The sequence below is a fragment of the Rhodobium orientis genome, from assembly GCF_003258835.1.
Classification (GTDB): Bacteria; Pseudomonadota; Alphaproteobacteria; order Rhizobiales; family Rhodobiaceae; genus Rhodobium; species Rhodobium orientis.
The window spans coordinates 55,977-111,037 of sequence record NZ_NPEV01000003.1; the positions used below are offsets into that span (position 1 = coordinate 55,977).

Consider the following 55,061-nt stretch of genomic DNA (forward strand, 5'->3'; position numbering starts at 1 on the left):
TGCTCGACGGCGGCAAGGATCATCGCATCGGCCATGCCGCCATGCAGGCGCCGCGACCGGGCGAGCATCTCCACGCCGACCAGCGCCACCGCGACGACGGCAACCGCGATCCAGCAAAGGACGAACCGCACCGGGCCGTCGGCCAGCACGGCCGGCCAGGCCGACTGGGCGACAGCAGCGACGAGCGCCAGGCCGCCAGTCACGGCAATGACCGCCGGGCCGAAGCCGCGGAACAGCGTGCCGGCGGCAAGCTGACTGCGGATGTTCGCAATATCCGTCAGGGCCTTGTCGAATTCGCCCATGCCGATCTCCCGCAAGCGCAAATAACTTTACTATACAAAGTACACGTCACTCCAAAGATTGGCAAGGGCGATCTGGCGGGCCGGACGAAAAAGCGGCGCCCGAGGGATTTGGGTGTTTTCGCTGACGTCTCGGACGGACGCCTCTCTGCCCTCGCGCGCCGTCATCCCCTCCCCTTGGAAAACGGCACGGACTTATGAATGTCCGTCATGAGTGTCTGCACTCTACGCGGCCTAATGCCGCCGGCTCCGGCGACATACATCAATAGAAACAATCACAAAGCCAAGGCCGCCCCGGGCATCCAAGGGGCGAGCGCGCCGGACCGGCGCCGGGCCTTGCGTTACGACAGGAGTTCAAGATGCGTTGGGAAAAACAGCAACTGGACGAGATCGCCAAGGCCGGGGATTTCCGGATCGCGCCGTTCCGGAAGGACGGCGAGACGCTCGGCACGCCCACCTATATCTGGTTCGTTACCGTCGGCGGCTCGCTCTACGTCAGGCCCTATAACGGCCGAAAATCGCGCTGGTACAAGGCCGCGGTGGAGCAGAAGGCCGGCGCCATCAAGGTCGATGGTACGACCCTCGACGTCGCCTTCGCGCCCGCCGACGCCGCCCTCAACGACAAGATCGATGCGGCCTATCGCAAGAAATACGCCGACAGCCGCTACCTTCCACCGATGATCTCGGAACGCACCCGCACCGCCACCGTCGAGGTGCTGCCGCGCGACCAGGGCTGAGCGAGCCTCTCGACGCCAGAACCACCAACACTTTTCGGGATCCGACGCCCGACGGGCATTTTCCAGGAGAACCCCACCCATGCCCCATGTCATCGTCAAGGCCTGGCCCGGCAAGAGCGAGGACCAGAAGACGCGCCTGGCGGAAGCCATCACCAGAAACGTCATGGAGATTTTCGACTACGGCCGGGACCCGGTCTCGGTCGCCATCGAAGAGGTCCCGGCGGAGCGCTGGAAAGAGGATGTCTACGATCCGGATATCGAAGCCTTTCCGGAACGGCTCTACAAGAAGCCCGGCTATCAGATGTAGCGGGCACGAAAAGAGCCGGGTGACAGGGATGTCGCCCGGCTCTTTCTTTTTGTCCAATGGACCGTGCAGCCCGACCTATTCGCCTTCGGGGTAATCCGTGGAGAGGGTCAGGTCCTTCCAGGTCTCGAAATTCTCGCGCAGCTCCTCCAGGCGGTCCATGGCGCGGCCATAGGCCTGGGCGCTCATCAGCAGCCGCAGCGGCGGGTTTTCCGCCTCATAGGCGGTGAGGACGGCCGCGGCCGCGCGCACCGGATCGCCGTCCTGGTGGCCCGAACCTTCTTTCAGGCCCTTTCTGAGCGCACCGGCGGTCTCGGCATAGTCGTCGATGACGGTCTTGGATTCGATGACGGAGCGTCCGGCCCAGTCGGTACGGAACCCGCCCGGCTCGATGATCGTCACCTTGATGCCGAGCGGCGCGACCTCCTTGGCCAGCGCCTCGGACAGCGCCTCGACCGCGAACTTGGTGGCGTTGTAGTAGCCGAGCGCCGGATAGGCGATCAGCCCGCCGATGGAGGAGAAGTTGAATATGTGGCCGCTGCGGCGGGCGCGCATGCCCGGCAGCACCTTCTGGGTCAGCGTGTTGAGGCCGAAGACGTTGGTCTCGAACTGGCGCCGGATCTCCGCGTCCTCGCCCTCCTCAATGGCCGAGAAATAGCCGTAGCCGGCATTGTTGACGAGAACGTCGATGCGCCCGAAACGGGCCTCGGCGTCGGCGACGGCCTTGTCGATCATCGCCGGGTCGGTGACGTCGAGCGTCAATGCAAGGGCCTTGTCCTCGTTGCCTTCCACGAGGTCGGCGATGCTCTCAAGGCGCCGGGCGGTCATTGCCACCGGAAAACCGCGCGAGAGCAGCAGCTTGGCGATCTCGCGGCCAAAGCCGGTCGAGCAACCGGTCACAAACCAGACGGGTTTGTCTGTCGACATGGTGTGTCCTTTCAAAAGTCAGGGTCTTGGGAAGAAGCGGCTTTGGCAGGTTTCCCCGCCTCAGCCGAAAGGCTTGGTCTTCAGCCAGTCCAGCGTCTCCTTCAGCGTCGTCGGAATATCGCGAAGGGTGACGCCGAGGCTGTCGCGGCGCGTGAAGTCGAACCCGGTCGGCATCTCCGGCTCGCCGTCGAGCGGCGCCGGCAGCGCCGAGGCTGGTACGTGCTTGCCGATCTCGGCATAGATGTCGCGCCAGGGCCAGCTGTCATAGACCGCGAAATAGCGCCCGGAGGCCTCAGGAGTCTCATAGCCGGCAAGGAACAGCGCCGCCACGTCGTCGAGGTGCGAGACGGACATGGAGCCGGCCGGCACCGTGTCGTGCCAGCCCTTCTTACCCTCCAGCATATCGGCGAGCGCCTTGTGGAAGGCGCGGTTCGCGTGTTCGGGCAGGATGGTCGGCCCCAGCATCATGGTCGGCAGGAAGATGACCAGCCGCTGGCCGTGCTCCTTGGCAAAGGCCCTGGCCGAGGCCTCCATCACGGTCTTTTCCGCCGCGGTGTATTTCTTCTGGGAAAGCTGGTGCTGGAGGTCGGAGGGGTGGTCGATCTCGTTCTTCACCGCCACCGGCTCGCGCGGATTGGTGCTGCTGGTCGAGGAACAGACGATGACGTTCTTCACGTCCTGACGGGCGGCGGCCTGCATGATGTTGAGACAGCCGTCCTCGATCGGCCGGATGATCTCGGCCCAGCCGCGATCCTCGTCCATCTCGCGGGCCGGCGTGCCGTCGCGGCCGGCATAGATCGGCACCAGGCAGGCAATGAAGACGGCGTCGCAGCCGGCAAGCGGGGCGTCGAAGTCGGCGCTTGTCGCCATATCGGCGGAATAGAGGGTCAAACGCTCCGCCGCGCCCGGCAGCGCCATCAGGTAGGGCGCCTTTTGCGGGTCGTCGGCATTCCTCAACGTGCCGTTGACGCGGAAACCGGCCGCCAGCGCGGCCTTGACGATATGCGAGCCCACGAGCCCGCTGGCGCCGACGACGCAAAGGGTCTTGTCGTTGTCGCTCATGTCGGTTCTCCCTTGGTGTCTGTCCGGTTCGGGCGGGAGCGGATCGGCGCCGCTGCGGGCAGGCGAAAAAAGTGCCGCCTGGGCGGCGGCCGACTCCCAGCCTCCGGAGAAATCGTCTCAACACAGATAATACCGCCATGCGGCGGCGTGTAGGCGCGCGCGGCGGCAATGAGACATGAGTGCCGTTCATGAATGGGATTTTCCGGAAAACCGGCATCCGGCGAGAATCCGGACGCATTCCGATTTCTTTAAACGCTTCAGGCAGCTCTTCGTTCCATGAGTGAGATCGATAAGTGCAATGAGCTAGGGAGAACTACAGATACCGGGAGGGCACCCTACCCTTTCACACATGCATCCGTCTGAATGACGCGGACCGACAGGAAGGACTTTTCATGAGCCCACCCATCCAATTCGAACTTCGGCGCCGAACGCTGCTTGCCGGAACGGCAGCGGGCGCCGTGACCGCGGCCCTCGGCCGCTTCGGCATCGACAAGGCGAGTGCCGCGACAGGCGGTTCCGGCGATGCCGCCCCGGTCGGCCCGGAAACCAGCACCGTCACGCTGACGGTCAATGGCGAAAAGCACGAGCTGACCCTCGACAACCGCACCACGCTGCTCGATGCCCTGCGCGAGCACCTGCACCTCACCGGCACCAAGAAGGGCTGCGACCACGGCCAGTGCGGCGCCTGCACCTGCACGGTGAACGGCACCCGCGTCAATTCCTGCCTCAGCCTTGCCGCCATGCATGACGGCGACGAGATCGAGACCATCGAGGGCATCGGCACGCCGGACAACATGGACCCGATGCAGGCCGCGTTCCTAGAGCATGACGGCTTCCAGTGCGGCTACTGCACGCCCGGCCAGATCACCTCGGCCCGCGCGGTGCTTGAGGAGATCCGCAGCGGCGTTCCCTCGCACGTGACCGGCGATCTTACCGCCGCTATCACGCTCACCGATGCGGAGGTCCGCGAGCGCATGTCCGGCAACATCTGCCGCTGCGGCGCCTATTCGAACATTCTCGCCGCCATCACCCAGGTCGCGGAGGAACAGTCGTGAAAGCCTTTTCCTACGAAAAAATGACCGATCCGGCCAAGGCCGCGGCCCGCGCCGCCGAGGTCGAGGGAGCAAAATTCCTCGCCGGCGGCACCAACCTCCTCGACCTCATGAAGCTTGAGATCGAGGCGCCGGTGCACATCATCGACGTCAACGGGCTCGGCCTCGACGAGATTACGGAAACCGAGGACGGCGGCCTTCGTATCGGCACGCTCGTCAGCAATACGGCGCTGTCCGCCGATGCCCGCATCCGGCGCGAATATCCGCTGCTGACGCGGGCGATCGCCGCGGGCGCCTCCGGCCAGCTTCGCAACAAGGCGACGACGGGCGGCAACCTCCTGCAGCGCACGCGCTGCCCGTATTTCTATGACCCGGACCAGCCCTGTAACAAGCGCAAGCCCGGCTCCGGCTGTGCGGCGCTTTCCAAGGGCGCCTTCTCGCGCCAGCTCGGCATCATTGGCACCTCGGATGCCTGCATCGCGACGCATCCTTCCGACATGGCCGTTGCCATGCGGGCGCTCGATGCCACCGTGGAGACCGTGACGCCGACCGGCATGACCCGCCGCATCGCGCTGGAGGACCTGCACGTCCTGCCGGGCGACACGCCCGACAAGGAAACGTCGCTTCTCCCCGGCGAGCTGATCACCGCGGTGACGCTGCCCGCCCCCGTCGGCGGCGCGCAGAAATATCACAAGGTGCGCGACCGGGCGTCCTACGCCTTCGCGCTCGTCTCGGTCGCCCTGATCCGCCAGCCGGACGGCAGCGGACGCGTGGCGCTCGGCGGCGTCGCCCCGAAGCCCTGGCGTTCCCTTGAGGCCGATGCGGAGCTGCCGAACGGCGCCCGCGCGGTGATGACCAAGCTGCTTAACGGCGCCCGCCCGACGGAAGAGAACGCCTTCAAGATCACCCTGGCCGAGCGCACGCTCGCCGCCATGCTGGCAGAGGAGTAAATCCCATGGAATTCAATCAACCGGCAGGAAACAACCTCTTCGACAATGCCCGCGTGGTCGGCAAGCCGCTCAACCGGATCGACGGACCGCTGAAGGTCACCGGCACCGCGCCTTACGCCTATGAACGGCACGACGTGGTGGCGAACCAGCTCTACGGCTATCCGGTCGGCAGCGCGATCTCGCACGGGCGCATCGTCAGCATGGAGACGGAAGCCGCCAAGGCGTCGCCCGGCGTGCGCGCGGTGGTGACGACCCTGGACATCGAGCCGCTCGGCATCTGGAACTACAACGTCGCCCGCCTCTTCGGCGGCGATAAGGTGGAGCACTACCACCAGGCGATCGCGGTCGTCGTTGCCGACACGTTCGAACAGGCACGTGCCGCCGCCGCCCTCATCGAGACCGAGTATGAGGAAGGCGAGCCCGCCGACTTCGACCTCGACGCGGCCTTTGAGCGCGTCGAAGGGTCGGGCGAGCCCGGCACCCTCGTCGGCGACGTGGAAGGGGCCTTCCGAAGTGCCGCGGCCGTGGTCGACCAGAAGTATCGCACGCCGTCCCAGACCCACGCGATGATGGAGCCGCACGCGGCGATCGTCGACTGGTCGGACGGCGGCGAGATGACCGTGTGGACCTCGAACCAGATGATCGAGTGGAACCGGCAGTCGCTGGCCACGAATTTCGACATAGACCCGGACACCATCCGCGTGGAGAGCCCCTATATCGGCGGCGGCTTCGGCGGCAAGCTGTGGCTGCGCGCCGACGAGGTTTTGGCGGCCATCGGCTCACGCGCCGCAAAGGCGCCAGTCAAGCTGGCGCTGCCGCGGCCGTTCATGATGAACAACACCACCCACCGGTCCGCCACCGTCCAGCGCATCCGGCTCGCCGCCGGAGCGGACGGCAAGCTGACCGGCATCTGGCACGAGGCGGCCTCCCACTCCCTGCCGGGCGGGCGCGGCGAGAACGCAACGGCGCAGACGCCGTTCTTCTATGCCGCGCCCAACCGCCGGGTGCAGCACCACATCATCGAGATGTCGCTGCCGGAAGCCTCAGACATGCGCGCGCCCGGCGAGGCCTCCGGCCTGATGGCGCTGGAAGTCGCCATGGACGAGATGGCCGAGGCGCTGGAGATGGACCCGGTCGAGTTCCGCATCCTCAACGACACGCAGGTCAATCCGTCCGACCCGGACCAGCCATTCTCCGAGCGGCATTTCGTGGAATGCCTGAAGCGCGGCGCGGAGGCCTTCGGCTGGAACGACCGCAACCGGACACCGGCCGGCAAGCGCGAGGGCCAGTGGCTGATCGGCCACGGCATGGCCGGGGCCTATCGCGGCGCGCCGACGCTGAATTCCGGCGCACGGGTGCGGCTGTCGGGCGGTAAACTCATCGTCGAGACGGACATGACCGATATCGGCACCGGCTCCTACACCATCCTTGCCCAGACGGCGGCGGAAGTGATGGGGCTGACGGTCGAGGATGTGGACATGCGCCTCGGCAACAGCGCCTATCCGGTCTCGTCCGGCTCCGGCGGCCAGTTCGGCGCGGCCAGTTCCACCGCCGGCGTCTATGCGGCGTGCCTGGCGCTGCGCGAGAAGATCGCGGAGCGGCTGAAGGTCGAGGATCCGGAGTTCCGTGACGGCCGGGTCATCGCCGGCGACAGCGACACGGCGCTCGCCGACCTCGACGGCGAGATCGTTGCCGAGGACACGATGAAATTCGGTGATTTCAAGAAGGGGTACAAGCTCGCCACCTTCGGCGCCCATTTCGTCGAGGTCGCTGTCCATCGCGGCAGCGGCGAGATCCGCGTACGCCGCATGGTGGCGGTCGCCGATTCGGGACGCATCCTCAATCCGATCACGGCGCGCAGCCAGGTGATCGGCGGCATGACCATGGGCGTCGGCGCGGCGCTGTCTGAGGAAATGGCGCTGGATACGGGTCGCGGCATGTTCGCCAACCACGACCTTGCCGGCTACGAGGTCGCCGTCCATGCGGACATCCCCGAGCAGGAAGTGATCTTCCTGGACACGGTCGACGAGATATCGTCGCCGCTGAAGGCGAAGGGCGTCGGCGAACTGGGGCTGTGCGGCGTTGCCGCTGCGGTCGCCAATGCGGTCTATAACGCCACCGGCGTGCGCGTGCGCGACTATCCGGTCACGCTCGACAAGATCATCGACCGGATGCCGGCCGTCTGATCGCTCGCCGCAGCAAGTGCTACCACGACAAGGGGGCGTTCGCCGGCAAGGCGGGCGCCCTCGTCGCGTGTTGTTTAGGCCCGTATTCTTGTCCGAAAACCGGTTTCCACGTTTCGCTGACGCGGACCTTCGGTTCGGGAATACGCTAGTGCGTGCGCAGCCATTCGCGGGCGGAGCGCTGGGCGTCGGCGATCTCGGCGGCCGACAGTTCGCCGGCGACTTCCTGGCGATACTGCACCGCCTCGCGCTTGCCCTTCATGGCCGCCAGGTTGAACCACTTGTGGGCGGAGACGAGATCCGGCTCGGCCTCGCGGCCGATGGAGCACATCATGCCGAGGCGGAAGAAGATGTCGCCGCTGGCATCGTCGTGACCCATCGCGGCAAGGTCGGCACTGTTGATTTCAAATCGAGCCATCGAACACTACTCCCGTTTCATCTGTTCTCGATGTCGCTTCTATTGGGCTTCTGCCCGCGTTTGATGGGATGAGTGTGCCCAAGGCCCTTGAATCACGGGTTAAGCTTTGAGCTTAATTTTTGAAAAACAAACCTAAAATTCTTTGTAAAATTTACGGAGGATTCAGATTGAATCGCCGGAAAGCCGAAAGGACTCAAGGTCCCGCAGATTCAATTCGACCGATACCTGAAACCGACTGTTAAACATCGACCAATGAAACCCGCGGGCGAGTGCGTCTTTTCTCGCCGGGATCGGCCGGAGAACCTTGCCGTTTCCGCCACAGTTTCGTCTGCAAGAAAGCTGATCATGCGGTTCATGCCCGGTTCATTGCCCGGCCCCTAGGGTCCGGATCAACAGAACGGCGGGCCATTGCCCGCAGAGCGCTTTCTTTCCTTTCGGGAGATCAACGACATGATCGCACGCACCGCCTCCACCGCCCTTGTTGCCGCCGGCACTCTTTTCGGCGCGCTCTCGCTCTCCCCGGCGCTCGCGCAACAGGGCGGAGACGCTATCCTCGGCTTCTGGAAGACGCCGCACGGCGCCACCGTGGAGGTCGTCCCCTGCGCCACCGGCATCTGCGGCGACATCGTGGAAATGGATGCCCAGGACGGCGTTCCGGGGCCTCAGGTGCGCGACGTCAACCACCCGAACCCGGATCGCCGCGACCGCAAGCTCCTCGGCACGCGGATCATGCGCAAGGTCGTCAAGACCGGTCCGAACGAGTGGAAGGGCCGCGCCTACCATCCCAAGCACGGCCTCAGGATGGCGCCGACCATCACGCTTGTCGGCGACGGCCGGATGAAGCTGACCGCCTGCCTGAAGAAGGCGCCGTCGATCTGCCAGGACGAATACTGGCAGCGGGTCAACGGCTCCTGATCAAGGAAAACGACTGCAGAAGGACAAGGAGCGGCGCCACACGCCGCTCCTTTTTTGTTGGCGTTGGGCCCGGCTCAGTCCCGCGCGCGCTGGCCGAACAGCACGGACTGGGCGCCCTTATCGGCGGAGAGGTTGAACTTCTCGCGCTCCGCCTTGCCGACCTCGAAGCCGCGCTGCACCGCAGGGCGGGCGTTCATCGCCTCGAACCAGCGCTTCAGGTGCGGGAAGTCGGCAATGTCCTGGCCCTGGTTCTCATAGGGCCGGATCCAGCCGATTGACGCCATGTCGGCGATGGAATAGTCGCCGGCGAGGTACTCCCGGTCGGCAAGGCGCTTGTTGATGACGCCGTAGAGCCGGTTGACCTCGTTGGTGTAGCGGTCGATGGCGTAGGGGACCTTTTCCGGCGCGTACTGGCGGAAATGGTGGGCCTGGCCGGCCATCGGTCCGAGCCCGCCCATCTGCCACATCAGCCACTGTTCGACCTCAACCCGGCCGCGCTCGTCGGCGGGGTAGAACTTGCCGAACTTGCGGCCGAGATAAAGGAGGATGGCGCCGGACTCAAAGACCGAGATCGGCGACCCGTCCGGGCCTTCCGGATCGATGATCGCCGGCATGCGGTTGTTCGGCGAGATCGCCAGGAACTCCGGCTTGAACTGGTCGCCCTGGCCGATATTGATCATGTTCAGGTTGTAGGGAGTACCGAGCTCTTCCAGCATGATGGAAATCTTCCATCCGTTCGGCGTCGGCCAGTAGAAAAGCTCGATCGGTGTTGTCTGCTGCATGGTCCCTCTTTTCCTTCACTCCGGCCTGTCGCCGGGCACGCTGTTGCAGCGCGTTCAGCGGCAGAGGATAGCGGGGGACGATGACATTTCCAGCCTCAGGCGGCCGTTTCCTCCATCACCCTTGCGGGAGCGCCTTTCGCGGCGTCGTCGGAGAGCGGGCCGGCGCCGGCCAGCACCTGGTGCAGGGCCCGGGCGCGACCGAGAACGGTTTCAGGCTCGGTCTCGGCCGGGGTCAGCAGCACGCGGCCCCCGGCGGCGGCGCGTCCGACGGCCGGTGCGGCGGTGAGCGAAATGACGGCGGGGGCGAGAATCAGCGGCACCGTCACCGGCCACAGCCAGACCAGCAGTTTCGGGGCGAAGAACCAGGCGACGGTCATCGCGGCGATGCCGGTCAGCATCATCCACCAGGTGGCTTTCAGCCCGGTCCACAGGCCGACCGAGCCGTCCGAGCGGTTTGCCGCCGGCCAGCCGCTGTCGCGGCCGCTGAGCACCTGCAGCACCGAGCGGGTCTGGAACATCATGTTGATGGGCGCGACGATGCTGGACAGCACCAGTTCGATGACGGCGCTGGAGACCATCGCCGCCTTGCCGCCGAACGGCCTCAGATTCTCCTGGACGAGGCCGCGCCAGACGATCAGCGCCTTCGGCAGCACCAGGAGGGCGACGATGCCGAGCACCAGGATGATCGCCTTGTTGCGCTCCGGCTGTGGGAACACGGGCTGGCCGCTGCCCTCGATCGGGAAATAGACCGGTGCGGGGGCGACAATGACGGCCATCAGGCTGGCGATCAGGAACAGCGCCCACATCGGCGAGGCGAGATAGGACAAGATCCCCTGCACGAGCGAGGTGCGGCTCCAATAGGGCATGCCCGGCGTGCCGATGATCTTGGAATGCTGCAGATTTCCCTGGCACCAGCGGCGGTCGCGCTTGGCGTATTCCAGGAGGTTGGCCGGCGCTTCCTCGTAGGAGCCGCCGAGATCCGGATCGACCCGCACCTTCCAGCTGTTGCGGGCGAGCAGCGCGGCCTCGACGAAGTCGTGGCTCAGGACGTCGCCGCCGAAGGGCGGTTTTCCCGGCAGGGTCGGCAGGCCGCAGGAGCCGGCGAAGGCCTCGATGCGGATCAGCGCATTGTGGCCCCAGAACGGGCCCTGGCGGCCCTGCAGGGCAGCAATGCCCCGAGTGAAGATCGGCGCGTAAAGGGCGGCGGAGAACTGCAGCGCACGGCCGAATAGCGACGACTGGCCGGTGACCACCGGCAGGGTCTGCAACAGGCCGAGCTTGGGGTCGGCGTCCATGCGCCGGACCATTTCCAGGATGGTCTGCGCGCTCATCACGCTGTCGGCGTCGAGCACCAGCATGGATCCGTAGGCGCCGCCGGAGGTGGTGACGAACGACTTGATGTTGCCGGCCTTGCGGCCGGTATTTTCCGTGCGGCGGCGATAGAAGATGCGGTTGCCGGCACCGAAGCGGGTCAGAACGTCGCGATAGAGCCGCTTTTCCTCTTCCGCGCGCTGCTCGTTGGTGCTGTCGGACAGGATGTGGAAATCGAACGCATCGCCATGCCCGCTCGCCTGGATTTCCTCATACATGGCAAGGACGTTGGCAAAGACCGCCGAGGCGTCCTCATTGTAGACGGGCATCAATACGGCCACGCGCTGGGCGGGGCCGCCCCAGTCGTCCGCCGTGCCGCGCGGCTCCATCGGGAAGATGAGGCCGAGGACGGCGGTACAGGCGCCCCAGGCGAGCCAGCCGGTGGTCGCCGCCAGGAGCACGACGCGCACGGCATCGAGCGCGTCAAACCCGTCGGAGGCGACGACGTCGAGGAACAACCCCATGGCGATCGCCGTCAGGACGACGGTCAGCACGACCGCGCCGAGGCGACGGATGTGGATCGATAAGGGTTCGGGCGTCGGCTGGAACGGGGCGCGCACGGTCCTGAGGTCCTGATATCTGGATGGGAGATGCGCGCCTTAGCGGGCGCGCACCCGGATACGGCGCCAGGAAAGCACCGGGACGGAAATCTCCCGCGGCTGCCAGCCGAGTTCCTGGGCGGGCATCACCATCGGCGCACGGGGCGGCGGCATGTCGAGAGCCGCCTCGATGGCCGTGATGGTGCCCCGCTCGGCGGTGTCCGTCGCCACCGCATAGGCGTCGACGTCCTGCAGGCCGAGACGGCCGGCCGCGTCGTGGATCATCTCCGGGGCAGCGGACGGCTCCAGGTCGCCGCGGCCGAGCCGCGTCAGCCAGACGCCATAGGCAACGGTTTCGGTCCGCTCTGCCGCGTCGGGAAAACGGGCGGCATCGGTAGCGGGCGGGGTGTCAATCTCCAGAAGGGTCATTCTACACTCCATTGGTACAGCCAGGTTTCGCTCAAACGAGCGTCCTCGAAGGTTAGATAGGCACGTAATTCGACCGGATCGTCGCTGGAGCGGCGCACATCGGCGATGAGGCGCCAGCAATCTTCATGCGGCATCCGCTGCACGACCGTGGAGACGATCTCCGCGTTCGAGGCCTCCAGATGCGGCTTGACGGCCGCATCCTTCGGCAGGTTGGAAAGCACACCGCCGCGGAAATCGACGACGAACTTGCGCATCTCCGGATCGATCTCGAGGCCCGCGACGCCGCCGTGACCGGTGTGGGTCGCGATGACCTCGGCAAGGTCGGTGCTGCCGGAGCGGTCGCCCCAGCGCATGCGGTAGCGGTATTCCCTCTCGTCGCCCGCTTCCGGCTCCTTAGCCGGCTGCCAGAAGGCGACGATGTTGTCGTTGGTCTCGCTGTCGCTGGGGATTTCGGCCAGGACCACGCGGCCCTGCCCCCAGTCGTTGAGCGGCTCGATCCAGGCCGTCGGGCGCCGTTCGTAATGCGCCTCAAGGTCCTGGTAGTTGCCGAATTCGCGGTCGCGCTGGGCGAGGCCAAAACCCTTGGGATTGGCGACGCGGAAGAAGCTGACCCGCAGCGAGCCCGGATTGCGCAGCGGCCGGACCGCCTGCTCGTCATTGCCGTTGAGGATGACCAGCGTGTCGCTGTCATGCACTTCGGGGCGGTAGTCGTCGAAGCCACGGTCGTCGTTTTCCCCGAACAGATACATACTCGTCAGGGGGGCAACACCCAAACGGTCGATCCGGTTCCGGAAAAAGAGTCGTGCCGTGACGTCGACAACGGTTTCGTCGCCCGGCGTGATCTCGAAAGCATAGGCGCCGGTGACGCGCGGGCTCTCAAGGCTCGCCCACAGGCGGATGGTGCGCTCGTCGACGCCCGGCGGGGCGATGTAGAACGCGGTGAAGGCCGGAAACTCCTCCGGCTCGGACGATGCCGTATCGATGGCAAGGCCGCGGGACGACAGGCCATAGACCGACTGCCGGCCGAGGGCGCGGAAATAGCTGGCGCCGAGGAACGCGACCACCTCGTCCATATAGTCCGGACGCTTCAGCGGATAGTGCAGGCGGAAACCGGCCACGCCCGGCATCTCGAAATCGTCGAATTCGGTCTCGTCGAGCGGCGCGTCGTAGCGGAAATCGTGGCCGGTGAAGGCGACCGGATCGGCGCGGTCGTCGCGCACCTCGTAGATCGTCACCGGCTGCTTGAACAACCAGCCAGGATGGAACGCCTGGAGCTGGTAGCGCGCGCCGGTGTCGCGCCACAGGGAATGGTCGGGACGGAAACGGATCGCGCGGTGCTGGTCATAGGTGAGCGATTGCACCTTTTCCGGCAGCGGCGATTCCGGCTTTTGCCATGCCTCCTTGGCCTTGGCACGCATGCGCTCGGTCAGGATATCGAACGAGAAGGCCTCGCCCGCCTCCGGCCTGGTGGTGGCCGCAAAAGCGCGCGAAAGCGGAAGGGACACGCCTCCGGCCAAACTCAAAAAACTAACGCTGGACTGCAGGAACCGGCGACGGTCCATCAGTAACACCCCCGACTAAATTTCGCCCAAGCAGGGGTTGAAGGCCCCTTGCAGCCACTAGCCTAGTGTCAAAAATGCGGCGAAAACACGAAACGACGTGCCCGTATAACGTCGAAACGGGGATTTGGTTCCGATTTTTCGCGAGCTAAATTGTTGCAGCGCCATATAGTGAAATCCGGTTTCATTACAACAGGGTGACGGAATCCGAAATTCCGCGGAAACGCGCTGCAACAGGGCAAAAGGGGCGTGCGGCGGGCCGCCGCGCCCCCCAAAAAATTAGGTCCTGGGAAAAATACCTAGTGAGCCGCCACCAACATAGAGGATTACCGCAAGGTTTCGGTGGCAATGCAGAACACAACCGCTGCGCCGCCGCGGCGGGTCGTGCCGTCACGCGCGCAAAATGCCGACCGCGGGGCCGACCAACGGCCGGCTCCGGGCCGATCAGTCGATGCCGATCTTCTTCTTCAGCAGGTCGTTGACGGCCTGCGGGTTGGCCTTGCCGCCGGACGCCTTCATCACCTGGCCGACAAACCAGCCGACGAGGCCCGGCTTTTCGCGGGCCTGCTCGACCTTTTCGGGATTGGCGGCGATCACCTCGTCGACGACCTTCTCGATGGCGCCGAGGTCGGTGACCTGCTTCATGCCGCGTTTCTCGACGATCTCGGCCGGATCGCCGCCCTCGGCCCAGACGATCTCAAAGACGTCCTTGGCGATCTTGCCGGAGATGGTGCCGTCCTGGACGAGGTCGATGACGCCGCCGACCTGCTCGGCCGAGACCGGGCTCGCGGAAATATCCCGGCCTTCCTTATTGAGGCGGCCGAAGAGCTCGTTGATCACCCAGTTGGCGGCCTGCTTGGCGTCGCGGCCCTTGGCGACCTTCTCGAAGAAGTCCGCCGATTCCCGGTCGACGACGAGGATGTCGGCGTCATAGGGCGACAGCCCGTAGTCGGCGATGAAGCGGGCGCGCTTGTCGTCCGGCAGCTCCGGCAGGCCGACCTTCAGGGCCTCCACATAGGCGTCGTCGAACTCCAGCGGCAACAGGTCCGGGTCCGGGAAGTAGCGGTAGTCGTGCGCCTCCTCCTTGGAGCGCATGGAGCGGGTCTCGCCCTTTGCCGGATCGAACAGGCGGGTTTCCTGGTCGATTGTGCCGCCGTCCTCCAGGATGCCGATCTGGCGGCGCGCCTCGTATTCGATCGCCTGGCCGGCAAAGCGCATGGAGTTGACGTTTTTGATCTCGCAGCGGGTGCCGAAGCCCTCGCCCGGCCGGCGCACCGAGACGTTGACGTCGGCGCGCAGGTTTCCCTTTTCCATGTCGGCGTCGGACGAGCCGATATAGCGCAGAATGGTGCGCAGCTTGGAGATGTAGGCCTTGGCCTCGTCGGAGGAGCGCATGTCGGGCTTGGAGACGATCTCCATCAGCGCCACGCCGGACCGGTTGAGGTCGACATAAGACTTGGTCGGATGCAGATCGTGGATCGACTTGCCGGCGTCCTGTTCCAGGTGCAGGCGCTCGATGCCGATGCGGATCTCCTCGCCGTCCCCCAACTCCAGGATGACCTCGCCCTCGCCGACGATCGGCTGCTTGAACTGGGAGATCTGGTAGCCCTGGGGCAGGTCCGGATAGAAGTAGTTCTTGCGGTCGAAGACGCTCTTGTTGTTGATCTCGGCCTTCAGGCCGAGGCCGGTGCGGATCGCCTGCTTGACGCATTCCTCGTTGATCACCGGCAGCATGCCGGGCATCGCCGCATCGACCAGCGAGACGTGGTCGTTGGGGCTGGCGCCGAACTCGGTCGACGAGCCGGAAAACAGCTTCGCCTCGGACTGCACCTGGGCATGGACTTCCAGGCCGATGATGATTTCCCAGTCGCCGGTGGCGCCCTTGACCAGGTTCTTCGGATTGGTGTTGCGGGTATCGACGAGGGTCATTGCCGGGCCTTGCTCAGAGTCGTTCGGTGGGTATCTCGCTTTCCTTTAGCGCAATGCGGCCCGGTGGGAAAGAACGACGCTTGACCGGCGCAACCGGCAGGCGTATTTCAGCGGCCATTCCCATCGGAGCTTTTATGCGCCTCGACACAACAGCCCGGTAAGACCCCGCCCGAAAGCGCGGCGGGGGATTTTCCAAAACGGCACGGCATCCGGCCGGACCGACGGGTTTTTCGTGGGCTTTTTTCCGATCTCCCGATCCTGATCCGTCCATCCAACCGGTAAGCGCCCCGGGGCTTTCGCATGTCTTTTTCGAGCGATCCCGGCGCCGGCCGTGCTCTTAGAGGGCGCGTGTCCTTTCCCGAACTCCATAGCCCATTCGCAAGCGAGCCTTCGGTTCGGGGAACACGCGTGAGGCATATGCCTTACGGGATCTTTTCCGATGAACATTTCAAGGACCGAACAGCGGATCCTGCACGCCCTCGCCCAGGGCGGCCTGATCCGCGTCATACGCGACGACGACGCCAAGAAGATCGTCGACGTCGACTGCCTCAACCGCGACGGCTGGCGCCTTGCCGACTGCAAGCTCGACACCTTCCGCCGGCTGAAGAAGCGGCGCCTGATCCTCTCCAGGGGCGGCAAGCCCTACGAGATCTCGCCGCTCGGCATTCGTACCGTCAGGGCGCAGCTCGACAATCGGTGACAAAAGGCACGAGGAGACCCCGGGCGTCCGCGTCCGGGGTCTTTCGGTTTGTTCCCAGAGGACTGGATTGCCGCGTCGGCCTTACGGCCTCCTCGCAATGACGTTGAAAGGATTGAGAAAACCGTCATTGCGAGCGGAGCGAAGCAATCCAGACTTCCTACAGCTCCAGCGTCAGAAACACCGTCAGCGGACCCGCCTTGTAGTCCCCGAAGGCGTCGCGGTCGGTGAAGCCGGCGCTGCGGTAGAGCGCGACGGCCGGGGCGAAGGCTTCGAAGGAGCCGGTCTCAAGGCTGAGGTGGCGGTAGCCGCGGGTTCTGGCTTCGGCGATGATGTGGCCGAGCATCTTTTTCGCCAGCCCCCGGCCCCGGTGTCTCTTCACCGTGTGCATGGACTTGACCTCGCCGTGTTCGGCATCGAGTTCGCGGAGCGCCCCGCAGCCGAGGAGATCATCCCCCTCCCACATGCTCCAGAAGGTGATCGAGGGGTCTCTCAACTTTTCCACGTCGAGGGCGTGCCTGGCCTCGACGGGCGTCGTTGCCACGGCAAAGGCCATGTGGTCGGCCAGGAGTTTCAGGATCTCCGGGCCTTCCAGCGGGTCCCGTCGTATCTCCACCATCGCCCCTCCCCGCTCAGGCCGGCTCGACCGGCTTGCCGCGCTCGATGTCGGCCTGCATGCGCAGCTTCTTCTGGTAGCGCGACTGGACGATGTCGATGACGACCATGACGCCGATGACGAAGTAGAAGGTCGACTTGGCCATCGGCTCGACGACATAGCCGAAGAGGTGCAGGTGGCCGAGATGGCCGCCCTCCGACAAGAGCATGACGCCGACGATGAACAGGATGAAGAGGCCGAGCACCTCGTACATGCGGTTCTTCTTGAGGAACTCGGAGACGTAATCGGCCAAGAAGATCATCATCAGGCCGGAGATGACGATGGCCGCGGCCATGATCCAGAACACCTTGGTGAGCGCTAGCGCCGAGAGGATCGAATCGAAGGAAAAGACCAGGTTCATGGCGACGATCCAGGTGATCGCACTGGCGACGGACCGCGGCGTGCGGGCCTTGTGGTCGCCGATCTCCTCGATGATCAGCATGTGCGAGATCTCCTTCATCGCCGTATAGATGATGAAGGCGCCGCCGACGAGAACGATCATGGTGTGGACGTTGAACGTCCCCTCCACGATGCCCGGCCAGTCGATGGTGGCAAACGGCTCCTGGAAATACTCGATCGCGCGCATGACGACGAAGAGCAGGATCAGCCGCAGGACGATCGCCAGGCCGATGCCGGCCCGGCGCACGAAGGCCTGCCGGTCGAGCGCCACGCGCTTCGATTCGATGGAGATGTAGAGCAGGTTGTCGAAGCCGAGCACGGCCTGCAGCAGCACCAGCATGGCCAGCGTGAACCAGGCGTCGATCGAAAAAAGGCCTTCCATCCGCTCTATCTCCCCATCGGCAAAATGACGGAGAAAAACCCACCACAGTTCCGGTAACGGGGCAAGTCGGCTATAGGCGGTTTTCTGGAAACCTGGGAGGACGCGGATGAAGGCATGGTTCGCGACGAGATCGGCCGGCTTTTACTGGATCGCCGGGGCGGGCCTGGTCGCGCTGACGGCCGCGATCCTTCTTGCCATGGGCCGCAACCCGATCTGCACCTGCGGGACGGTGAAGCTCTGGCACGGCGTGGTCATGTCCTCGGAGAACTCCCAGCACCTTTCGGACTGGTACACGCCCTCGCACATCATCCACGGCATGATCTTCTACTGGTTGACGGGCCTCGTCCTGCCCGGCTGGCGGATTGGTGCCCGCGCCCTCGTCGCCATCGTCATCGAGGCCGCCTGGGAGATCTTCGAGAACTCCGACCTAATCATCAACCGCTACCGCGAGGCGACGATCTCGCTCGACTATTTCGGTGACAGCGTCATCAACTCCGTCAGCGACGTGGCGTTCATGTTTGTCGGCTTCTACCTGGCGCTGAGGCTGCCGGTGGCGGTCACCATCGCGCTCGCCATCGTCTTTGAGATCGTCGTCGGCCTCGTCATCCGCGACAACCTCACACTCAACGTGCTGATGCTGGTCTATCCGATCGATGCTGTGAAGACCTGGCAGGCGGGCGGGTGATGCGGACCCCTCACCCGTTGGCTTTGCCCGCGTCCCTGTCCCGGTCGCGGGTCATGCGCCGTCGGAAGTCGTTCCAGGCGATGGGCAGCGTCACCAGATAGGCAAGCACCCCGAGCGACAGCATGACGAAGGGATAGGAGACGACCAGCGCCACCGTCATCACCACGGCGACCAGCAGCGGCAGCACCACGTTGCGGTGGACCCGGGCACCGATCCGCTTGCCGGAATAGGTCGGCAGGTTGGAGACCATCATGAAGGCGGTGAAGAGGATGTGGAGGATCACCGGCACGACGATGTAGACGTCGGCGGTCACGAGGTCCAGCAGTGCCAGATAGACCGGCAACAGCACGGTCAGAGCACCGGCCGGAGCCGGCATGCCGACGAAGAAGTCGACCTGCCAGTGCCGTCGCTCGGCCGCATCGTCGAGGGCGACGTTGAAGCGGGCGAGCCGCAAGGCCGCGGCAATCGCGAAGATGAGGACGACGATCCAGCCGAGCCCCCGCGCCTCGTTCAACAACCAGATATAGAGGATGATCGCCGGGGCGACGCCGAAATTGACGAAGTCGGCGAGTGAGTCGAGTTCCGCGCCGAAGCGCGAGGTGCCCTTGAGCAGCCTGGCGACGCGGCCGTCGACGGCATCGAGAAGGGCGGCGAGCAGGATCGCGGCAATCGCCCAGTCGAAGCGGCTTTCCAGCGCCATGCGGATGGCGGTGAGGCCGGAACAGAGCGCCAGCAGCGTCACCACATTGGGAAGAATGACCCGCAGCGGCAGGCGGCGGAAGCGGTAGCGCCTGGAGCGGCGCCGGCGGCCGGGATCGAAGGGCGGAAAGAGCCAGTCCATCCTAGTCGACCCGGCTTGAGACGGGCGCCTGGGTGCGGCCGGTGAGGTCGGCAAGCGGCGTCTCGCCGGCGATGGCGCGCTGGCCTTCCGAGACCAGCGGGCGCACGCCCTCCGGCAGGTAGACGTCGAGGCGCGAGCCGAAACGGATGAGGCCGAAGCGCTCGCCGATTTCCACCGTCTCGCCCTCCGTCTTGAACGAAACAATGCGCCTTGCCACCAGACCGGCGATCTGGACGACGCCGATCCGCGCGCCTGCCGCCGTCTCGATGATGAGGCCGTTGCGCTCGTTGTCCTCGCTCGCCTTGTCGAGGTCGGCGTTGAGGAAGATGCCGCCCTTATAGGCGATGCGGGCGAGCCGCCCGCCGACGGGGGCGCGGTTCACATGGACGTCGAAGACGCTCATGAAGACGGAAATGCGGGTCAGCGGTGTGTCGGAAAGGCCCAGTTCCGGCGGCGGCATCGCCGGGCCGATGAAGGAGACCCGGCCGTCGGCCGGCGAGACCACCATGCCCTCGGCGACGGGTGTGACGCGCTGGGGATCACGGAAGAAGTAGGCGACCCAGCCGGTCAGGAACAGACCGATCCAGAAGATCGGCGTGACGAACCAGCCGATCAGCAGCGTCGCGGCGGCGGCAATGGCGATGAACGGCCGGCCTTCCGGGTGGATCGGCGTCAGCGTCTTGGAAATCGTGTCGATCAGCGAGGACATGGGCGGTCTCGAGGCTCCCTTGGTCCGGGCGGCTTTCTTTGGCCGCGCCGACGCTCCGGTGTGCCATGGCAAGGGATCGATGTGAAGGCCCGTTCCTCAGCGCGAGATACGCTCGGCGTCCGGCTCGTGGGCCGCATCGCGGTCGCGGTCCCTGTCTGGATCGGCGTCCTCGCCGGCCTTGGCGAGGGCGTACTCCTCCTCCTGGGCGATCCGCAGCCGCTCCTCGGCCTCGTCGGCTTCGCGCTGGCGCTCCCACATGGAGGCGTAGAGCCCGTTCTTGTCCAGGAGCGCGCCGTGGGTGCCCCGTTCGGCGATCTCGCCCGCTTCAAGGACGACGATTTCGTCGGCGCCGACCACGGTCGACAGCCGGTGCGCGATGACGAGGCTGGTGCGGCCGCGCGAGACGGTGTCGAGCGCTGCCTGGATTTCCCGCTCGGTGTGGGTGTCGAGCGCCGAGGTCGCCTCGTCGAGCACCAGGATCGGCGGCGCCTTGAGGATGGTGCGGGCGATCGCCACGCGCTGCTTCTCGCCGCCGGAGAGCTTCAGGCCGCGCTCGCCGACCTCGCTGTCGAAGCCGCGCGGCAGGGTCTCGATGAAGCCGGCGATCTGGGCCATCCTGGCGGCCTCATACACCTCCTCGTCGGTGGCGTCGGCGCGGCCGTAGCGGATGTTGTAGCTGATGGTGTCGTTGAACAGCACGGTGTCCTGGGGGACCATGCCGATGGCGGCCCGAAGGCTCGTCTGGCGGACATCGCGCAGGTCCTGGTCGTCAATCCGGATGGCGCCGCCAGTGACGTCATAGAAGCGGAACAGCAGCCGGGAAATGGTCGACTTGCCGGCGCCGGACGGGCCGACGATGGCGACCGTCTTGCCGGGCGGCACCTCGAACGAGATGTTCTTCAGGATCGGCCGATCCGGATCGTAGTGGAACGAGACGTTCTCGAAGCGGATGGCGCCGGCGGCCACGTCCAGGTCCGGGGCATCGGGCTTGTCGACAATCTCCGGGGCGACGCCGAGGAGGTTGAACATCTCCTCGATGTCGGTGAGCCCCTGCTTGATCTCGCGATAGACCGTGCCGATGAAGTTGAGCGGCATGAAGAGCTGGATCAACAGGGCGTTGATCATGACGAAGTCGCCGACCGTCTGGCTGCCGTCAAGGACGGCGAGCGCCGACAGCACCATGCAGATGACCATGCCGGTGGTGTAGATCACCGACTGGCCGGCATTCAGCCAGGCGAGCGAGGTCAGCGTCTTCACCGCGGCCGTCTCGTAGCCCGACATGGACCGGTCGAAGCGGTCCGATTCCAGCTTCTCGTTGTTGAAATACTTGACCGTTTCGAAATTGAGCAGGGAGTCGATCGCCTTGGAGTTGGCGTCGGTGTCGGACTCGTTCATCTCGCGCCGGATGGCGATCCGCCAGTCCGAGGCGCGGATGGTGAAATAGATGTAGATCGCCACCATCACCGCGAGGACGCCGACATAGGAGACCGAGAACTGATAGGCGATGACGGCGGCCATCAGCGTCAGTTCCAGGATCGTCGGCAGGGTGTTTAGGATGGTGAAGCGGACGATGACCTCGATGCCCTTGATGCCGCGCTCGATGACGCGCGACAGGCCGCCGGTGCGGCGCTGCAGGTGGAAGCGCAGGCTGAGCTGGTGCATGTGCACGAAGGTCTCGTTGGCGAGCCGGCGCACAGCATGCTGGCCGACCTTGGCAAAGACCGCGTCGCGGAGCTGGTTGAAGCCGATCATCATGACGCGGCCGACGCCATAGGCGATGACCAGCATCACCGGCACGGCCAGCAGGCTCGCGGTCTCACCGCCCGCCTCGCCGAGCGCGTCGGTCGCCCATTTGTAGCTGTAGGGCACCAGCACCGTGATGATTTTGGCCATCACCAGGAAGACGATGGCAACGAGCACCCGCAGCTTCAGGTCGCGGCGGCGGTGCGGCCAGATATAGGGCCAAAGGTTTCGCACCGTGCGCACGGCCGATTCCGGGGCGGCGTTGGCGCTGTTGGAGCGCCGTGTGGCGGAGGCGGCCATGGTCATGCCGACGCCTCCCCGGCAACTGACGCCGAACGGGCAGGGAAAAAGCGGTCGGACGCCGGGCGCGCCAGCGGCGACCGGCTGCGGTTTTCGCGGAAGGAAAAGTTCAAACTGGGGGCCTCGCGGAGGAGACAAAGCGGCGCACGCTTCCAGCGCCGCCGCTTTGTCGAAGTGTTTCGGCGCCCGGCCCGCTTGGCGTTCAGCGGTCGGGCCCGCGCCGGGAGAAGTTCATATTCAACAGCCCTGAACTATGCCGGCGCGCGGAAAAATCAAGCACGCACAGGCGCGCATGCTGCGCCGTCAGGCCGTCGGAGCGGGTCGGATCAGTTGGTGCTCCAGCCGACATCGCCTTCCGGAACCATGAAGACCTGGCCCGGATAGATCAGGTCTGGATTGCGGATCTGGGTCTTGTTGGCGGCGTAGATCGTGGTGTAGCGCACACCCTCGCCGTAGCGCCTTCGGGAGATGCGCCAGAGATTGTCGCCCTTGCGGATGATGACGGAGGGGACCCTGGCGATGGTGAGGCTGCCGGCGTCCCCTTCCGTGCCGCCGGAGGCGACTTCCAGCGGCGTCAGCACGACGGCGTTCTCGTCCTTCTGGAACGGCACCTCGGCGCGGGCGACGACGGTGCCGGCGTCATCGGCGACCTGGTCGGCGCGTACCCGGTGCTGGCCGGTGGCAAGGTCCTTCGGCGCTTCCAGCAGCCAGCGGCCGTCGGCATTGGCCTTTGCCGTGCCAACGAACTCGTCCTCCACATAGACGCGCACGTCGGCGTCGGGCTCGGCGGCGCCGGCAACGAACAGCTTGCCGCGCTCGGTCTCCACCGCCTCGACGGTGACGGTCTTGGCTGAAGGCGCCAGGGTTGCCGTCGTCGCCTCAGACCCCGCGTCCGGCTCGGCAAGGGCGATCTGCGGCGCAGGCATTTGTTCTGCCGACGGGGCCGACGCGCCCTGCTCCGGCTGCGGTTCGGTGCCGGCAGCCTGTTGCCCGGCCAACTCCTGGGGCGCAGTCGGCTCGGCCGCCGCCACCTCGGTTCCGGGCTTTGCCTTCGGCTTCTGCAGCACGCGGGCGGGCTCGCCGGGCTTGCTCATGACGACCAGCAGTTCCTCGGCATCGTCCTCGGGGATCGACACGGCAATGCGGTCGTCCGATTGCGTCTCCTCCGGATCGTCCTCGGATTTCCTGGAGGAGGCGGACAGGTCGTGGTCGCCGGGCTCAAGCGGCTTTTCCAGCACCATCGACCAGGCGCCGGTCGGATCGGCCACGGTCTTGCCGACGACGTTGCCGTTGGACAGGACCGCGACGATGGCGCCCGGCTCCGACTGGCCGGCGACGACGGCATCGCCGGTCGGCTCGACGCGCACGATGTCGAAGCTCGGCTTCTTCTTCGGCGGCGATGCTGCGGGCGTCCCGGCGGTCTTTTGGTCCGGCTCCGGCGCCCGCGCCTCGGTGATGGTCCCTTTCGCGCCGCCCGCATCGGCCGGCGCGGTCTTGTCAGGCGCCTCGGCCGTCTTGCCGTTGCCCGGCGCGGCCGTTCCAGCATCGGAGGTAAGCGGCGCCGGCGTCGTCTGCGGCGCTCCGGTCAGGCGGTCGATATCGATGACGCCGGTGGCGACCAGTACGCCGACGGTGACCGCCGTGCCGCCAGCGGCGATCGCGGACCAGATCAGGGCAATTTTCGACATCGGAGTTCCGTTGGTTGGCGCGCCGCCGGCACCCGTCCCGGCCGATTCCTTGCCGGATCGCCAGGGTTGCCGACAGCGGCGCGAATCGTTGTCGCTTCGGCGAAGTCGGTCTCCCCTTGATCGATAAACCGGAAATCCGCCGATCGCAAGGCACGGCGCGGGATGCGGGGACCGTTGCGGCGTGCGGAACGATCCCCTTGACGGCGCACCGAGCGGGTGCGAAGGGACGTTTCATGGCCGAGATTCGAAGCATATGCGTCTATTGCGGGTCCGCCGACGGCGTCAATCGCAGCTTTCACCATGCCGCGACCGAGCTCGGCCGGCTGTTCGCCGAGGCCGGCATCCGCCTCGTCTATGGCGGCGGCTCCATCGGCCTGATGGGCGCGGTCGCCAAGTCCGTCATCGCCAATGGCGGGTCCGTCACCGGCATCATCCCGGAGTTCCTTAACAAGCGCGAGATCATGCTGGACGCGGTCGACGAGTTGATCGTCACCGCCGACATGCACGAGCGCAAGCGGCTGATGTTCGAGCGCTCCGAGGCCTTCGTGGCCCTGCCCGGCGGCATTGGCACGCTGGAAGAGGTCGTGGAGATGATGACCTGGGCCCAGCTCGGCCAGCACGAAAAGCCGGTGCTTCTGGCCAATATCGGCGGCTTCTGGGACCCGCTGATCGACCTCCTCGCCCACATGAAGGCCGCCGCCTTCATCCGCCCGCCCTACAATGTGGGCTACCTGGTCGCCGACCACGTCGCCGACATCGTTCCGCGGCTCGCCGAGGCCGTACGCGAGACGCCCCAGGCCGCGCTCAGCAAGGGCGGCGACCCGGACGCGATGAAGAGACTCTGATCCATACGTTCAAACGCCACGCAGGCTTACGGCGCATAAGCGCCGGCGCGCGCTTGCGCTTGCCATTTCCCGGCGAGTTCCTCACCGGGAAATGGACGGTGCCATACGGTCAGGTCATTGCAGATCGTCATCGCGAGGAGGCCGCAAGGCCGACGCGGCGATCCAGGCCAACTTGCTCGGAGCGCGCAGCTCTGGATTGCCGCGCTCGCTTCGCTCGCTCGCAATGACGGCGAGAGGACCGACCCCAAGACCTGCGCCAGCGCACCTACACCGTCTTCACAGGCTCCGGCGGCCGTTTCTTGCGCAGGGAGGCGATCGAGAAGACGGCGAGCGCGACCCAGATCAGGGCGAAGCTGGCGAAGCGCTCGGCCGACAGCGGTTCGCCATAGACGAGGACGGCGAGCGCGAACTGGATCGAGGGCGCCAGATACTGCAGCAGCCCGACCACCGTCAGGGTCAGCCGGCGGGCGGCAAAGGCGAAGAGGATCAGCGGCAGCGAGGTGACGATGCCGGTGCCCAGCAGCAGGGCGACGTCCACCGGACTGTCGGTGAAGTGGCCCGTGCCGGTCGCTTCCAGCCAGACGACATAGGCGATGCCGAGCGGCAGGATGAGGCTGGTCTCGATGAACAGGCCCGGCGAGGCGCCGACCGGGGTCAGCTTGCGGACATAGCCGTAGGCGGCGAAGGAGCAGGCGAGGAACAGCGAAATCCACGGAAAGCCGTGCAGGGTCGTCGCCTGGATGACGATGGCAACGACGGCAAGGCCGATGGCGACGCGCTGACCGGTCGAGAGCCGCTCGCCGAGCAGCAGAAAGCCGATCATCACCGAGACCAGCGGGTTGATGAAATAGCCGAAGCTGACGGCCAGCACCTGGTTCTGGGCGATCGCCCAGACGAAGACCAGCCAGTTGATTCCGATGATCGATGCGGAGAGCAAGAGGCGCAGCAGCACCCGCCGGTCGCGCAGCGCCAGCAAAACCTCGTTGAGGCGCCCGAAGGCGACGAGGAACAGGCCGACGAAGAAAACCGTCCAGACGATGCGGTGGGCGATTACCTCGCTGGCCGGCACATGGGCCAGCCATTTGTAGAAGATGACCGAAAAGCCCCACAGCACATAGGCGGTCACGCCGGAAATGAATCCGGCGCGGATGCTGTCTGCCTCGCTGCTTGGCGCCCCCGCCGTGCCGACCGCCACCGGATCAGGCCGTGGCGGCGATCGGACGGACCTCGCCCCTGGTCTTCTGGATGAGCAGGTAGACGACGGAATCGACCAGCGCCTGGAACGAGGCATCGACGATGTTGGACGAGACGCCGACGGTGAACCAGCGCTCGCCCGTGCCGTTGTCGCGGCTTTCGATGAGGACGCGGGTGACGGCGCCGGTGCCGCCATTCAGGATACGGACCTTGTAGTCGACCAGTTCCAGGTCCTCGATCAGCGGCTGGTAGGGGCCGAGATCCTTGCGCAGGGCGATGTCGAGGGCGTTGACCGGGCCGTTGCCTTCGGCGACCGACATCAGCATGCGATCCTCGATCTCGACCTTGACCACGGCCTCGGAGACGGTGATCAGTTCGCCGATGGCGTTGAAGCGGCGCTCGACCATCACCCGGAAACTCTTGATGTCGAAGAATTTCGGCACCTCGCCGAGGACCCGCCGGGCGAGCAGCTCGAACGACGCATCGGCCGCCTCGTAGGCATAGCCGGTGGACTCGCGCTCCTTGACGACGCGCAGCAGCTCGTCGAGACGGCGGTCGCCCTTGTCGACGGCGATGCCAAGGCGCTCCAGCTCGGCAAGCAGGTTCGACTTGCCGGCCTGGTCGGACACGAGAACGCGCCGCTTGTTGCCGACGGTCGCCGGCTCGACGTGCTCGTAGGTCTTGGGGTCCTTCAAGAGCGCGGAGGCATGGATGCCGGCCTTGGTGGCAAAGGCCGAGGCGCCGACGTAAGGGGCGTGGCGGTCCGGCGCCCGGTTCAGCATCTCGTCGAAGACGTGCGAGACGTTGGTGAGGTCGGCAAGGGCCGCATCGGTGATGCCGATCTCGAAGCGGTCGGCATATTCCGGCTTCAGCTTCAGGGTCGGGATCAGCGATGTAAGGTTTGCATTGCCGCAGCGTTCGCCGAGGCCGTTGAGCGTGCCCTGGACCTGGCGCACGCCGGCGCGCACCGCGGCCAGCGAATTGGCGACGGCCTGTTCGGTGTCGTTGTGGGCGTGGATGCCGAGACGGTCGCCGGGGATGTGCTCGATGACCGTCGTGACGATCTCCTCGACCTCATGGGGCAGCGTGCCGCCATTGGTGTCGCAGAGAACCACCCAGCGGGCGCCGGCCTCATAGGCCACCTTGGCGCAGGCAAGCGCATAGTCCGGGTTGGCCTTGTAGCCGTCGAAGAAGTGCTCGCAGTCGACCAGCGCCTCCTTGCCGGCCTCGACCGCGGCCTCGACCGACTGGCGGATGCCCTCAAGGTTCTCCTCGTTGGTGGTGCCGAGGGCGACCTTGACGTGGTAGTCCCAGGATTTCGCCACATAGCAGATGGCGTCGGACTTGGCGTCGAGCAGGAGCCTGAGGCCCGGATCGTTGGAGACCGAGCGGCCGGCCCGCTTGGTCATGCCGAAGGCGGTGAAGGCGGCCTTCTTCGTGCGCTTTTTCTCAAAGAACGCGCTGTCGGTCGGATTGGCGCCCGGATAGCCGCCCTCCACATAGTCGACGCCGACGCGCTCCAGGAGCTCGCAGATGGCGATCTTGTCTTCCAGCGAGAAGTCGATGCCGTTGGTCTGCGCGCCGTCTCTAAGCGTCGTGTCGAAGAGGTAGAGGCGTTCCTTGGTGGCTTGGCTGGTCATGTTCTAGTCCTTTTGACCTGTCGTCCCGTCCGCCGGATGCGTCCAGGTCTCGGTATCCCGGTCGGGATGCTGGTAACTCGTCACTGTGTCGAGGAACGGAGCTGCTTCCATGTCGTCCTCGGTGCGCTTTTCGGGCAGCGCACAAATCCCGTCGACAAAGGGCAGCTTTGCCTCGATGCCGAACTGAACGGTGGGCATAATTTCAACCGGACGGTCGAAGGCGCCGATTGCAAGCGCCAGGCCGTCCGGGGCCTCATAGGTGAGCGGCGTGCCGCAGGCGGGGCAGAAGCCGCGCGTGGCGTGGTTGGAACTCCGGAAGCGCTTCGGCGCCCCCCTCGTCCAGGTGACGCGCTCGGCGTCGACGCTGACGAGCGGGGCGTAGAAATGGCCGAACGCCTTCTGGCACATGCGGCAATGGCAGATCGAGGCCTCGCCGAGCGGCCCGTCGACGCGGAACCGCACGGCGCCGCACTGGCAGCCGCCGGTCCGGATATTTTCCACGGTCTCGCTCATCGTTTCGGTCTTTCCTCGGTGCCTATTGCGGCGCGTGGCACACGGCTTCGATGTTGTGGCCTTCGGGGTCGAGGACGAAGGCGCCGTAGTAGTTCGGGTGGTAGTGGGGTCTCAGCCCCGGCGCGCCGTTGTCGGTGCCGCCCGCGGCCAGGGCCGCCTCATAGTAGGCGTCGACCAGGGCGCGGCTTTCCGCGCCGAAGGCGATGTGCTGGATCGGCGTCTGCCGGCCGGTCCCCGTCAGCCAGAAAAACGGCTTGCCGTCGACGCCGAAGCCGGCGCCCGCGAAGGAGCCGGTCATTTCCACGGTGACTTCCATGACCAGCGAAAAGCCGAGCGGGGCGAGCGCTGCCGCATAGAACGCCTTGGCGCGCTCGTAGTCAGCAACGTTCAGCGAAATGTGGTCAATCACATGGTGGCTTATTGGGCGGCTCATCGCCGTACCTCCCAGGTGGTTCCCTGCGGGCCGTCCTTGAGGACGATCCCGCTTGCCGCAAGGTCGTCGCGGATGCGGTCGGCCTCAGCGAAGTTCTTGTCCTTGCGCGCCGTCTTGCGGGCCTCGATCAGGCGTTCGATCTCGCCGGCGTCGACTTCCGGCTCGGCGGCGGTGCGGGCGGTCCAGTCGCTCGCGGTCTCTTCCAGGAGGCCGATGAGGTTGGCGCTCGCCTTCAGGGACGCCGCCCCCTCCCCGCCCTTCGCCGCGGCGCGAAGGCCGTGCAGCGCGGCGATCGCCTTCGGCGTGTTGAGATCGTCCGTGAGCGCGGCGACGACGTCCGCATCGGGCTCGGCCGCCGGTCCGGCATCGCCGATAGCATCGTACCATCCATCGAGGATCTTTGCCGTCTCAGAAAGGCCCTTTGCCGTCCAGTCGATGGGCTGGCGGTAATGGGTGCGCAGCATGTTGAGGCGCAGCACCTCGCCCGGCCAGTCCTTCAGAAGGTCGTGGATGGTGATGAAGTTGCCGAGGGATTTCGACATCTTCTCGCCCTCGACCTGCAAAAAACCGTTGTGGAGCCAGTAATTGGCCATCACGTCGGTGCCGTGGCAGCAGCGCGACTGGGCGATCTCGTTCTCATGGTGCGGGAACTGCAGGTCGATGCCGCCGCCATGGATGTCGAAGACCTTGCCGAGGTGCTTCCAGCTCATCGCCGAGCATTCCAGGTGCCAGCCCGGACGGCCGCGGCCCCAGGGGCTGTCCCAGCCGGGCTCGCCCTCGGCAGACGGCTTCCACAGCACGAAGTCCATGGCGTTCTTCTTATAGGGCGCGACCTCGACGCGGGCGCCGGCCTGCATTTCATCGAGCGAGCGCCGCGACAGCCGCCCGTAATCGTCCATGGACGGCACGTCGAACAGGACATGGCCGTCGGCGGCGTAGGCGTGGCCGTTTTCCACCAGCTTTTCGACCATCGCGATCATCTCCGCGATGTGCTCCGTCGCCCGCGGCTCGACGGTCGGCCGCAACACGTTGAGGGCGTCGATGTCATCGTGGTAGACACGCGCGGTCTCTTCGGTCAGCTCGCGGATGGAGATGCCGCGCTCGGCAGCGCGGGCGTTGATCTTGTCGTCGACGTCGGTGATGTTGCGCACATAGGTGACGTGGTCGGCGCCATAGAGGTACCGCAATAGCCGGAACAGGACGTCGAAGACGATGGCCGGGCGCGCATTGCCGATATGGGCGAAGTCGTAGACCGTCGGCCCGCAGACATACATGCGGACGTTTGCCGGATCGATCGGCGAAAACGCTTCCTTTTCCCGGCTCAACGTATTGTAGAGCTTCAGGCCCTTGAAGCCGGTATTCTGCCCGTCTGGCATGACTCACCCCTTGCCGGCTGACCGGGGCGTTCGCTTTTCGTCATGGAGTCGAAGGAACGGCCGCAGCCAGCGTGATCGCTAGCCGTCGATAATCTTGCAAATAATGCAGGTCGCCGAAGTCGGCGTGGCCGTGTTCATAGCCATCGTTTTGCCGATTTCGCGGTGAAGGTCAAGGCGCAATTGCCGCAGTGCCACCTTTGGTCGCTCCGTGGCACTAATGCTTAACGTGGTGTTAACCGCCATGAACGATTCCTGAATGGCGATCTCAGCGCGAATTCAGGCGCAGTGCGCTACCCCTTTGGGCGTTCACTGCGTATCAGGAGGTCCAGCAGATGTCCGTTCGAGCCGCCCACGCGATGCCGGCATTCTCGTCCGAAAGTCCCGTCCACGTGCTTGCGCGCGGCGAGCGCCGGCGCGGCGCGCGGGCCAGCGACCTTGCACGGCTCGCGCTCATCGCCCTTGTGTTTGCCGCGTTCTTCGCCGGGCCGGCGGCCTATGTCTCCATGGCCGAGAAGGGCAAGGCGCCGAAGACCTTTGCCGAGGCGCAGACCGCCGTCTGCCAGACCGCCCAGAGCCAGTGCGGCGACGTCGTCGGCTCCATCAAGAAGCCCTGACGCAACAACGGCGCCCGGTTCCCGGACGCCGTTTCTTTTCCTTCCCATCGAAAATTCGGTATTCCGGGGCCGCGCTCAGTCGTCTACCCAGTCGGAACAGCGCGGCGCCGGCTGGTCGCCCCAGGGCATGATCGGCACGGTCGAGGTGGAGTTCTTCGGCGAGCCCTCGATGAGCTTGTCGGAATAGACCAGATAGACGATGACGTTGCGCTTCAGGTCGCAGCCGCGCACGATGCGCATCTTCTTGAAGAACAGCGAGCGGCGCTCGCGGAACATCTCGTCGCCCTGCTCGAACTTCTCCTTGAAGGTGATCGGCCCGACCTGGCGGCAGGCGAGCGAGATGTCCGAGACCTCTTCGGCAACGCCCAGCATGCCCGAGACACCGCCCTTTTCGGGCACCGAATAATGGCAGGCGACGCCGTCGATCAGCGGGTCGTCGAGGCCGTAGACCGCCAGCTTGTGGTCCGGCGTCAGCATCTTCCAGACGGTCGACTTCTTGAAGATCAGGTCGGGCTCTGCGGCAAGCGCGGGGGCGGCGACCGCGGCGGCGACAATGGCGGCCAGCAGTCCCTTCATCATGTTTCGAAACATGGACAATCCTCTCTTAATGGAAATCACTGCAAGGAGAACCGATTGGCGGCCAACCGGTTCCCTCAGGTCAGCATCCCATATGGGACCGCCCAATGACGTTTGCGAGACGGGCGACGCGTTGACGCCCCATCCGTGCCGATCGCTCAGCCCTGCAGTTCGGCCCACATCTCCTGGTCGCGTTCCGCCGTCCAGATGCGCGGATGGGCGATGCCCGAGGCCTCATCATAGGCGCGGGCGACGTTGAAGGGCAGGCAGTGCTCGTAGATGGCGTAGGAGCCGAAGCGCGGATCCATCTCCGCCCGGCAGGCCTCGAACGCCTCCTTCATCGTCATCTTCTTGGCGACGGCCGACGACACCGAGCCATAAAGCGCGGCGAGAAAGTCACGGGTCAGCGCGACCGCCTCGTGGACCTGGTCCGACGAGGTCAGGGCATCGCCCCTGCCCGGCACCAGCGCCTTGGGGTTCATCTGGGCGAGGCGCTCCAGCGTCTTCGGCCAGTCCTGAAGGTGCGCATCGCCGCAATAGCAGGCCGAGTGATATTCGACGAGGTCGCCGGAATACATGACGTCGGAATCCGGCACCCAGGCGACGATGTCGCCCATGGTGTGGCCGCGGCCGAGATGGATCAGACGCACCTCGCGGCTGCCGAGGAAGACCGACATGGAGGTGGCGAAGGTCGCCGTCGGCCAGGTCAGGCCCGGAATGCTCTCGGCATTCTGGAAGAGGCGCGGGAAGCGGCCGTATTCGGAATCCCAGTCCTCCTGGCCGCGTTCGACGATCAGCGAGCGCGTGAGATCCGAGGCAATGGTCTCGGACGCATGGTAGGCCGAGGCGCCGAGCACGCGCACGGCGTGGTAGTGCGACAGCACCACGTATTTGACCGGCTTGTCGGTGACGGAGCGGATCTTCTCGATCACCTTGTCCGCCATCGCCGGCGTTGCCTGGGTGTCGATGACCATGACGGAGTCGTCGCCGATGATGACGCCGGTATTGGGGTCGCCCTCGGCGGTGAAGGCATAGAGGTCGCGGCCGATCTCGGTGAAGCTGACGTTCTTTTCTTCCATGTCGCCGACGGAGGCGAAGGCTTTGGCCATGGGGCTGTTCCTTTTTTGTGACGTTCGGCAGGCTGGAGGCGTCTCTGCCTATTCTGATCTGTTCCGGACCCACTGAACCACGGTCTGATCGATGGCGCCGAAGATGCTGTTGTCGTTGTCGTCGCGCATGTCGATACTGACCCGGTCGCCGACGCGCATGAAGGGGGTCGACGGCTTGCCGTCGGCAATGGTCTCGATCATGCGGATTTCCGCAATGCAGGAATAGCCGACGCCGCCGTCCCTGACAGGGCGCCCGGCGCCGCCGTCGACGTCGCGGTTGGAGACCGTGCCGGAGCCGATGATGGTGCCGGCGGCGAGCGGCCGCGTGCGGGCGGCGTGGGCGATCAGCTTCGGGAATTCGAAGGTCATGTCGACGTCGCAGCGCGGGCGCCCGAAGATCTCGCCGTTGTAGTCGACCCGCATCGGCAGCTTGATCTTGCCGCCGTCCCAGGCCTCGCCGAGCGCATCGGGCGTCACGGCGACCGGGGAGAAGGCCGAGGAGGGTTTTGATTGGAAAAACCCAAAGCCCTTGCCGAGTTCGCCGGGGATGAGGCCGCGCAGGCTGATGTCGTTGACCAGCATGACGAGCTTGATGTGGCCGGCTGCTGCGTCCTCCGCCACGCCCATCGGCACGTCGTCGGTGACGACCGCGACCTCGGCCTCGAAATCGAGGCCCCAGGCCTCGTTGAGAAGCGGGATCGCCTCGCGCGGGCCGATGAAACTGTCGGAGCCGCCCTGATACATCAGCGGATCGGACCAGAAGCTATCGGGGAGCACCGCGCCGCGGGCCTGGCGGACGAGCTGGACGTGGTTCACATAGGCCGAGCCGTCGGCCCATTGGTAGGCGCGCGGCAGCGGCGAGAGGCACGCCGCTTCGTCGAAGTCCATGCCCTCGATCTGGCCGAGGAGCAGCCGGTCGGCGAGGTCCGCAAGGCCGGGCTCGGCCGCCGCCCAGTCGTCGAGGGCGGCCTGCAGGGTGCCGGCAACGGCGCCGGCAGGGGTGTAGCGGGAAAGATCGTCGGTGACGACGACGAGCTGGCCGTCGCGGGTTCCGTCTCTAAGGCTTGCGAGTTTCATCGGGCACCAATGTTGTTCTTGGGTCGGGCGGAGGACACCCGCGGAATGCGCCGGGATGGCGTTTCGTTCCCGATCACTCGGCGGCCTTCGGGCGCGCCGGCGGGCGGACCGGGCCGTCTGCCACGTTCCAGGAGCGGGCGTAGTCCTTGAACTCGGTCGCCTGGGCGCCAGCACCGGGCGTCAGCGGATCGCGGGTGTCGATCATCACCGCATATTCGTCGGTCATCGGCTTGGACTGCTCGTACATGCGCGACAGGGCCTTGGGGTGCGGGCCGTGTGTGAAGCCGCAGGGGTGGAAGGTCATCATGCCCGGATGGATGTTGTCGCGGCTGAAGAAATCGCCGTCATGGTAGAAGATGACCTCGTCATAGTCGTCATTGTTGTGAAAGAACGGCACCTTCAGCGCGCCCGGGTCGGTCTCGAAGGGGCGCGGCACGAAGGTGCAGATGACGAAGCGGCCGGCGACCCAGGTCGAGTGGGCCGAGGGCGGCAGGTGATAGCGGTGGGACATCAGCGGGCGGATGTCGGTCACGTTCAGCCGGACCACCGAGAGATCACCGTGCCAGCCGACGGCATCGAGCGGGTTGAACGGATAGATGACGGTGGAGACCTCGCCCATGCGCTTGATGAGGACGTGCCACTCGCTCTCGTCCTGCTGGGCCTTGAAGGCGTCGTCGATGACCGGCGTGTCGAGGATCGCCTCGTCATAGACGGCATGGCGGCCGACCATGCCGCGGTCCGGCGTGCGATAGGTCGTGCCGGTGGCCTCCACGGCGAGCAGCATCACCGGCTCGTCGGGCACGATGCGCCACATGGTGGAGCGCGGCAGCACGATGTAGTCGCCCTTGCCGAAGCGCAAATGGCCGTAGTCGCAATAGAGCGAGCCGGAACCGGCGTGGATGAACAGCAGTTCGTCGCCGTCGCCGTTGCGCAGCAGGTAGTCCATCGGCTTTGCCACCCGCCACAGCCGGATCAGCGTCGACGCATTGGACAGCACCGCCGGTGCGTCCCAAAGCGTCTCGCCGCACTCCGTCAGCGTGTTGAGGTCGAAGGCGCGCGGGCGCAGAGGGCCTGACCAGTTGGTCCAGCCGGTTGGCGCATGGCAGTGATACATCATCGTCGCCGGGCCGAAAAAACCTTCCTTGCCGAGCTCGCGCTCGAAGGTGCCCTCCGGCAGGTCGACATGGGCCTGGCGCGACGCGGCGCCCTCGATGCGCGGAAACGAGATGTAGTTGGACGACATTGTCCCCTCCCTTTTTGCCCTCGTTGGCGGGGCCCTGCTGTTGCCGGGCCCTTGGTCGCCGCCGGTCTTTGCCGGCTTTGGCGCGCCGCCCGACGGGCCGCGGCGCCTTGACGCACCTCGATAATTAGTTTCGACTGTAACCAATGTCAATGCGCCCGGAGTTGCGCGTTTTCGCTATGTCGCTTAGGAAAAGTCCAACGACCCAAAAACGAGGCGACACTTGACCAGGGGAACACTTGCTGCGCCCGGCACCAGCCGGACCGCCGACGACGGCCTGCGGCTGGAATCCTTCCTGCCCTACCGGCTGAACGTTGCCGCCGAGACCGTCAGCCTGGCGCTGTCGCGGCTCTATGCGGAACGCTACGGCATCGGCATTCCGGAGTGGCGGGTGATCGCCACCCTCGGCCAGTACGACACGATGACGGCCAAGGACGTCGGGCTGCACAGCCAGATGCACAAGACCAAGGTGTCGCGCGCCGTCGCCTCGCTCTTGCGCAAGGGCTTCGTCGAAAAGCGCGCCAACCCGCTCGACAAGCGCGCCGCCTTCCTGTCGCTGACGGCAAAGGGGGAGACGACCTATGCGGCGCTGGTGCCGCTGGCCCGGGCGTTTTCCGAACGGCTTGCGGCCGAACTGGACGGTACCGACATCGCGGCGCTGGAGGCGGCCCTGCAGCGGCTCGGCGAGGCGGCCGCACGGGTCGCCGAGGAGATCGCCGGCGAAGACCGGCCGACGTCCGGCGATGGCAAACGCGAGGCACGGCCATGAAGCTCTACAGCTATTACCGCTCGTCGGCGGCCTATCGGGTGCGCATCGCCCTGGCGCTGAAGGGCCTTTCCTACGACTACCGGCCGGTGCACCTCGTCGCCGGCGGCGGCGAGCACCTGCAGCCGGCCTACGCCGCGATCAATCCGCAAAAGCGGGTGCCGACGCTGGAGCTGGACGACGGCACGCACCTGATCCAGTCGCCGGCGATCCTGGAATTTTTGGACGAGCGCTATCCGGAGCCGCCGCTGCTGCCCGCCGACCCGGAAACGCGGGCGAAGTGCCGGGCGATGGCCGCGATTATCGGCTGCGACATCCATCCGCTCAACAACAGCTCGACCCTCGCCTATCTCAAGGGCCCCTTCGGCCAGGACCCGGACGCCGTCTCGGCCTGGTACGCGCATTGGGTCCACCAAGGGTTTTCCGCCATAGAGCAACTCCTTGGAGAGACGCCCTTTGCCTTCGGCGAGGCTCCCGGCATGGCCGACCTCTATCTGGTGCCGCAGGTCTACAATGCGCGCCGGTTCAAGGTGCCGCTCGACGCCTTCGCGAAGATCGTCGCGATCGACGCGCGCTGCGCCGAGATCGAGGCCTTCCGGATCGCCCATCCGGACGCCCAGCCAGACGCGGTGTAGCCGGCGTATCCACGCGCCGTAAAGAACGGTTTACCGCGTTTTCCGCCTTTAATTGCGCGCTAGCCCCGCTGCCGGCATACTTTGACCATCGACATTGGCCGAATTGTCCAATGGCGTGGCGTTGCCGGACGGCATGCGACGGAGCCTGGGGTAGGATCCGGCGCGTTTTGGCGTCTTTCCCCTTCGAAGGGTCAGATGCGACCGGACGGCCGCCCGTGGGGTATGAAGTAACGCGTTCGGGACGGGACCCGGAATATGTCGATTGACCGGCCCTTGGCATTTCTGCTGGCAGGCGTTGTCGCCGCCGCGACGCTCGGCGTGCCGTCGTCCGAGGCGGCGGCCCAACGCGCCAATTGCGCCCGGCTGGAGGCCCAGCTCGCCCGGGCGGAGGCGTCCGGCGCACGCGGCCATTCGCGCAAGTTCGACAAGTGGAACCGGGCCGTCGGCAAGCAGCGCCAGGCGCTGAAGCGCGCCCGCTCCCAGGCGCGGCGCGGCCGCTGCACGGGCAGCCTGTTCGGCCAGCCGCAGGCGGGCTGCAACGCGCTGATGGTCAAGATCGACCGCATGGAAGCCAATCTCGCCAAGCTGGAACGCGGCCGCGACCGCCACGCAGGCGGCGGCGGTAACGGCAGCAAAACGGCCCGCATTCGCGCCAAGATGCGCCGCGTCGGCTGCGGCCGCACCACGACGCGCCAGGCCAATGCCCGCGAGGACGGACGCTTGCGGGTGTCCTCGTCCGAAAAGCCAAAAAGGCGCGGTCTCCTCGGCCTTCTCTTCGGCGGCGAGCGGCACGAGCGCTCCTCGGCCAGGGTCCGCGAAGTGCGGCTCGAGGACGAGCGGGGCGGCGGCTGGCGGGCCGGCACGGAACGGGTCAACGACCGCTGGACGTTCGAGGATGAAAACAGCGACGGCGAAGCCTTCGGCAGGCGGCGCTATCTGCCCGGCTTCTACGGCAACTACCGGACGCTCTGCGTACGCACCTGCGACGGCTACTATTTCCCGATCAGCTTCCGCACCACCCAGGAAAAGTTCGCCCGCGACCAGGCGGTCTGCGCGGCGATGTGCCCGTCGGCCGACGTCCGGCTCTACGTGCACCGCAATCCGGGCGAGGAATCGGAAGACATGGTCTCGGTCGACGGCGAGCCCTACACCGAGCTTGAAACCGCCTTTGCCTATCGCGACAGCTTCAAGCCGGAATGCACCTGCGGCCAGATCACCAGCACGCTGAAGAAGATCCCGGTGCATGGCGACGGCACGGGCCTTCGCGAGATCACCCTGTCCGGCGAGTCCTTCCAGGGCCCGGACGAGAGCATCTTCCGCGACAGCCTGCCGGCTGTGAAGACCGCCCGCGTGCCGGACCCGAAACTGCCCTTCGACGCCGACCCGGATACCATCCTCAACCTCGAAGGCGGATTTACGGACGTGCTGGCCAAACGAGCCGAAGAGTTGAAGACGGGCAAGACGGAAGAGACAGCAGACGCAGCGCCGGTCAAGCGGGTCCGCCAAGTCGGGACATCGTTCTACGCCGACCAATGAACGGCAGCAGGCGGGCAAGCTCCGGCCCGTGATCGAGGCCGGTCAGCGCCAGCCGCAGCGGCATGAAGAGCTGTTTGCCTTTTCGCCCGGTCTTCTCCTTCAGCGCCGACGTCCAGGCCTTCCAGGTGGTCTCGTCCCAGGGCTCGTCCGGCAACAGGTCGAGGGCGTCTGCCATGAACGGGCGGTCCTCTTCGGCAACGACCGGATCGATGTCGCCGTCCACCACCTGCCACCAGTCGGCAACGTCGGCGAAGACCTCCAGATTGCCGCGTACCGCCTCCCAGAAATCCTCCCCGCCGGCAACGCCGAGGATGGCCAGCCGGTCGGTGACGTCCTCGTAGTCGAGGCCATGCAGCATCCGCGCGTTAAGGCTTTTCAGTTCCTCCGGATCAAACCGGGCCGGCGCCCGAGAGATGCCTTTGAGGTCGAACATGCCGGCGAGTTCGTTGAGGGATGCCACCGGGGCGACCGCATGGGAGGTGCCGATGAGGACGGCGTGGGCGGCGATCGCCAGCGGCTCGTAGCCGGCGTCGCGCAGCGCGCCGACGGAGAGCGAGCCGAGGCGTTTCGACAGCCCCTCCCCGCTCGCCGTCGTCAGGAGATTGTGGTGACCGAAGCGCGGCGGGTCGGCGCCCAGCGCCTCGAACAGGCAGAGCTGCACGGCCGTGTTGGTGATGTGGTCGTCACCGCGCAGGACTTCCGTCACACCGCAGTCGATGTCGTCGACGATGGAGGGCAGCGTGTAGAGGTAGCTGCCGTCCTCGCGGATCAGCACCGGGTCGGAGAGCGAGCCGATGTCGACGCTCTGGGGGCCGCGGCAAAGATCGTCCCAGGCAATGTCCCGGCGCGCGATCTCCGCCGGATCGCCGTCGTAATTCGGCAGCAGGAAGCGCCAGTGCGGCTTGCGGCCGTCCGCTTCCAGGGCTGTCCGTTCCGCGTCCGTCAGCTTCAGGGCGGCGCGGTCATAGACCGGCGGCTTGCCTTGCGCCCGGCGCAGGCGCCGGCGGCGCTCCAGCTCCTCCGGCGTCTCGTAACAGGGATAGACGAGCCCCGCCGCCTTCAGCTTTTCGGCCGCGGCGTCGTAGGTTGCGAGCCGTTCCGACTGGCGGATGGTGCGGTGCGGGGCGATGCCGAGCCAGCGCAGGTCCGTCTCGATGGCCTCGGCGAATTCGGGCCGGGAGCGCTCCTTGTCGGTGTCGTCGAAGCGCAGGAGGAAAGTGCCGTCGGTCCTGACCGCCTCCAGCCAGTTGATGAGGGCGGTGCGGGCATTGCCGATATGGATATGGCCGGTCGGCGACGGCGCGAAGCGGACGGTGGCGCTCATGAGGTGGCTTTCGGGCCTTTGGCCGTGGCGCCGTTGCGGTCGCGGAACCGGTTGGTGATCGGATAGCGGCGGTCGCGGCCGAAATGCTTGCGCGTGACCTTCACGCCCGGCGCGGCCTGGCGGCGCTTGTACTCGGCGATGTAGAGCAGGTGCTCGACCCGGTGGACGAGGTCGCGGTCATGGCCCCTGGCGACGATGTCGTTCACCGGCATCTCGTTTTCGACCAGGCATTGCAGGATGTCGTCGAGCACCTCATAGGGCGGCAGGGAATCCTGGTCGGTCTGGTTCTCGCGCAGCTCCGCCGTCGGCACCTTGGTGATGATGTTCTTGGGGATCACCTCTCCCGCCGGCCCGAGCACACCCTTCGGAAGGAACTCATTGCGCCAGGCGGCGAGCTTGAACACCTCGGTCTTGTAGAGGTCCTTGACCGGATTGAAGCCGCCGTTCATGTCGCCGTAGAGCGTGGCGTAGCCGACGGAGACCTCCGACTTGTTGCCGGTGGTGACGACCATGGAGCCGAACTTGTTGGAGACGGCCATCAGGAGCGTGCCTCTGGTGCGCGACTGGATGTTCTCCTCCGTCACGTCCGGATCACGGCCGGAAAAGAGAGGGCCAAGCGCCTCTGAGAACCCTTCCACCGGCTCGGCAATCGGCACGATGTCGTAGCGCACGCCGAGCGCTTCGGCGCAGGCCGCCGCATCGCCGAGGCTTTCCGACGAGGTGTAGCGGTATGGCATCATGATGCAGTGGACCCGGTCCGGCCCGAGGGCATCGACGGCCATTGCCGCGCAGACGGCGGAATCGATGCCGCCGGACAGACCAAGCACAACGCCGGGAAAGCCGTTCTTTTCCACATAGTCGCGAAGGCCGAGGACGCAGGCGTTCCAGTCCGAGGCGGCGCGGTCGAGGAGCGGCTCCATCGGCCCCTCGACGCAGCGCCAAGGCGCGTCGCTATCCTTCTTCCAGACCGTCAGCACGACGGACTCTTCGAAGTCGGGCATCTGGAAGGCGAGCGAGCGGTCGGCGTGGAGGCCGAAGGACGCGCCCTCGAAGATCAGTTCGTCCTGGCCGCAGATCTGGTTGAGATAGACCAGCGGCAGGCCGGTCTCGACGACCCGGGCGACCATCACCTGCAGGCGCAGATCCGTCTTTTCGTGCCAGTAGGGCGAGCCGTTAATGGACAGCAGCATCTCCGCGCCGGTCTCCATCAGGCATTCGCAGACCTCGTCCGACCAGCCGTCCTCGCAGATCGGCACGCCGAGCGACAGGCCGCGGAACTGGATCGGCCCCGGCAGACCGCCGGCCGCGAAGACGCGCTTTTCGTCGAAGACGCCATAGTTCGGCAGGTCGACCTTGTAGCGGGTGGTGACCACCCTGCCCTCGTCGAGGAGGCAGACGGCATTGTAGACGCCGCCCTCGTCGCGCCACGGGGTGCCGATCAGCATCGCCGGTCCGCCGTCGGCGGTGTCCTTTGCAAGGTCGTGCACCGCCGCCTCGCAGGCCTCGATGAAGGCCGGCTTCAGCACCAGGTCCTCGGGCGGATAGCCGGCGATGAAGAGCTCGCTGTAGAGCACCATGTCGGCGTCCATGGCCGCCGCCTCGGCGCGCGCGGAACGCGCCTTCGCCGCATTGCCGGCGATGTCGCCGACGGTCGGGTTGAGCTGGGCCAGCGCCAGGCGGAAGGTGTCGGTGATCGGATGGGTCATGGTCCCCGTTTAGCGCGGGGCGCGGAGCGGGACAATGGGATTCGGGGATGGGCGCGTGCCTTGCCCCCTCAGCCTCGCCCCGGCAAGGTGATTGGCGGGCGAGAGTACGCACGGGCCATCGCACCTCTTCCGACGTCTTGCCGAGTGGTTCAGATACGTTCGTATCTCGCGGTGACGTTCGTCATGCCACCGAAACCCCCTCTGGATTGCCGCGCTCGCTCCGCTCGCTCGCAATTGCGAGCGCAGCGAAGCAATCCAGGCCGCCTTGGCGACATCGCACGGCATACCGAGGGGACAGGCCAATGGCCCCGGGTCTCGCTACCCTCGCCCGGGGTGACGACGGCGTTTGCGGCCGGCGAAAAAGGCTATCAAGTCAGCCGCATCGGGGACCGTTGGTGAGGAAGTGAGTCAACGGGCTCACAATCCGATTCAGGCAAGCACGGCACCATGAGACGGTGATTCAATCGCTTCACAAACCGATTCAACGAGCTGCGCGTCACTTGAAGTCCTGATTCAAGTAGGCGCCGCAAACCGGCCGTTCTTGCCGTCCCGCATCCTTCAGAAACTGATTCAAGTGCGGGCGAAAAGGCGAGTCGTTTGAATCCCTTGCCGCCCGCTCCTGAGGCGCCGATTCACATGGTTAACAAATCGATTCAACTTCGCTGGAAACGCCGTCCAGTTCCGCCACCGTGCCGAAGGCGAAGCAGTCCATGGCGAGCGCGCCGTATTGCGCGGAGGAATGGATGCGGCGGCCGGACGCGGCCGGCCCCGCAGCACCGAGGGCGACGAAGATCGGCAACAGGTGCTCGTCGGTCGGGTGGTTCTGCAGCGCGAAGGGCGCCCTTGCCCGGTAGTCGAGGAGATCGTCGACGGCGCCCTCAGACAGCCTGTCGGCGAACCAGTCGGCAAAGCCCTTGACCCAGTCATGGGCCGGCCCGCCCTTGTCATCGCGGCCGTGCCGGAACGCTTCGCGCAGATTGTGGGTGAGCGCGCCGGTGCCGACGATGAGGACGTCCTCGTCGGCGAGCGGGGCGAGCGCCCGACCGAGCGCGAGGTGGTGGGCCGGGCTCATCTGTGGCTGCACGGAGAGCTGGACGACCGGCACGTCGGCGTCGGGAAACAGGAGCATCAGGGGCACCCAGGTGCCGTGGTCGTAACCGCGGTTGCGGAGCTCATCGGCGGTCAGGCCAGAAGCGGCAAGGCGCCCGGCGATGTCCGATGCAAGCGCGCGGTCGCCCGGGGCCGGATAGACCATCTCATAGAGGCGCGGGTCGAAGCCGCCGAAGTCGTAGATCATGCCCGGTGCATCGTCGACGACGACCGCCGGCCGGCGGGTCTCGAAATGGGCCGAGACGGAGACGATGGCGCGCGGCCGCGGCAGGCTCGCGCCGAGGGCCTTCAGGTGGTCGCGGGCGGGGGTGTCGCGCAGCACCAGGTCGGGGGCGCCGTGGGAGATGAAAAGCGGCAACTGGCGGGCCATGGCAGAATCCTCACGGGATCAAGAGAAGCGTTCCGCCTTCAGATAGGATGCGCTCCGGCCTCCGGCCAAACCCCGGGATGTGAAAACATCGTTCACTCTTGCGAGCCGCTCTCCCCGCCCGGTTCGGTCGGAGCGGTCATTGCCGCACGCTCGTCCTTGGCGATGGTGACGTCATATTGCGGCGGGCCGTCGCCGATCTCGTAGTAGTCGCCCTTGTCGGCAACGAAGATGTGGGCGACCGTCGTGAGCCCGGTGGGCGCGTCGAGGGTGCCGGCGAAGATCGACATGGTCGCCCGGCCCGCCGGCTCCCAGAAGAGCTGCGAGCCGCAGGTCTTGCAGAAGCCGCGCCGGGCCGAGTCCGATGCCGCATACCAGGTGAGGTTTTCGGCGCCGGCGATCGTCAGGGCGTCCATCGGCACCTGTGTCGCCGAGACATAGTGGCCGGACTGCTTGCGGCACTGGCTGCAATGGCAGGCGACGACCTGGCGCGCCGGGCCGGCGATCTCGTAGGTGACGGCGCCGCAAAGGCACGCGCCGGTGCGCTTTGGTGTGGTGTCCATGTCCGTATCCCCCTTCGTGACAAGACAAAGGGCGCGACCGGCAGGACCGCGCCCTTTTTTTAGTCGAACGGCATTGACCGCGACTGATAGCGCCAGCGGAAAAGCCGTCTTTCCCATATCCTCAGAGCGCTCCGAACTGACGGTCGTCAATGCCGTTCGGATCGATCACGTTCCGCCTATTGGGCGGCGACGTGGCGCTCCGGATGGGTGTCGCGCTCGCGCTTCAGGTTCTCCGCGATCAGGAAGGCCAGCTCCAGCGCCTGGTCGGCGTTCAGCCGCGGGTCGCAATGGGTGTGGTAGCGGGCCGACAGGTCGTCGTCGGAGATCGCCTTGGCACCGCCGGTGCACTCCGTCACGTTGGAACCCGTCATCTCGATGTGGATGCCGCCGGCATGGGTGCCCTCGGCGCGGTGGACGGCGAAGAAGTTCTCCACCTCGGCCAGGACCCGGTCGAACGGCCGCGTCTTGAAGCCGGAATTGGCCTTCACCGTGTTGCCGTGCATCGGGTCGCAGGACCACAGCACCTTGCGGCCCTCGCGCTCCACGGCGCGGATGAGCTGCGGCAGGTGGTCGAACACCTTGTCGGCGCCGAAGCGCGAGATCAGCGTCAGCCGGCCCGGCTCGTTGGCCGGGTTGAGGATATCGATCAGCCGGATCAGGTCTTCCGGATCGAGCGAGGGGCCGCATTTCAGGCCGATCGGGTTCTTCACGCCGCGGGCGAACTCGATATGGGCGTGGTCGAGCTGGCGGGTGCGGTCGCCGATCCAAAGCATGTGGCCGGACGTGGCGTAGTATTCACCGCTGGTGGAATCGATCCGGGTCAGCGCCTGCTCGTAGCCCAGAAGCAGGGCCTCGTGGCTGGTGAACAGGTCCGTGGAGCGAAGCTGCGAGGTGCTGTCCGGGTCGATGCCGCAGGCGCGCATGAAGGCCAGCGTCTCGGTGATGCGGTCGGCGATCACCTGGTAGCGGCTCGACTGCGGGCTGCCCTTGACGAAGCCCAGCGTCCACTGGTGCACATGGTCGAGATTGGCATAGCCGCCCTGGGCGAAGGCGCGCAGAAGGTTCAGCGTCGCCGCCGCCTGGCGGTAGGCCATGACCATGCGTCGCGGATCGGGCTCGCGGGAGGCCGCATCGAAGGCGATGTCGTTGACGATGTCGCCGCGGTAGCTCGGCAGCGCCAGTTCGCCCTGGGTCTCGAAGGCGGCGGAGCGCGGCTTGGCGAACTGGCCGGCGATGCGGCCGACCTTCACCACCGGCGAGGCGGCGGCATAGGTGAGGACGACGGCCATCTGCAGGAAGACGCGGAAGAAGTCGCGAATCCCGTCGGCATGGTGCTCGGCGAAGCTCTCGGCGCAATCGCCGCCCTGGAGCAGGAAACCGTGGCCACTGGCGACCTGTGCGAGTGCCGCCTTCAGTTTGCGGGCCTCACCTGCAAAAACCAGCGGCGGAAAGGTCGACAGAAGCTGCTCGACCTCGGCAAGGCTTTCCTTGTCCGCATAGTCCGGCATCTGCTGGACCGGTTTTTCGCGCCAACTTGCAGGGCTCCACTGGGTGTTCATCTCAACGTCCGTCCGAGTGAATTGATCGGATGCGCGGGGGCCGCTTTTTTCTTCGGAACGGCATTTCGTCGCGCCGCGCGGTTATACACAGGCGTCGCCCCTTTGACCACACCTGCGGGGCGAAAACGCCCTTGTCCGCCGCCCGCTTGCGCAGACCGCGGCGATGTCTTCCAGCCGGCCCCTAGATCCGTCGCCGGTGCGCCGCCGACGGTGTCGTGAGGGCGATGAAGACCGCCCCGGCGACGATCAGCGCCGCGCCAATAAGCGCGGTCAGGCTGAGGCCGACGCCGAAGAGGAGGAAATCATAGACCGCGGCAAAGACAAGCACCATGTAAAAAACCGGTATCACGAGGCTGGCATCGCCGAGCCGCATGGCGTGGATGAACAGCGCCTGGGCCGAGACCATGACGGTGCCGAGGACGACGAGCAGCCCCCATTGGGAGGCTGCCGGCGCGGTCCAGACCGTTGCCGCGGCAATCGCCGAGACGGTGGCGCCGATGGCGTTGTTGATCAAAAGGATGCGCAGCGGCGGCTCGCTGCCGCTGAGGCGCTTGATGAAGATCGCCTCCGTGCCCATGAAGGCGGCGGCGGCGAGCGCCAGGAAGGCGGCCGGCCGGAACGCCTCCGTGCCGGGCTGCAGCAGAATCAGCGCGCCACCCATGGAGAGCGTCGCGCCGGCCCATTTGCGGATCTCCGAACTCTCCTTCAGGAGCAGGATCGCCAGCGTCATTGTGACGAGCGGGCTGAGGAAACTGATCGCAGTTGCCTCGGCGAGCGGCATGCGGGCGGCGGCGGCGAACATCGACGTGATGCCGAGCCAGCCGCACAGCGAGCGGCCGATATGCCAGCGCCAGCGCGCGCCGGCGAAGTCGGGCCGGGCTGCGGGGCGCAGGGCGATGACAACGAGGAGCGCCAGCAGTGCGAAGGCGAAGCGGCCGGCGCTGACCTGAAAGGGATGGAGCCCGGAGACGCCGGGCTCGCCGACGCCGAGCACCTTGGCGATCAGCGTCGTCGCGCCGACCAGCGCACTGGAGCCGGCCATCGCCAGCATGCCGCGCGCCGTGTCGCGGAAGGTGTCGCTCGCCATGTGATCGGTCCCGCCGGAGGAATGCGTCTGAATGCTCCGGCGGAATGCAGGCTATGGCGGCAGAAGTCCAGCCCAAAAAGGAACGGACCCGCACGCCTTTGAAAAAGCGCACGGGCCCTTGGGTGTCTCCTTCCGGCCGAGCGGGTGGGGAGGCGCGGGCGCCGGAGGGAGGACCGGTGTGCGCCCGGGGCCGAGAGCCGTCCCGGGCGCGGTCTCTTCAACTCCTTACTGGGCGATCATGGCTTCCGGACGCGGGGTGTCGGCGGTCTCCACCGGCAGGACCGGATAGGTCACCGTCGGCATTTCGCCGGTCAGCGTCTTCAGGAACGCGGTGATGGCCTTGACTTCGTCGCCGGAGAGGTCTTCGCCGAGCTGGGCCGTGCCCATGATGGCGACGGCCTGTTCCAGATCCCAGACCATGCCGGAATGGAAGTACGGCGCGGTCAGCTCGATGTTGCGCAGCGGGCCGGCGCGGAAGACGTATTCCTCGTCCGCCGTCTGGGTCACAGCAAAGCGGCCCTTGTCGTTCGCCGGCAGGATGTTGGCGCCCGGCTTCTCGACGACGCCGAACGGATAGTAGCCGTTGCCGCCGACATTGAGGCCGTTGTGGCAGGAGGCGCAGCCCTTATCCATGAACAGTTGAAGGCCTTCCCTCTCCTGATCGTTGAGGACGGCAACGTTGCCTTCCAGGAACTGGTCGAAGCGCGAGGCGGGGGTGATCAGGGTCGCCTCGAAGGCCTCGATGGCCTTGGCCATATTGTCGAAGTTGACCGGATCGGCCTCGCCCGAGAAGGCGCGGGTGAAGCGCTCGACATATTCCGGCAGGCTCTTCAGGGTGGTCTCGACGCGCTTCGGCGTGGAGGCCATCTCGACGCCGGCCTGGACCGGACCCTTGGCCTGAGCTTTCAGGTCTTCGGCGCGGCCGTCCCAGAACTGGGCGATGTTGAAGACCGCGTTGAGCACGGTCGGCGCGTTGCGCGGACCCTTCTGCCAGCCGTGGCCGATCGAGGTCTCCAGATTGTCGTCACCACCCATGCCGAGATTGTGGCAGGTGTTGCACGAAATCAGCGCAGAGGACGAGAGCCGCGGGTCGAAGAAGAGCATCTTGCCGAGCTCGACCTTCTCATGGGTGACCGCGTTGTCCTTGACTGCCGGTACTACCGACGGAATCGGCTTGAAATAATCCTTCGCCTCGTTCAGCAGCGCATCGTCTGCCAGAGCTACCGAGCCTGCTGCGAGCATGGTGGCGGCAAATACCGCGCACAGCCCCGTGGCTTTCCCGAACATTGTCGTCTCCTTATTTGGTTGCGAATTCGCATACGCTTGCGGACGGTATGATATTAGAACCCTTCCTAACTGAACGCATTGAGGGACCGCATTGACACATTAGAAGCGTTCGAATAAACTCCATAAAAGTCTATTTTAGCTATGTATTTTGGTTTCATAATCGTTCTAGAAAGTGTTGATATGTCGCGCCTCCATTTTCTGAGATTGGCCCGTTTCCTGCTTAACCGTGGGATGTATCCGTGCCGCTCGCCGATGTGAGCCGCCGCATCCTTTCGCGGCCGGCGCAGATCCGGCGGGCGTCGATCGGCGGCGTCTGGGGCGATCCGGAATTCGCCCGTCGCTTCAACGGGATAAACGGCCAAATTCGTGGTGGCGGCGGGCCGCGGTTTGTTGCACGATGGCGGCCATGACGTCGTCCGAGCCCAGCTTCACCGTCGGCATCGAGGAGGAGTACCTTCTCGTCGACCGCAAAACGCGGGCGCTGGCCAGCGATCCGCCGGCCGATCTGCTGAAGGCCTGCCAGGATTCGCGTCCGGGCGCGGTCAGCCCGGAATTCCTGCGCTGCCAGATCGAGATCGGAACCCCTGTCTGCGAGACCATGAAGGACGCCAGGCACGAACTTTCGCGCCTGCGGCGGATGATCGCGGAGAACGCGGCAGCGTTCGGTCTCGCGCCCATTGCGGCCTCGACTCACCCCTTCGCCGAGTGGGACCAGCAGCCCCACACCGACAAGGATCGCTACAACGAGCTCGCCAAGACCATGCAGGTGGTGGCGCGGCGGCTGCTGATCTGCGGCATGCACGTCCATGTCGGTGTCGAGGACGAGGCGCTGCGCATCGATCTGATGTCGCAGCTCACCTATTTCCTGCCGCACCTGCTGGCGCTGTCGACCTCATCGCCGTTCTGGCGCGGTCGCGACACGGGGCTGCGCTCCTACCGGCTTTCCGTCTTCAACGAACTGCCGCGTACCGGTCTGCCGGACACTTTCGCCAGCCCGAGCGAATTCCACCGCACCGTCGACATCCTGGTCGAGGCCGGGCTGATCGAGGACGCCACCAAGATCTGGTGGGACCTGCGGCCCTCGGCACGGTTCCCGACGCTCGAAATGCGCATAAGCGACGTCTGCACGCGGCTCGACGACGCGCTGGCGATTGCCGCCCTGTTCCGCTGCCTGACCCGGATGCTGTGGCGGCTGAAGGGCAAGAACCAGAGGTGGCGGCAATATCCCGGCTTCCTTATCGACCAGAACCGTTGGCTCGCCCAGCGCGATGGCATCACCGGCGAACTGGTCGATTTCGGGCGCGGCTGCTGCGTGCCCTTCGGCGACCTTCTCGACGAGATCCTGGAGCTGACCCGCGAGGACGCGGAGCATTTCGGCTGCCTCGCCTCGATCGAGCACGCCCGCGCGATCATTGCCGACGGCACCTCGGCCGACCGGCAGCTCGCTGTCTACAACGGCGCCATCGAGGCCGGCGCCAGCACCCAGGAAGCGCTGGAGGCCGTCGTCGACCACCTCATCGAGGAAACGCTTGCCGGCTGCTAGCGATCGGGGCCTCCTGCCCTACAAGAGCAGCGAATAGGCGCCTTCCAGCTTCAACAGCCGGATTTTCGTCTCGACACCGCCCGCGCCGGAGAACCCGCCGAGACCATGGGTGCCGACCACGCGGTGGCAGGGGATGATGACCGGTATCGGGTTGGCGCCGCAGGCCTGGCCGACGGGCTGCGCGGGCACACCGAGATCCCTGGCGATGTCGCCGTAGCTGCGGGTTTCGCCAAAAGGAATGGCGCGCATCGCCGAATAGATCTGTTGCTGAAACGCGCTGCCGGCCGGAGCCAGAGGCAGGTCGAAGGCCGTCCGCGTGCCGTCGAAATAGTCCGCGAGTTGGCGAAGGCTTTCTTCCAGGACGGCTGTTCGTTCTCCTTGCGCTTCCGCATCCCAGATGAGGCGGGTGATCCGGCCACCCTCCTCCGCCACACCGAGACGGCCGACGGGCGTATCGAGGGTCGCGATGTTCATGTCCTCGGCATCTCCCCATGCATTTGCGGCACCGCCGCACTGGATTGCTTCGCTGCGCTCGTAATGACGTCGGAAGTTGATTTACGTTGTAAAATCAACGTCATTGCGAGGAGGCCGATAGGCCGACACGGCAATCCAGCTTCGGACCGCCAAGCCCGTTCCCGGGCTAGTCATCCCGCACGGCACGGCAGAAGGCTTCGATCTCGGCCTCGGTATTGTAGTAGTGGACCGATGCGCGCACCAAGGCATCGAACCCTCGCCGCGGCAGGTCGAGTTGGGCCGAGCGCGCCTGGCTGTGGGTGACGTTGATGGAGCGTTTCGACAGCCGCTGGCGGGTGGCGAGCGGTGTCTCTCCCTCTTTCAGGAAGGTGACGATACCGCATTTCTCAACGCCGAGGTCGTGCACCGAGACGCCGGGGATCTTTTCCAGTTCGCCGCGCAGAATATCGGCGAGCATCTTCACGCGCGCCTCGATCGCCGCCATGCCCAGGTTTCCGGCATAGCGGGCGGCAACGCCGAGCGCGATCTGGCCGGCGACGTAGCGCTCCCAGTTCTCGAAGCGCTTCGCGTCGGGCTTCCATTCGAAGCTCTCCGCATCGAGCCAGTCGGCGGCAGCGAGGTCGACGAAGGGCGGCTCCAGGTCGGCAATGGCGTTGCGGTCGACCCAGAGGAACCCCGTCCCGCGCGGCCCGCGGAGGTACTTCCGCCCGGTGGCCGACAGCATGGTGCAGCCGATTTCCCTGACGTTCACATCGAGCTGGCCGACCGACTGGCAGGCATCGAGCAGATAGGGGATGCCGAAACGGCGGGCGACGTCGCCGACGGCGGCGGCCGGATTGACCAGACCGCCCTGGGTCGGCACGTGGGTGATGGCGATCAGCCGGGTCTTCGGCGCGACCATGTTCGCAAGGGCGGCAACGTCGATCTGGCCGTGCTCGTCGTCCGGCACCACGTCGATCTCGATGCCGGCGCGGTCCCTCATCTGCAGGAAGGCAACGTAGTTGGAGACATATTCGGAGCGGCAGGTGATGACCCGGTCGCCCTCGCGGAACGGAATGGCATAGAACGCCATGTCCCAGGCGCGGGTGGCGTTCTCGATGAAGGCGACCTCGCCCGGCTCGGCGCCGATAAGATCGGCGATCGCCGGGTAGAAATCCGCGACCTTGGCCGCCGCCGCGCTTGCCGCCTCGTAGCCGCCGATCATGGCTTCCAGGTCGAGATGGGTCTTCAGCGCCTCGACGACGGCGCGGGTCGGCAGGGCCGAGCCGGCATTGTTGAAATGCAGCACCATCTCTACGCCCGGCGTCTCGGCGCGCAGGCGATCGATATCGAGCTCCGGCATGGCCTTCCCTCCCCGTCAGTCGTCACCTTCCGTTAGTCGATTCCGAGAGCGGGTCAACACCCTTGATGCTGCGCGCCGCATCGTTACGGTGAGGCGTCTGTCCGCAGTTCCCCTTCCCCAAGAGCATCCTGACCATGACCGACATGATCGCCGTCTTCGGCTACGGCTCCCTCGTCAACCAGGCGACCCTGCCGCCGGGGACGCCCAGCATTCCCGGCACGCTTTCCGGCTTTCGCCGGGCCTGGCGGATCGCCGGCAAGACGCCGATCGGCCACACCTGCGGCCTGACGGCGGAACCGGCAGACGGCTCGGCGATCCGCGGCACGCTGATCCTTTATCCGCGCTCCGAGCTTGCCGACCTCGACGAACGCGAATGGCGCTACGACCGGCACGATCTCGACCTCGCGGCCTTTTCCCCGGACGGCGATGCCGCCGCCGCGCCCACGACCCGCATCGTCTACCGGGTGAAACGGGAGCACGAACGCTGGGGCGACGAGGATCACCCCGTCATCCAGAGCTATGTGGATTGCGTGCTGCGCGGCTATTTCGAGCGCTGGGGCGTCCTCGGCGTGCGCCACTTCGTGGAGACCACCGCGGGCTGGCAGGTGCCGATCCGGCGCGACCGGGCCGAGCCGCGCTACCGCCGCGCGGTGCGGATCACGGCCGAGGAGGAAGACCTTTTCGACCGCATCCTTGCCGAGGCCGGCGCGCGCTGGATCGACTGAAAAGGATCTGGATTGCCGCGTCGGCCTTTCGGCCTCCTCGCAATGACATCGGTTATTGTCATTGCGAGCGGAGCGAAGCAATCCAGTGCAGCCGTCTACTACCAGTGCCGCTCGGGTTAAAAATGCAGCCCTGCGACAACCAACGCAGACCGAAATGGTCAACCGCTATGTCGCCAGCGGCTTCCTGAGGCGGATGGTGTCGATCTCGGTACCGGCCAGGTTGTCGTAGCGCTTTTCGCGCGAACGGTCGGAAAAGCCGCGGGTGCGGAAGAACCTGAGGGCGCGGCGGTTGCCGGCGAACAGGTCTAGGTCGACATATTTGGCGTCGCGCGCGGCAAGCGCTTCCTCAAGCGCGGCGAGAAGGGCCTCGCCGGCACCGTTTGCCCAGGCGCTCGGCGCCACCCAGATTTCGCTGATCGCCCCCTGGCCCGAGGCGACGATGGCAAAGCCCACCGGCTCGCCGTCGAGGGTCGCGACCAGGACCGGGCCGCCGGCCGATGCCAGGAGATGCTCGAACGGCTTTTCGTCGCGCAGCCGCTTCCAGGCGTCGCCGGCAAGCTGCGAGCCGATCGAGGCCTGCCAGGAATGCATGCCGATCTTGGCAAGGATGGCGAAATCGGTCTCGCGCGCCTCGCGCACCTCCACGCCGGTGACTGGCTTGGCCGCCTCGCCGGCCCCGGCCGAGCCGACCGCCGCCTCGCCGATGCCTGCTGCCGCCACATGGGCCTCACGCGCGCGATAGCGCTCGCTCGGCTCGCGCATGGTGACGAGTTCCTCGGCCGCCGTCGGGTGGACGGCGACGGTGCGGTCGAAATCGGCCTTGGTGGCGCCCATCTTGATGGCGATGCCGAGAAGCTGGGCCATCTCGCCGGCATCCGGGCCCATGACGTGGACGCCGAGCACGGTGTCGCTGGCGGCGTCGACGATGACCTTCATCAGCATCCGCTCGTCGCGGCCGGTCAGCGTGTGCTTCATGGCGCGGAAGCGGGCGCGGTAGATGTCGACGGCATCGAAGCGGTCGCAGGCCTCGTCCTCGGTGAGGCCGACCGTGCCGATCTCCGGCTGGGAGAACACAGCCGTCGCGATATTGGAATGGTCGACGGTGACGTTCCTGGCCCCGAACACGGTGTCGGCGAAGGCATGGCCCTCGCGGATCGCCACCGGGGTCAGGTTGACCCGGTCGGTGGCATCGCCGACGGCATAGATCGAGGCAACGGACGACTTCGACTGGGCGTCGACGACGACGGCGCCATTCTTGGTCAGTTCGACGCCGGCCTCTTCCAGGCCGAGCCCTGCCGTCGCAGGGCGCCGGCCGATGGCATACATGATCTGGTCCGCCTCGATGGTCCGGCCCGCCTCGGTCCGGCCGACCAGCGCCGCACCGCTCTTCTCGATGGCGGTGAAGCGGTCGCCGGTGATGACGTCGATACCCTTCTTTTCCATCTCCTCGTGCAGCAGCGTGCGCATGTCCATGTCGAAGCCGCGCAGAATCTCCTCGCCGCGATAAAGCAGCGTCGTCCTGGCGCCGAGGCCGGCGAAGATGCCGGCGAACTCAACGGCGATGTAGCCGCCGCCGACGACGGTCACCCGCTCGGGGAAGTCTTCCAGATGGAAGGCCTCGTTGGAGGTGATAGCGTGCTCGATGCCGGTAACGGAGCTGTCGAGGAAGGGCGTCGCGCCCGTCGCGATCAAAATGTATTTGGCGGAAACCGTGCGGTCGTCGGCGAGCAGACGGACCTCGTTCGGGCCGGCGACCGTCGCCCGGCTCATGACAATCTCGACGCCGGAGCGCTCCAGATTGGTGAGATAGACCTTGTTGAGCCGGTCGATCTCCCGGTCCTTGTTGGCGATCAGGGTCTTCCAGTCGAATTTCGTCTCACCGACCGACCAGCCGAAGCCGGCGGCGTCCTCGAATTCCTCGCCGAATTTGGAGGCATAGACGAGGAGCTTCTTCGGCACGCAGCCGCGGATGACGCAGGTGCCGCCGACCCGGTATTCCTCGGCGATCGCGACCCTGGCCCCATAGCCCGCGGCGATGCGCGCGGCCCGCACGCCGCCCGATCCGGCCCCGATGACGAAAAGATCGTAGTCGTAGCCGCTCATGGGGGCCTCCTTACTGGCCGGACCGGAAGGCCGGTCCGGCACGCATTACGCAAAACCTACTGAAAACGGAAACGGAGACGTGCGCTTTGGCGCTACTCGGCCTTTTTTTCGGGCGCGGCAGCGGCGATCTTTTCCATTTCCTTCTGGGCCTGTTCCAGCATGTCGATGCCAAGCTGGTTGCGGTATTCCCGCGCGGCGCCGATCGACAGGGTCGACAGCTCGGCCGATTTCTCGGCCAGCTTGGCGCCGACCGGAGAAGTGTAGAAGGCGGTGATCTCGTCCAGCTCTTCCTTGGTGAAGCGGCGGGCCCAGATCTCCTCGATCATCTTGTCGAGATCAACGCGCTTGCCGGCCATGGAGAGCGCGACGTCGTTGACCATGGCGTCGATTTCGCGGGCGAACTCGGGGTTCTGGCGCACGAGCTGCTGCTTGGTCTGGCTGGCGACGATCGGCAGGATCTCGTCGAAGCCGTAGTTGGAGCGGGTCGCCTCGACGGCGGCCTCGGCGGCCTTCATGTGCTCCGGCGTGAAGGTTTCTTCCTGGGCCGCCGCCGGCGTCAGGTTGAGGGCACCGGCGACGAGCATGACGGCCAGCGCCAGCGCGGCGGTGCCGACAGTTTTGGAAAGGGTCATGTCTTTCTCCGTTCGGTGACGACGCGTGCCGTCGTGTGGATTTCTCAGGGCTTCAGGCATTCGGTGCCATCGGGACCCGCAACATAGGCGGCGTCCGCGATGCCGATGAACAGCCCGTGCTCGACCACGCCCGGAATGGCGCCGAGCGATTCGCTCAACGCTTCTGGCGCGGCAATCTGGCGAAAAGATGCATCGAGGATGTAGTGCCCGCCGTCGGTGACGAATGGGGTCTCCTTGCCGCCGCGCAGGACGATCTCGCCGGTGAGGCCGAGGGCGGAGGCGTTCGACATGATCGCGCGCCTGGTCGACTCAAGCCCGAAGGGCACGACCTCGATCGGCAGCGGGAAGGCGCCGATCATGCGCACCAGCTTGGAACTGTCGGCGATCACCACCATGCGGGCGGAGGCCGTGGCGACGATCTTTTCGCGCAAAAGCGCCCCGCCGCCGCCCTTGACGAGCCGCAAATAGCGATCGAGTTCGTCGGCGCCGTCGACCGTCAGGTCGAGTTCCGGCGTCTCGTCGAGGGTGGAGAGCGGGATGCCCAGTTCGCCGGCAAGCTCGGCCGTGCGTTCCGAGGTCGGCACGGCGAGAATATCGAAGCCGGCGGCGACCTTCTCGCCGATCAGCCGGATGAAGTGGTCGGCCGTCGAGCCGGTGCCGAGACCGAGCCGCATGCCGGACTGGACTTCGGCGAGCGCAGCGACTGCCGCGGCGCGCTTGAAATCGTCGCTCATTGGATCACACGCTCCCGAATGTGCCGTTCCCCGTCGGCCGCTGATTAGCATGGCCGGCGCCGGGCGCCAAGATATCGCAACAGGACGCGGCCGGCGCGTTTTCGGCGCCGGCCGGCCGGTATTACAGGTTCTGCGGGCGGATCAGAGGCCCGCCATCAGCATGTATTTGATCTCCACGAACTCCTCGACGCCGTGCGAGGAGCCTTCGCGGCCGATGCCCGACTGCTTGACGCCGCCGAACGGGGCCACCTCGGTGGAGATGATGCCGGTGTTGATGCCGACCATGCCGTATTCCAGACCCTCGCCGACGCGCCAGACGCGGCCGAGGTCGCGGGCGAAGAAATAGGCCGCCAGACCGAACTCGGTGTCGTTGGCCATGGCGACCACCTCGTCCTCTTCGGAGAAGCGGAAGAGCGGGGCGACGGGACCGAAGGTCTCCTCGCGGGCGACCATCATGGCAGGGGTGACGCCGGTCAGCACGGTCGGCTGGAAGAAGGTGCCGCCAAGGGCATGGCGTTCGCCGCCGGTGACCACTTTCGCGCCCTTGCCGAGGGCGTCGGCGATGTGCTCCTCGACCTTTTCGATTGCCGCCATGTTAATGAGCGGGCCCTGGACGACGCCCTCCTCGGTGCCGGTGCCGACCTTCATTTCCTTGACCTTGGCCGAGAGCTTTTCGGCAAAGGCGTCATAAACGGCATCCTGCACGTAGATGCGGTTGGCGCAGACGCAGGTCTGGCCCATGTTGCGGTATTTCGAGGCGAGCGCGCCTTCCACGGCAGCGTCGAGATCGGCGTCGTCGAAGACGATGAACGGTGCGTTGCCGCCGAGTTCCAGGCCCACCTTTTTAATGGTCGAAGCGGCCTGCTCCATCAGCAGCCGGCCGATCTCGGTCGACCCGGTGAAGGTGATCGCCTTGACGTCCGGGTTCGACGTCATCTCGCCGCCGATCTTGGAGGCCTTGCCGGTGACGACATTGAAGATGCCGGCGGGGATGCCGGCGCGCTCGGCGAGTTCGGCCAGGGCAAGCGCCGACAGCGGCGTCTCGCTCGCCGGCTTGACGACGATCGGGCAGCCGGCGGCCAGCGCCGGGGCGGCCTTGCGGGTGATCATCGCGGCGGGGAAGTTCCACGGTGTGATCGCGGCGACGACGCCGATCGGCTGGCGGATGCAGACGATGCGGGCATCGGCGCGGTAGGACGGGATGGTCTCGCCGTAGATGCGCTTGGCCTCCTCGGCGAAGAACTCGATGAACGAGGCGGCATAGACGATCTCGCCGGCGGCCTCGGTGAGCGGCTTGCCCTGCTCGCTCGTCATCAGGAGGGCAAGGTCGTCCTTGTTCTCCAGCATCAGGTCGAACCAGCGGCGCAGGATCGCCGAGCGCTCCTTGGCGGTCTTT

At 66.0% G+C, this 55,061-nt stretch carries 54 protein-coding genes and 1 pseudogene (2 of these 55 cut by a window edge); 16 read left to right on the plus strand and 39 right to left on the minus strand.

Annotation, left to right across the window (positions count from 1 at the left end; genetic code table 11):
• Positions 1-302 carry the 5' end (the start) of a hypothetical protein gene (locus CH339_RS02500; protein WP_111432799.1) on the minus strand. The gene continues 319 nt to the left of window position 1, outside the view, so 302 of the gene's 621 nt are visible here — the first part of the coding sequence; the start codon lies at positions 300-302; the stop codon falls past the left edge of the window.
• A 356-nt stretch (positions 303-658) separates the two neighbouring features.
• On the opposite strand from CH339_RS02500, the gene CH339_RS02505 reads away from it, so the two are divergent.
• Together CH339_RS02505 and CH339_RS02510 are read left to right on the plus strand one after the other, a co-directional pair.
• Positions 659-1,036: a DUF2255 family protein gene (locus CH339_RS02505; RefSeq protein ID WP_111432700.1), complete on the plus strand. Its 378-nt coding sequence runs from the start codon at positions 659-661 to the stop codon at positions 1,034-1,036.
• 79 nt (positions 1,037-1,115) lie between these two features.
• Positions 1,116-1,343 carry a tautomerase family protein gene (locus CH339_RS02510; protein WP_111432701.1) on the plus strand — a complete coding sequence of 76 codons (228 nt, stop codon included), beginning with the start codon at positions 1,116-1,118 and terminating at the stop codon, positions 1,341-1,343.
• Between the two features lie 75 nt (positions 1,344-1,418).
• On the opposite strand, the gene CH339_RS02515 is transcribed toward CH339_RS02510, so the two are convergent.
• Together CH339_RS02515 and CH339_RS02520 are read right to left on the minus strand one after the other, a co-directional pair.
• Complete coding sequence (locus tag CH339_RS02515) at positions 1,419-2,267, minus strand: oxidoreductase (RefSeq protein WP_111432702.1); 849 nt, start codon at positions 2,265-2,267, stop codon at positions 1,419-1,421.
• Positions 2,268-2,327: 60 nt separating this feature from the next.
• Positions 2,328-3,329: an NAD-dependent epimerase/dehydratase family protein gene (locus tag CH339_RS02520; RefSeq protein ID WP_111432703.1), complete on the minus strand. Its 1,002-nt coding sequence runs from the start codon at positions 3,327-3,329 to the stop codon at positions 2,328-2,330.
• A gap of 392 nt (positions 3,330-3,721) precedes the next feature.
• Between CH339_RS02520 and paoA the strand changes: the two genes are divergently transcribed.
• The 3 genes from paoA to paoC are packed head-to-tail and all read left to right on the plus strand — an operon-like array spanning position 3,722 to position 7,517.
• Positions 3,722-4,384 carry an aldehyde dehydrogenase iron-sulfur subunit PaoA gene (gene paoA, locus CH339_RS02525; protein WP_111432704.1) on the plus strand — a complete coding sequence of 221 codons (663 nt, stop codon included), beginning with the start codon at positions 3,722-3,724 and terminating at the stop codon, positions 4,382-4,384.
• On the plus strand, positions 4,381-5,331 hold the full coding sequence (locus CH339_RS02530) for an FAD binding domain-containing protein (protein ID WP_111432705.1): 951 nt from the start codon (positions 4,381-4,383) through the stop codon (positions 5,329-5,331). The genes paoA and CH339_RS02530 overlap by 4 nt, the downstream gene beginning before the upstream one ends.
• Positions 5,332-5,336: 5 nt before the next feature.
• On the plus strand, positions 5,337-7,517 hold the full coding sequence (gene paoC, locus CH339_RS02535) for an aldehyde oxidoreductase molybdenum-binding subunit PaoC (RefSeq protein ID WP_111432706.1): 2,181 nt from the start codon (positions 5,337-5,339) through the stop codon (positions 7,515-7,517).
• Between the two features lie 145 nt (positions 7,518-7,662).
• Here the strand turns inward: paoC and CH339_RS02540 are convergent, their stop codons facing one another.
• Complete coding sequence (locus tag CH339_RS02540) at positions 7,663-7,932, minus strand: hypothetical protein (RefSeq protein WP_184443369.1); 270 nt, start codon at positions 7,930-7,932, stop codon at positions 7,663-7,665.
• A gap of 450 nt (positions 7,933-8,382) precedes the next feature.
• Here CH339_RS02540 and CH339_RS02545 point away from each other — a divergent pair, with 450 nt between their 5' ends.
• The gene (locus CH339_RS02545) at positions 8,383-8,847 is read left to right on the plus strand and encodes a DUF2147 domain-containing protein (RefSeq protein WP_111432708.1); all 465 of its coding nucleotides are present in this window, start codon (positions 8,383-8,385) and stop codon (positions 8,845-8,847) included.
• A gap of 74 nt (positions 8,848-8,921) precedes the next feature.
• Here the strand turns inward: CH339_RS02545 and CH339_RS02550 are convergent, their stop codons facing one another.
• From CH339_RS02550 to gatB, 5 genes are all read right to left on the minus strand, one after another.
• Positions 8,922-9,629, minus strand: coding sequence for a glutathione binding-like protein (locus CH339_RS02550; protein ID WP_111432709.1), 708 nt, complete (start codon positions 9,627-9,629; stop codon positions 8,922-8,924).
• A gap of 95 nt (positions 9,630-9,724) precedes the next feature.
• Complete coding sequence (gene mdoH, locus CH339_RS02555; RefSeq protein WP_111432710.1) at positions 9,725-11,560, minus strand: glucans biosynthesis glucosyltransferase MdoH; 1,836 nt, start codon at positions 11,558-11,560, stop codon at positions 9,725-9,727.
• Positions 11,561-11,599: 39 nt separating this feature from the next.
• On the minus strand, positions 11,600-11,968 hold the full coding sequence (locus tag CH339_RS02560; protein ID WP_111432711.1) for a hypothetical protein: 369 nt from the start codon (positions 11,966-11,968) through the stop codon (positions 11,600-11,602).
• Positions 11,965-13,473, minus strand: a complete 1,509-nt coding sequence (locus tag CH339_RS02565; protein WP_245408091.1) for an OpgD/OpgG family glucan biosynthesis protein — start codon at positions 13,471-13,473, stop codon at positions 11,965-11,967. The genes CH339_RS02560 and CH339_RS02565 overlap by 4 nt, the downstream gene beginning before the upstream one ends.
• A gap of 498 nt (positions 13,474-13,971) precedes the next feature.
• Positions 13,972-15,456, minus strand: a complete 1,485-nt coding sequence (gene gatB / locus CH339_RS02570; RefSeq protein WP_111432713.1) for an Asp-tRNA(Asn)/Glu-tRNA(Gln) amidotransferase subunit GatB — start codon at positions 15,454-15,456, stop codon at positions 13,972-13,974.
• Positions 15,457-15,895: 439 nt separating this feature from the next.
• Between gatB and CH339_RS02575 the strand changes: the two genes are divergently transcribed.
• Positions 15,896-16,156, plus strand: coding sequence for a YjhX family toxin (locus tag CH339_RS02575; protein WP_111432714.1), 261 nt, complete (start codon positions 15,896-15,898; stop codon positions 16,154-16,156).
• Positions 16,157-16,313: 157 nt separating this feature from the next.
• Here CH339_RS02575 and CH339_RS02580 read toward each other — a convergent pair whose 3' ends face one another.
• Positions 16,314-16,772 (minus strand): GNAT family N-acetyltransferase, encoded by a 459-nt coding sequence (locus tag CH339_RS02580; protein ID WP_111432715.1) that lies wholly within the window; start codon positions 16,770-16,772, stop codon positions 16,314-16,316.
• A 13-nt stretch (positions 16,773-16,785) separates the two neighbouring features.
• The gene (locus tag CH339_RS02585) at positions 16,786-17,589 is read right to left on the minus strand and encodes a TerC family protein (RefSeq protein WP_201240980.1); all 804 of its coding nucleotides are present in this window, start codon (positions 17,587-17,589) and stop codon (positions 16,786-16,788) included.
• Positions 17,590-17,695: 106 nt separating this feature from the next.
• On the opposite strand from CH339_RS02585, the gene CH339_RS02590 reads away from it, so the two are divergent.
• Positions 17,696-18,274: a DUF2585 domain-containing protein gene (locus CH339_RS02590; protein ID WP_111432716.1), complete on the plus strand. Its 579-nt coding sequence runs from the start codon at positions 17,696-17,698 to the stop codon at positions 18,272-18,274.
• A gap of 10 nt (positions 18,275-18,284) precedes the next feature.
• Here CH339_RS02590 and pssA read toward each other — a convergent pair whose 3' ends face one another.
• From pssA to CH339_RS02610, 4 genes are all read right to left on the minus strand, one after another.
• Positions 18,285-19,115, minus strand: coding sequence for a CDP-diacylglycerol--serine O-phosphatidyltransferase (gene pssA, locus CH339_RS02595; RefSeq protein ID WP_111432717.1), 831 nt, complete (start codon positions 19,113-19,115; stop codon positions 18,285-18,287).
• A gap of 1 nt (position 19,116) precedes the next feature.
• Positions 19,117-19,824, minus strand: a complete 708-nt coding sequence (locus CH339_RS02600) for a phosphatidylserine decarboxylase (protein ID WP_111432718.1) — start codon at positions 19,822-19,824, stop codon at positions 19,117-19,119.
• Positions 19,825-19,920: 96 nt separating this feature from the next.
• Positions 19,921-21,867, minus strand: coding sequence for an ABCB family ABC transporter ATP-binding protein/permease (locus CH339_RS02605; RefSeq protein WP_201240995.1), 1,947 nt, complete (start codon positions 21,865-21,867; stop codon positions 19,921-19,923).
• 326 nt (positions 21,868-22,193) lie between these two features.
• Positions 22,194-23,555 (minus strand): LysM peptidoglycan-binding domain-containing protein, encoded by a 1,362-nt coding sequence (locus tag CH339_RS02610; protein ID WP_111432720.1) that lies wholly within the window; start codon positions 23,553-23,555, stop codon positions 22,194-22,196.
• A gap of 233 nt (positions 23,556-23,788) precedes the next feature.
• Between CH339_RS02610 and CH339_RS02615 the strand changes: the two genes are divergently transcribed.
• Entirely contained in the window at positions 23,789-24,400 is a 612-nt protein-coding gene (locus CH339_RS02615) for an LOG family protein (protein WP_111432721.1), read from the plus strand.
• A gap of 265 nt (positions 24,401-24,665) precedes the next feature.
• Here the strand turns inward: CH339_RS02615 and rarD are convergent, their stop codons facing one another.
• The 6 genes from rarD to CH339_RS24545 form a co-directional block, all read right to left on the minus strand.
• Positions 24,666-25,595, minus strand: a complete 930-nt coding sequence (gene rarD, locus CH339_RS02620) for an EamA family transporter RarD (protein WP_201240979.1) — start codon at positions 25,593-25,595, stop codon at positions 24,666-24,668.
• 4 nt (positions 25,596-25,599) lie between these two features.
• Positions 25,600-27,234, minus strand: coding sequence for a citramalate synthase (gene cimA, locus CH339_RS02625; RefSeq protein WP_111432723.1), 1,635 nt, complete (start codon positions 27,232-27,234; stop codon positions 25,600-25,602).
• Between the two features lie 3 nt (positions 27,235-27,237).
• A complete protein-coding gene (locus tag CH339_RS02630) occupies positions 27,238-27,747 on the minus strand; it encodes a GFA family protein (protein ID WP_111432724.1) in 510 nt (169 codons plus the stop codon).
• Positions 27,748-27,769: 22 nt separating this feature from the next.
• Positions 27,770-28,156 carry a VOC family protein gene (locus CH339_RS02635; RefSeq protein WP_111432725.1) on the minus strand — a complete coding sequence of 129 codons (387 nt, stop codon included), beginning with the start codon at positions 28,154-28,156 and terminating at the stop codon, positions 27,770-27,772.
• A gap of 20 nt (positions 28,157-28,176) precedes the next feature.
• Entirely contained in the window at positions 28,177-29,556 is a 1,380-nt protein-coding gene (gene cysS / locus CH339_RS02640) for a cysteine--tRNA ligase (RefSeq protein ID WP_111432726.1), read from the minus strand.
• A gap of 78 nt (positions 29,557-29,634) precedes the next feature.
• Entirely contained in the window at positions 29,635-29,799 is a 165-nt protein-coding gene (locus tag CH339_RS24545) for a hypothetical protein (protein WP_170138374.1), read from the minus strand.
• An 89-nt stretch (positions 29,800-29,888) separates the two neighbouring features.
• Here CH339_RS24545 and CH339_RS02645 point away from each other — a divergent pair, with 89 nt between their 5' ends.
• A complete protein-coding gene (locus tag CH339_RS02645; RefSeq protein ID WP_146610096.1) occupies positions 29,889-30,170 on the plus strand; it encodes a hypothetical protein in 282 nt (93 codons plus the stop codon).
• Between the two features lie 75 nt (positions 30,171-30,245).
• Here CH339_RS02645 and CH339_RS02650 read toward each other — a convergent pair whose 3' ends face one another.
• The 4 genes from CH339_RS02650 to CH339_RS02665 all read right to left on the minus strand — a co-directional run bounded on the left by CH339_RS02650 (position 30,246) and on the right by CH339_RS02665 (position 34,175).
• Positions 30,246-30,761, minus strand: coding sequence for a CreA family protein (locus CH339_RS02650; RefSeq protein ID WP_111432728.1), 516 nt, complete (start codon positions 30,759-30,761; stop codon positions 30,246-30,248).
• Positions 30,762-30,904: 143 nt separating this feature from the next.
• The gene (locus tag CH339_RS02655) at positions 30,905-31,855 is read right to left on the minus strand and encodes an MBL fold metallo-hydrolase (RefSeq protein WP_111432729.1); all 951 of its coding nucleotides are present in this window, start codon (positions 31,853-31,855) and stop codon (positions 30,905-30,907) included.
• 48 nt (positions 31,856-31,903) lie between these two features.
• Complete coding sequence (locus CH339_RS02660; protein ID WP_111432730.1) at positions 31,904-32,932, minus strand: fumarylacetoacetate hydrolase family protein; 1,029 nt, start codon at positions 32,930-32,932, stop codon at positions 31,904-31,906.
• A gap of 73 nt (positions 32,933-33,005) precedes the next feature.
• Complete coding sequence (locus CH339_RS02665) at positions 33,006-34,175, minus strand: homogentisate 1,2-dioxygenase (protein ID WP_111432731.1); 1,170 nt, start codon at positions 34,173-34,175, stop codon at positions 33,006-33,008.
• A gap of 220 nt (positions 34,176-34,395) precedes the next feature.
• Between CH339_RS02665 and CH339_RS02670 the strand changes: the two genes are divergently transcribed.
• From CH339_RS02670 to CH339_RS02680, 3 genes are all read left to right on the plus strand, one after another.
• On the plus strand, positions 34,396-34,941 hold the full coding sequence (locus CH339_RS02670; protein WP_111432732.1) for a MarR family winged helix-turn-helix transcriptional regulator: 546 nt from the start codon (positions 34,396-34,398) through the stop codon (positions 34,939-34,941).
• The gene (gene maiA, locus CH339_RS02675; protein WP_111432733.1) at positions 34,938-35,573 is read left to right on the plus strand and encodes a maleylacetoacetate isomerase; all 636 of its coding nucleotides are present in this window, start codon (positions 34,938-34,940) and stop codon (positions 35,571-35,573) included. The genes CH339_RS02670 and maiA overlap by 4 nt, the downstream gene beginning before the upstream one ends.
• 273 nt (positions 35,574-35,846) lie before the next feature.
• Positions 35,847-37,109 (plus strand): DUF2865 domain-containing protein, encoded by a 1,263-nt coding sequence (locus CH339_RS02680; protein ID WP_146610097.1) that lies wholly within the window; start codon positions 35,847-35,849, stop codon positions 37,107-37,109.
• Here the strand turns inward: CH339_RS02680 and gltX are convergent.
• From gltX to CH339_RS02715, 7 genes are all read right to left on the minus strand, one after another.
• Entirely contained in the window at positions 37,063-38,433 is a 1,371-nt protein-coding gene (gltX, locus tag CH339_RS02685) for a glutamate--tRNA ligase (RefSeq protein WP_111432735.1), read from the minus strand. The genes CH339_RS02680 and gltX overlap by 47 nt on opposite strands.
• Entirely contained in the window at positions 38,430-40,139 is a 1,710-nt protein-coding gene (locus CH339_RS02690) for an NAD+ synthase (protein ID WP_111432736.1), read from the minus strand. The genes gltX and CH339_RS02690 overlap by 4 nt, the downstream gene beginning before the upstream one ends.
• 640 nt (positions 40,140-40,779) lie before the next feature.
• Positions 40,780-41,619: a DODA-type extradiol aromatic ring-opening family dioxygenase gene (locus CH339_RS02695; RefSeq protein ID WP_111432737.1), complete on the minus strand. Its 840-nt coding sequence runs from the start codon at positions 41,617-41,619 to the stop codon at positions 40,780-40,782.
• Between the two features lie 92 nt (positions 41,620-41,711).
• The gene (locus CH339_RS02700; protein WP_111432738.1) at positions 41,712-42,179 is read right to left on the minus strand and encodes a GFA family protein; all 468 of its coding nucleotides are present in this window, start codon (positions 42,177-42,179) and stop codon (positions 41,712-41,714) included.
• Positions 42,180-42,355: 176 nt separating this feature from the next.
• Positions 42,356-43,738 (minus strand): class II 3-deoxy-7-phosphoheptulonate synthase, encoded by a 1,383-nt coding sequence (locus CH339_RS02705; RefSeq protein WP_111432739.1) that lies wholly within the window; start codon positions 43,736-43,738, stop codon positions 42,356-42,358.
• A gap of 181 nt (positions 43,739-43,919) precedes the next feature.
• Positions 43,920-44,825: a DMT family transporter gene (locus tag CH339_RS02710; protein WP_111432740.1), complete on the minus strand. Its 906-nt coding sequence runs from the start codon at positions 44,823-44,825 to the stop codon at positions 43,920-43,922.
• Positions 44,826-45,050: 225 nt separating this feature from the next.
• Entirely contained in the window at positions 45,051-46,112 is a 1,062-nt protein-coding gene (locus CH339_RS02715; protein ID WP_111432741.1) for a cytochrome-c peroxidase, read from the minus strand.
• A gap of 239 nt (positions 46,113-46,351) precedes the next feature.
• Between CH339_RS02715 and CH339_RS24550 the strand changes: the two genes are divergently transcribed.
• Positions 46,352-46,522: a hypothetical protein gene (locus CH339_RS24550; RefSeq protein WP_170138375.1), complete on the plus strand. Its 171-nt coding sequence runs from the start codon at positions 46,352-46,354 to the stop codon at positions 46,520-46,522.
• On the plus strand, positions 46,519-47,655 hold the full coding sequence (locus tag CH339_RS02720) for a carboxylate-amine ligase (RefSeq protein WP_111432801.1): 1,137 nt from the start codon (positions 46,519-46,521) through the stop codon (positions 47,653-47,655). The genes CH339_RS24550 and CH339_RS02720 overlap by 4 nt, the downstream gene beginning before the upstream one ends.
• 18 nt (positions 47,656-47,673) lie before the next feature.
• On the opposite strand, the gene CH339_RS02725 is transcribed toward CH339_RS02720, so the two are convergent.
• Positions 47,674-48,129 (minus strand): methylated-DNA--[protein]-cysteine S-methyltransferase, encoded by a 456-nt coding sequence (locus CH339_RS02725; protein ID WP_111432742.1) that lies wholly within the window; start codon positions 48,127-48,129, stop codon positions 47,674-47,676.
• 166 nt (positions 48,130-48,295) lie between these two features.
• A complete protein-coding gene (locus CH339_RS02730; RefSeq protein WP_111432743.1) occupies positions 48,296-49,471 on the minus strand; it encodes an aminotransferase class V-fold PLP-dependent enzyme in 1,176 nt (391 codons plus the stop codon).
• 134 nt (positions 49,472-49,605) lie between these two features.
• On the opposite strand from CH339_RS02730, the gene CH339_RS02735 reads away from it, so the two are divergent.
• Positions 49,606-50,196 (plus strand): gamma-glutamylcyclotransferase family protein, encoded by a 591-nt coding sequence (locus CH339_RS02735; RefSeq protein WP_111432744.1) that lies wholly within the window; start codon positions 49,606-49,608, stop codon positions 50,194-50,196.
• Positions 50,197-50,361: 165 nt separating this feature from the next.
• Here the strand turns inward: CH339_RS02735 and CH339_RS25070 are convergent, their stop codons facing one another.
• The 5 genes and pseudogenes from CH339_RS25070 to CH339_RS02755 form a co-directional block, all read right to left on the minus strand.
• Positions 50,362-50,958: a GNAT family N-acetyltransferase gene (locus tag CH339_RS25070; protein ID WP_306461165.1), complete on the minus strand. Its 597-nt coding sequence runs from the start codon at positions 50,956-50,958 to the stop codon at positions 50,362-50,364.
• A pseudogene (gene gor / locus CH339_RS02740) lies at positions 50,935-52,299 on the minus strand (glutathione-disulfide reductase); the annotation flags it as partial. The pseudogene gor and the gene CH339_RS25070, both read right to left, overlap by 24 nt.
• A 92-nt stretch (positions 52,300-52,391) precedes the next feature.
• Positions 52,392-52,931, minus strand: a complete 540-nt coding sequence (locus tag CH339_RS02745; RefSeq protein WP_170138377.1) for a DUF2059 domain-containing protein — start codon at positions 52,929-52,931, stop codon at positions 52,392-52,394.
• Between the two features lie 44 nt (positions 52,932-52,975).
• A complete protein-coding gene (gene rpiA, locus CH339_RS02750) occupies positions 52,976-53,665 on the minus strand; it encodes a ribose-5-phosphate isomerase RpiA (RefSeq protein ID WP_111432747.1) in 690 nt (229 codons plus the stop codon).
• 141 nt (positions 53,666-53,806) lie between these two features.
• Positions 53,807-55,061 carry the 3' portion of an NAD-dependent succinate-semialdehyde dehydrogenase gene (locus CH339_RS02755; protein ID WP_111432748.1) on the minus strand. The gene runs 188 nt beyond the window's last position, so the window shows 1,255 of its 1,443 coding nt (coding positions 189-1,443); its start codon lies beyond the right edge, outside the window — the gene reads right to left on this strand; the stop codon is at positions 53,807-53,809.

What these genes read in the sequence shown, in the direction of transcription:
- CH339_RS02505 (WP_111432700.1), top strand. Translation starts at nt 659, where the DNA reads ATGCGTTGGGAAAAACAGCAACTGGACGAGATCGCCAAGGCCGGGGAT.
- CH339_RS02510 (WP_111432701.1), top strand. Translation starts at nt 1,116, where the DNA reads ATGCCCCATGTCATCGTCAAGGCCTGGCCCGGCAAGAGCGAGGACCAG.
- CH339_RS02515 (WP_111432702.1), bottom strand. Translation starts at nt 2,267, where the DNA reads ATGTCGACAGACAAACCCGTCTGGTTTGTGACCGGTTGCTCGACCGGC.
- CH339_RS02520 (WP_111432703.1), bottom strand. Translation starts at nt 3,329, where the DNA reads ATGAGCGACAACGACAAGACCCTTTGCGTCGTCGGCGCCAGCGGGCTC.
- paoA (WP_111432704.1), top strand. Translation starts at nt 3,722, where the DNA reads ATGAGCCCACCCATCCAATTCGAACTTCGGCGCCGAACGCTGCTTGCC.
- paoC (WP_111432706.1), top strand. Translation starts at nt 5,337, where the DNA reads ATGGAATTCAATCAACCGGCAGGAAACAACCTCTTCGACAATGCCCGC.
- CH339_RS02540 (WP_184443369.1), bottom strand. Translation starts at nt 7,932, where the DNA reads ATGGCTCGATTTGAAATCAACAGTGCCGACCTTGCCGCGATGGGTCAC.
- CH339_RS02545 (WP_111432708.1), top strand. Translation starts at nt 8,383, where the DNA reads ATGATCGCACGCACCGCCTCCACCGCCCTTGTTGCCGCCGGCACTCTT.
- CH339_RS02550 (WP_111432709.1), bottom strand. Translation starts at nt 9,629, where the DNA reads ATGCAGCAGACAACACCGATCGAGCTTTTCTACTGGCCGACGCCGAAC.
- CH339_RS02560 (WP_111432711.1), bottom strand. Translation starts at nt 11,968, where the DNA reads ATGACCCTTCTGGAGATTGACACCCCGCCCGCTACCGATGCCGCCCGT.
- gatB (WP_111432713.1), bottom strand. Translation starts at nt 15,456, where the DNA reads ATGACCCTCGTCGATACCCGCAACACCAATCCGAAGAACCTGGTCAAG.
- CH339_RS02575 (WP_111432714.1), top strand. Translation starts at nt 15,896, where the DNA reads ATGAACATTTCAAGGACCGAACAGCGGATCCTGCACGCCCTCGCCCAG.
- CH339_RS02580 (WP_111432715.1), bottom strand. Translation starts at nt 16,772, where the DNA reads ATGGTGGAGATACGACGGGACCCGCTGGAAGGCCCGGAGATCCTGAAA.
- CH339_RS02585 (WP_201240980.1), bottom strand. Translation starts at nt 17,589, where the DNA reads ATGGAAGGCCTTTTTTCGATCGACGCCTGGTTCACGCTGGCCATGCTG.
- CH339_RS02590 (WP_111432716.1), top strand. Translation starts at nt 17,696, where the DNA reads ATGAAGGCATGGTTCGCGACGAGATCGGCCGGCTTTTACTGGATCGCC.
- pssA (WP_111432717.1), bottom strand. Translation starts at nt 19,115, where the DNA reads ATGGACTGGCTCTTTCCGCCCTTCGATCCCGGCCGCCGGCGCCGCTCC.
- CH339_RS02600 (WP_111432718.1), bottom strand. Translation starts at nt 19,824, where the DNA reads ATGTCCTCGCTGATCGACACGATTTCCAAGACGCTGACGCCGATCCAC.
- CH339_RS02605 (WP_201240995.1), bottom strand. Translation starts at nt 21,867, where the DNA reads ATGGCCGCCTCCGCCACACGGCGCTCCAACAGCGCCAACGCCGCCCCG.
- CH339_RS02610 (WP_111432720.1), bottom strand. Translation starts at nt 23,555, where the DNA reads ATGTCGAAAATTGCCCTGATCTGGTCCGCGATCGCCGCTGGCGGCACG.
- CH339_RS02615 (WP_111432721.1), top strand. Translation starts at nt 23,789, where the DNA reads ATGGCCGAGATTCGAAGCATATGCGTCTATTGCGGGTCCGCCGACGGC.
- cimA (WP_111432723.1), bottom strand. Translation starts at nt 27,234, where the DNA reads ATGACCAGCCAAGCCACCAAGGAACGCCTCTACCTCTTCGACACGACG.
- CH339_RS02630 (WP_111432724.1), bottom strand. Translation starts at nt 27,747, where the DNA reads ATGAGCGAGACCGTGGAAAATATCCGGACCGGCGGCTGCCAGTGCGGC.
- cysS (WP_111432726.1), bottom strand. Translation starts at nt 29,556, where the DNA reads ATGCCAGACGGGCAGAATACCGGCTTCAAGGGCCTGAAGCTCTACAAT.
- CH339_RS24545 (WP_170138374.1), bottom strand. Translation starts at nt 29,799, where the DNA reads ATGGCGGTTAACACCACGTTAAGCATTAGTGCCACGGAGCGACCAAAG.
- CH339_RS02645 (WP_146610096.1), top strand. Translation starts at nt 29,889, where the DNA reads ATGTCCGTTCGAGCCGCCCACGCGATGCCGGCATTCTCGTCCGAAAGT.
- CH339_RS02650 (WP_111432728.1), bottom strand. Translation starts at nt 30,761, where the DNA reads ATGTTTCGAAACATGATGAAGGGACTGCTGGCCGCCATTGTCGCCGCC.
- CH339_RS02655 (WP_111432729.1), bottom strand. Translation starts at nt 31,855, where the DNA reads ATGGCCAAAGCCTTCGCCTCCGTCGGCGACATGGAAGAAAAGAACGTC.
- CH339_RS02660 (WP_111432730.1), bottom strand. Translation starts at nt 32,932, where the DNA reads ATGAAACTCGCAAGCCTTAGAGACGGAACCCGCGACGGCCAGCTCGTC.
- CH339_RS02665 (WP_111432731.1), bottom strand. Translation starts at nt 34,175, where the DNA reads ATGTCGTCCAACTACATCTCGTTTCCGCGCATCGAGGGCGCCGCGTCG.
- maiA (WP_111432733.1), top strand. Translation starts at nt 34,938, where the DNA reads ATGAAGCTCTACAGCTATTACCGCTCGTCGGCGGCCTATCGGGTGCGC.
- gltX (WP_111432735.1), bottom strand. Translation starts at nt 38,433, where the DNA reads ATGAGCGCCACCGTCCGCTTCGCGCCGTCGCCGACCGGCCATATCCAT.
- CH339_RS02690 (WP_111432736.1), bottom strand. Translation starts at nt 40,139, where the DNA reads ATGACCCATCCGATCACCGACACCTTCCGCCTGGCGCTGGCCCAGCTC.
- CH339_RS02695 (WP_111432737.1), bottom strand. Translation starts at nt 41,619, where the DNA reads ATGGCCCGCCAGTTGCCGCTTTTCATCTCCCACGGCGCCCCCGACCTG.
- CH339_RS02700 (WP_111432738.1), bottom strand. Translation starts at nt 42,179, where the DNA reads ATGGACACCACACCAAAGCGCACCGGCGCGTGCCTTTGCGGCGCCGTC.
- CH339_RS02705 (WP_111432739.1), bottom strand. Translation starts at nt 43,738, where the DNA reads ATGAACACCCAGTGGAGCCCTGCAAGTTGGCGCGAAAAACCGGTCCAG.
- CH339_RS02710 (WP_111432740.1), bottom strand. Translation starts at nt 44,825, where the DNA reads ATGGCGAGCGACACCTTCCGCGACACGGCGCGCGGCATGCTGGCGATG.
- CH339_RS02715 (WP_111432741.1), bottom strand. Translation starts at nt 46,112, where the DNA reads ATGTTCGGGAAAGCCACGGGGCTGTGCGCGGTATTTGCCGCCACCATG.
- CH339_RS02720 (WP_111432801.1), top strand. Translation starts at nt 46,519, where the DNA reads ATGACGTCGTCCGAGCCCAGCTTCACCGTCGGCATCGAGGAGGAGTAC.
- CH339_RS02725 (WP_111432742.1), bottom strand. Translation starts at nt 48,129, where the DNA reads ATGAACATCGCGACCCTCGATACGCCCGTCGGCCGTCTCGGTGTGGCG.
- CH339_RS02730 (WP_111432743.1), bottom strand. Translation starts at nt 49,471, where the DNA reads ATGCCGGAGCTCGATATCGATCGCCTGCGCGCCGAGACGCCGGGCGTA.
- CH339_RS02735 (WP_111432744.1), top strand. Translation starts at nt 49,606, where the DNA reads ATGACCGACATGATCGCCGTCTTCGGCTACGGCTCCCTCGTCAACCAG.
- CH339_RS25070 (WP_306461165.1), bottom strand. Translation starts at nt 50,958, where the DNA reads ATGCGCGAGCCGAGCGAGCGCTATCGCGCGCGTGAGGCCCATGTGGCG.
- CH339_RS02745 (WP_170138377.1), bottom strand. Translation starts at nt 52,931, where the DNA reads ATGACCCTTTCCAAAACTGTCGGCACCGCCGCGCTGGCGCTGGCCGTC.
- rpiA (WP_111432747.1), bottom strand. Translation starts at nt 53,665, where the DNA reads ATGAGCGACGATTTCAAGCGCGCCGCGGCAGTCGCTGCGCTCGCCGAA.